Below are 57,671 nucleotides of genomic sequence, written 5' to 3' on the forward strand. Positions count from 1 at the left end.
TGCCCGTCGGAATCGGCCCCGCGACCACCGGCGTCGGCTGCGCCTGGCCACGCCCGCCCTGCCCCCGACCGGGCGGCGGCTGCCCGCCCTGCTGAAAGGCCAGCAGCGAATGCTCTTCCCAACTGTAGACCGCGGCCGTTGTCGCGGCCAGCGTGCCGGCTGTCCTGATGAAACCACGACGACTGACCTTTTTCCCTGCCATAGAAGTCTCCTCACCAAGAAGGCAATTCCACTCTCGTCAAGACACCAAGTCAGGGCTTCCTGGAGCCGCCCCGACCACTGGCGTCAGAAGCTGAATCGCGCCGTGAACTGCATCGACCGCGCTGTCTGATAGCCAGTCGCCACGCCGAACCCTGCTCCGCGCGGCTTGGACTTCGAGTCGATAACGTTGCCACTCGCATCGAACGGCAGGTTCGTGATCGTTGTCGGAGTACTCGGGCTGTTCAGGTTCATCGTCGTGTTGCGGCCGGTGATGTTGCCAAAGTTGGGGGCGTTGAAGATATCGAGACGAAGCTGGACGTTCCTGCGCCCACCCAGCGAAATCGTCTTGTTGATCGACAGGTCCAGACTCTGCTGGAAGCATCCGTACACGTAGTTGTTCCCGGATTCCAGACCGACGCTGCCGACAGCCGGACCCTGGAATGCGGCCGCGTTGAACTGCCGGAGGGGGTCCGAACTGCAGCCCTGGCCGGGGTCGCCGATGACGAGCACGCGCGCCGCGAAGTCGGGCGATCCCGTCAGATTGAGATTGCCGCCACCGCTGGTGTAGTTGGGGGTGATGGTGTAGGGCGTTGCGGTGATCCCGGTCCAGATGCCCGACACTTGCCAGTCGTTGACGAAGCCCCCCAGGATCTTCTGCCCGAGAGACCCACCCGTCTTCATGCGCGGCAACTCGTAGATGAAGTTCACCTTCATCTGGTGGGTTGATGGGTTCTGGTTCCCGAGGAGCGCTTGCGCCTGAGCCTGGTCGGTGCGATCGGTGACCGTCCGGTTCGCGTAGTCATGCTGAAAGCGATCGCTGATCTTGGCCCGGTCGTAGAGCTGGATGGTGTCGACGAATCCGAACGCCAGGTGGTTCCTCATGCGCCTTTGCAGCGAGATCTGGATCGAGTGAAACTTCTCCCACTGGTTGAATGTGATTTGCGTAATCGCCCCGTACCCCTTGTAGAAACGGACCTGGTTGGGATTCGTGCTGACCAGCGAGCCCGCGACGCCTGTGGTCGTTGACGACGGATCCTGGAGGGCCGGATCGAACCCCGCCCCAATGTCGATGCTGTTGATGTTCTGCGACGAGGTCCACTTGTTCCACGCGTACGAGCCGGTGTACGACGCGTCCAGCGTCATGGCCCATGGCAACACCATCTGCACGCCGCCGTTCCACTGCAGCGCCGTCGGGACCTTCGGCGTGTATTCGAAGGTTCGCAGGGCGGAAGGCGAGACGGTGGCCAGGCCGGTGGCGCTCAAGTCCTGCAAATAGCCGTAGCGCACCGTGACCGTCTGCGAGGTGGGAGGGTTGTTGACAACGGTATAGGACTCCTGGGTCTGCGTCCGATCGTAGAAGATTCCTCCGCCGCCTCGCACCACGAACTTCTGCTGTCCGGTGACGTCCCACGCCACGCCCCACCGCGGTCCGAGGACGAGCGAGGGGAACTTGTAGTACGTCTTCGCGATGTCGGTTCCCGGAATGTGCAGGCCGTTCAGGGCGTTGCCAGTATTCGGCACGAGGGTGCCGACGATGACGCTCGCCTGGGCGCTCGTGCCGACCTGCTGGCCGGTGAGCGGGTTGATGGCCACACGGTTCGTACCTGAGCACGGGTACACGCCGTTGGCGCACCCATACTGATAGAGGGCCGGTGCCTTGGAGGCGTCATACGTGTTGGGCAGGAAGTTCGAGCCCTGGCCGCGCTCATCGAAGACGGCCCGGTAGTTGCTGAACCGCATGCCGAAGTCGAGCGTCAGGTTCGGCTTGATCTTCCAGTTGTCCTGGAGGTACCCCTCCATGGTCCTCGAGTTGTTCGCGCCTTCAGTCCATCGCGACGTCTGGGTGATATTGCTGAAGACGCCCAGCGCCGCGTTGGAAAAGCCGAATTGGCTGTCGAGCGGATTGAGGGTGTCGTTACCGAACGTGTAGGTCCCTTGCATACTCGACCGGCCATCCGTCTGCACGCTCTGGATGAAACTGAAACCGGCCTTCATCGTGTGGCGCCCTTTGACCTTGGTCACGCTCGCGTTGGCGCCGTTGGTGATCTGGGTCTGGATGAACTGCGCCCACGCGATGTTCGGCGGCGCATTGGTGACGCGGCTGCCCCACGCAAACGAGGGCACCATGTGGGCAGTTGTGCCGTCCCACCACGGCACGTCGACAGAGTTGAGGACTTGATACGCCCAGTACGATGGGTCGATGTTGAAGGCGTCGGGAAATATATACGGAAGGTCTCCCATGCCGTTATCGTTGCGGTTGGATTTCGGACTGGTCGCAAGCCCGCCCTGCGAGCCGCAGAAGGTCGGCGAACCCCCTGGAACCGAGCAGCCCGACTGGGCGTGGCTGTTCCGGCTGTAGTTGACCTCGACGTAGGTCGTCGAATTGACGCTCCAGTTGACGTTGTACATCTGCCCGTAGATGCCAATGTTGTTTACCGTGATGTCGGTGAAGCCGGGGATGTTCTGCGGGAAGTCCCTGGTCGGCTGCTGATAGATCGCGACCCGGGCCGAGGCGCGCAGATTACTTAACGCCTGGTAGTCGAGCTTCAAGACGGGCGCGTAGCCGTTCGCATCGACTTTGGGCGTCAGGGTTTGATAGTTGTACGCCACGCCCGCGACCGTCGGCAGGTTCGGTTCCGGATACCACTTCAGGATATTCAGACCCGTCTGGTAGAGCCGGTTCGCCGGGATCTTGCCCAGCACGCCGCCGTCCTTGAAGCAGGCCGTGGTGTTCGCGGCAGAGCAGGTGCCCGAGATGAGCGGGTCCTTGATGTACGGATACAGGTTGCCGTTGTTGTCCAAGGTCTGGGAAAAGTCGCCTTGCCGCTCCAGCAGCGTGGGCATGCGATAGCTGACGACCGAGCCGGCCCTAGTCCGCGGGTTGAACTCCAGGTTGAAGAAGAAGAACAGCTTGTTGTTGTGGCCGGGTTTGCCGACCGGGCCGCCGAGCGACCCGCCATAATCCTTCTCATTACTCAGCGGCTTCGGGTCACCATTGAGGATGTTGGTCTTGCTGTTGGAGTTCCAATCGGAGTTCCGTGCCACGTAATACAACCCGCCGCGCAAGTCGTTGGTCCCGCTCTTGGTGACGACGTTTACCTGCATTCCGGCGGACCGGCCGTACTCCGCCTGATAGCTGGACGTGACGGCCTTGACTTCACTCACCGAGTCGACGCTGACTTTCATCGACTGGCGATTGATGCCCGGGTCCATGTTGACCGCCCCGTCAACCATGAAGGTCGTTTGGCCCGCGCCACCCAGGACCTGCACCGTGGTCAACGTATCGGTTGATACCTGGACGCCAGGCGTCAGCTGGAGCAGCGCGCCAAAGTCGCGGCCCAGGATTGGAAGGGACGCCATCTGCTGGTTGGTCACCGTAAACGACTTTTCACCGCTCACGGCCTGAACCAGCGAGACCTCGCCTTTCACGATGACGGTCTCTGCGGCTCCGCCGATCTCGATGGTCAGCTTGCCAATGCTCGTGACCGGCCCGGAGCTGATGTCGAAGCCCGACTTCTGCAGCTTCTTGAACGACGGTATCTCGACCGTCACCGTATACCTGTCCGGGGGGAGGTTCGGGAACACGAACACCCCCGCCCCACTGGTGACAGTTGTGCCGAGCGTGGTACCTTTCGTCTCGCTGGAGAGGACAACGGTGGCTCCAGGAATCGCTCCTCCCTGGGTGTCCACCACGGAACCCGTCAAGCCGCCCGTGGCCTGTGCCGATGCGGAAGCCGCCATCGTCAGTACGAAGAGCGCGACGGCGACACCGGTGCTGATCAACGGCTTGACGTGCCCGCCCAGGTCTTCAGGCGCCGTACTCGCGATGCGCCGAGAGTGTGTCCACTTCATGATTGTGCCTCACCCATGCGATGGTTGATATTATTCCGTCGACCTTCCTGGCCTTCCGCTGATCGAATAGTGTTCTTCGAACTTCTCGGCGCAAAACTGCGCGGCCCTCTCTAGACGCGCGAAGTCACGGGAAACCGGAGTCGCTGGCGACGAACCGCTTCAGCAGGGTAACGAACTTTTAATGCCGGCAAGGTAGCGCCGACTTCACTGAATTCAAAGTGTTTAACGGTACTGCTACGGTATCGCGCCACTGGCCGAGAAGAGAGGGGTCTCAACTCAGCCCTCTACTCACGGCAGGCTCGCATGGAAATGTGCGCCGCAGCGCGTCGCGCCACCTGTCGGACTGTAACCGTGACGGTACCGTTAACTGCGGCGCGCTTCGGCCTGGCCGACTTAGACTGACCCGCTGGCCGCCTGACTCCGTAAGAACGCCCTGCTGTGAGAACTGGACGTCACAACGCGGCGTGGCCAGGGCCTTGAATGGCGGGGGCCACCGCTACCCGTGGAGGTGCCGTACTCTTTCGGCACGCTTTGGCAGCGTCCAGGGGAAGATCGCATGTCGTTGGAGAAGCTTGCTGCCCTCAAGGAGGCGCCATGAAACGACTCGTCCGTCAAGCGACCCTTGCGCTGATGGTGGGTTCCATCGTGTTGGCGACAGCGGCCCTCTTGGCCCAACGAGGCCCTGGCGGGTCGGCGGAACCGCTCCCGCTGCCGAAGGCCGAGGAGTTCCTGCTCTTTGGCAACTCCCTCCGTGGCGCCGGCGAGCCGATGGTCGCCGTCGATCCGTCGGATCCGAGGCACGTGATCGCCGTCGCGATGGGGAATCTACACGTGATCGACGGAAAGCACACGACCGGCAACTCGGTCCATCACGGCGTCGCGAACTCCACGATCAACTGGCTTGCAGTGAGCCATGACGGGGGGCAAACGTTTGCCGTAAGGGAGCAGCCGATTCTCTCCGGCAAGCTGACGCGTTGTCCCGATGCCATTGCCGACGTCATGAAGGACGGAACGTTTCTCGCCGGTTGCGAGCCGCGCGAAACGGCGAGCGGCCCGGATTACTTCGGAATGTCGGCCCTGATGGTCTCGCGCGACCATGGCGAAAGCTGGGGCCCCGTCGTCCAGTTGATCAGCGATTACGAACTCAACCGATTCGCACCCGGCCTCAGGCCCGTATCGGGCGGATTTCCCAAGGGCGCGCCGAATCGCGTGGCGAGCAATTCTCCCTGGGATCGTCCGTACACCGAAATCGACGATTCGAGCGGCGTGATCTACGCCGCCGCGCAGGGCGGCTCGGCGTATGCCGATGAGTCGGGGGCGCAACGGCGGTCGCAGGCCTACATCACGGCGTCGACGGATGGCGGCAAGAACTTCGGCACGGTGTACTCCTGGGATTCGCCGGAGTACGTCCAGTCGAGCCGCGGCGTCGGCCAGGCCGCCGCATTTGGCGTTGTCGCGGTGGTGTTCACCGCCAGCAAGGTGCCGGCGAGCGAGGGCTTCACGTGCCCGTGTCCGGTCTGGGGTCTCAGCCGCGACCGTGGCAAGACGTTTACCTATCATGTCCTCAAACACCTGATGCCGCCGGGGGGGCCGCTGCCGGCTCCCGCTCCTGCCCCGCCGCCTCCGGGAGCCGCGGGCCGTGTGGGACAGGGCAGCGGACGCGGGCCGGCCGGTCCCACGCCGGGATCAATTTCCGCAGACCACACCAAGGCCGGTCGCTTCGCCATGTTGAAGACGGAAGGCCCGCGGTACAGCATCGCCGTCAGCGAAGATTACGGGCGCACGTGGGGTCCGTACATCACCGCTGGAACGGTACCCGATGCCATCAGCTTCACCAAGCCGCGGTTCGAATTCTCCCGCGATGGCGTGATCGGCCTCATGTGGCGCGCCGTCTATGCCGACCGCTCGTACGACATCTGGGCGTCCATCTCGCGCGACAGCGGCAGAACGTACAGCAAGCCGCTGCGGGTGAGCCACGCGAAATCGCCTGCGCGCGATGCGTTCCGGGACGGGGGCGGGTTTGGCGACGATATCCAGGATCTGTCGATGGACAAGCAGATCATGCACTTGGTGTGGGGCGACTCGCGCGCCGGGTTCCAGGGCGTGTGGTACGGCCGTGTGCAGTTGAGCACGTTTGAATTCTGAGTCTCCGGGCGAACGGCGGGAAGACACGAACGGCCGCAAAGTGAAGTGCTTTGCGGCCGTTCGTGGGCTTTCGCCGTGGCTCTTGTCGCCCTAGGCCAGCCAGGGCCGGGTTCTGCCGAGCTTGTCCTTGTCCAGGAGGATCTGCTTGGCGACGTTCGTGTTGTCGGCGACTTGAAAATCGTACATACCCGCGACCACGAAATCGCAGCCGTTCTGGAAGCAGAACTTGAAGGCATCCCGTGGGGCAATCGCGCCCGCCGCCAAGACCTTGAATCCAATCCACGGAACCTTGACGCTCGCCATGAACGCGGCGGTCTGCTTCGGGGTCGTGTCCCACAGGTTGTTGTGGCTGCCCCATGACCCCAGTTCCGCCTGCGCCAGTTCCGTGTCCGAGGGCTTCCACTTGGGATCCGGTTCCTTGGGCGGGCCCGCACTCCAGTAATTGCCACTGTTGAACGTCTTGACATAGAAATCCGGGTGGATGCCCGCCTTTTCGAGCGCCATCGGCACATCGATCAGGTGGCAGCAGACCCCGGACACGAGACCGGCCTTCCTCATGCCCTCCAGAGACTTGCCAATTACGTCAATCCGTTTGGACTTGAAGAGCCCATCGGCTGAGTTCCCGTGGACGTACCCCAGCTTGGCCCCCATATCGAGCGCCATGTCGAGGTCGCGCGTCTGGTCCTGTTCGCTCACACTGAGCCCCGCAAACCACTGCAACTTCCCGCCGCGCTCCTTCATATACTTCTTGACGGGGTTGACCATCTGCGGCGCCATCCGGGCAAAAGAGGCGTTGATGCCCTGCTTCTCGTACATCGCAAACGTCTCGAGAATCTTCTCCTCGGTGAAATACGCCCGGAGCAGCTGGGACGTATACAGCAGGTCCCGCGAGTGCGCCTGGCCGACCACCAGGTTGTGCCCCGCGATCAGCCGCGTGATCTCCAGATTCCCCAGCTTGCCCGTCGGAATCGGCCCCGCGACCACCGGCGTCGGCTGCGCCTGGCCACGCCCGCCCTGCCCCCGACCGGGCGGCGGCTGCCCGCCCTGCTGAAAGGCCAGCAGCGAATGCTCTTCCCAACTGTAGACCGCGGCCGTTGGCCGTAGCAACTTTCTTGAAGAAACTGCGGCGGTTCACCTTGTCCGGACTCATAGATGCCTCCTGGTGAATGCTGCCTGAATGGCAGTCGAGCCCATCAAAATGGCCGAATCGAGGGGCCGGCTCGGCACCCCCAGAACGGGTCTTCCCATCGTGTCGGCGATCTCCACAACGCCCCCTCACTTTGAGGGAGCAACGTACCGGACTTCAACGTCTCGAACGAACTGATCGGTCACGGCCAGCTTTCCCGGCCCATAGGCGATCTCTATCTTGGCCTGGGCGTTGGCGGGGCCGACTGCGATTTGTCCATAGTGCAGCACATTGTACTGCTCGGTGATGTGGACCTGAAACTTGAACTGGTAGGTGCCTGGCGGCACTCCGAGCGCAGCGAGGTCAAAGATCTTTTCCTCCGCCCCGACGTTCGGAGTCGGCGCCGTAACCGCATCTACCTCGGGCTTTGGCGCCTTCTCCCAGTGAGCCAGCTTTACCCAGTCTGGGCAGGCCTGTCCGAGCTTGTACTCGCCATTTGACAGCTCCTGACTTACAAACAGCGTCTTGACCAATCTCCCCTGCATGTCCTCCAGCCACATTGCCGTATGGTAGGTGGGTTCTACGCTTGTCGGCGGCAGATAAAAATAGGCCACGTACAACGTCCCCGAGGCCGCCAGCGGCTGCGCTGCCCGCTGCGGCACGGCCTGTCCATTCAGAGACGGCCCACACGCGAACAGCAGCAGCAACCCTGCCGTCCACCGCACCGGCGTGATGACACGCCTCATCGTCATGAACATTGTTATCGCCCTCCCCTCCGCCGATATGAACCGACCGCCAATGCTCTCCGCGAATCCGCTCCAGCGCCCGCCCAATGTCGCCCCATGGTCACGTACGAAGGACGATGACGGTAGGTTCGTCGTTCTCGGTCTCCCGCCGAAACCCAGCCAGGTCCAGCGTGACGTACCGATACCCGGCCGATCGTCCCCGAGATCGCTTGCGTTGTTTCCATCGACGATGCAGTCGAATCTCCCGGCCGACTGGATATCAACCAGGTGATCGTACAGATTCGCCTTGCAGTAGAAACAGCGGTCGCCGGCGTTGGCGAGGTAGTTCGAATCCAGATGCTCGGTGGTATCGACGATCCGGTACGGAACTCCAAGCTTCTCGGTGAGTTCGACGGCATCGCGCATCTCGCGTAGCGGGTAGCTGGGGGAAGCTCCGATGCAGGCCAGAGACCGTTCGCCAAGCTCCTGGTGGGCAACAGTCATTGCCAGTGCGCTATCGACTCCGCCGGAATACGCAACGATGACCGATCGCATCTCCCGAAGAAGTTCGCGCAAGCGGGCGAGTTTGTCGAGGAGGGCTGGTGTCATTCATCTCCAGCGCGGAGGCCACTGCTCGGGCCACGGGAAGATCGACATCGTCGCCGGCCGAGTGATACTCCCCCAGTATGCCGCGAGACGAGAAATCACGTCGAAGTGTACGGTAGCCGCACGGTTACAGCCCGCGAACCCAGACTACTCCGAGTCGCTCATCGGCGTGAAGTCCGACCTTCTCGGGCGGAGCAGCCAGGCCGTTCTGTGGGGCTCGGAACTCAAGAGGCGCGGGCCTGACGCAACCGTGCCAGACACGCACCAGCGCACGTTGTCGTGTGACCCGCCCGGGGCGCGTCTTAGACAGTGGCTCGTCGTGCGACGTGTTCCGTCGTACCGCCGACGATCCGGCGGTTGATGCTGGCCGCCAGGTACCCGGCGCCGAACCCATTGTCGATGTTGACCACCGCGACACCAGGTGAGCACGAGTTCAACATCGCAAACAAGGCCGTGAACCCGCCAACGCTGGTTCCGTACCCGACGCTGGTCGGCACGGCCACGACGGGAGCCGAAGTCAAACCGCCGACGACACTGGCGAGGGCGCCTTCCATGCCCGCCACGACGATGACGACGTTCGCGCGCTGGATGGTTCGCGTGTGCCGCACCAACCTGTGGAGCCCGGCCACCCCGACGTCGTAGATGCGTTCAGGCTGGTGTCCGAGCACGTCGAGCGTACGCGCGGCTTCTTCCGCGATGGGCAGATCCGCCGTGCCGGCCGACATCAGCACGACGCCGGGAACCAGAGGATTCCGGCGCGGCGCGTCGATCCACAGCGTGCGTGCCAGCTCGTCGTACTTGACGGCACGGCAACGCCGCCTGGCAGCCCGAAACTGCGCCGGTGTCGCGCGGGTCCCGAGCACAGCCTGTCCCGTGCTGGCGAGCCGGATGAAGATTTCGGCAACCTGGGCCGGCGTCTTGTTTTGGCAGAAGACCACTTCGGGGAATCCCTTGCGCAACGTCCGGTGATGGTCCAGGCTCGCGAACCCAAGCTCCTCGACGGGCAGGGCGCGCAGGTCGCCGACGGCTTCGTCGATCGAAATGGTCCCCTTGCTGACGCGCTCGAGCAGGAACCGGATGTCTCGTTCGGAGCAGGGCGTGATGTTCCGCTTCATCGCTATATCCTCGAGATGTATCGCAAGTGTTCCGGCAGCCCCGGGGCCCCGGAAGCCCGGCGGTCGCTGTGCTGCCGTCTTACCGAATGCTATCGCCGATCGTGGCGTCGATCGAGCAAGTGGCCGACTCACGCCGCCAGTCGTTGACGCGAGCGATATCAGGACATTCGTGGCCCAGAATGGCACCCTGCCGCTTACTGTTCAGCTGGTCCGACAATCGCCAGGCAGTTCAATCCAGTGCAGAGTGGGTCCCACCAAGATGGCCCGCAAACTAGCATTGTTGGAACATGACGACAATGCGGTTACCGTGTCGCTACAGTAACAAGTGTCTACGGGTGGGCCGGATCGACATAATCATCACGTCCCACTGCTTCGCCCCTCCGGACGGGGAGCGGTTCGGCGAGTTCTGCAACATTGAGGTTTTCTAGTATCGACTGGAACGGGGGAGGATTACCGATTCATGTCCACAACGATTTCGACCAACACCAACGCCGTTGCGACACCACCGGGAACACGCATTGCCGCCTACCAACTCACCGAGTACCTCGAGCGGATTGGCGTCGAAGTTATCTTTGGCCTGTGCGGCCACACGATCATCGCGCTGCTCCACGCGCTCAGCCAGAGCAAGATCAAGTTCATCGGGACGCGCCATGAGCAACTGGCCGCCCACGCGGCCGAAGGCTACGCGCGCGCCACGGGCAAGGTGGGCGTGATGCTCTGCCACCTCGGGCCCGGCCTGACGAACGCCGTCACGGGCGTGGCCAACGCCGCCCTCGATTCGACCCCGATGGTCGTGATCGCCGGCGACGTCCCCTCGCATTACTTCGGTCGGCACGCGCACCAGGAAGTGCAGATGCACGCCGATGGCGACCAGAGCCAGATCTACCGGCCGTTCTGCAAGCGCGTCTACCGGGTCGATCGGCCCCAGGATCTACCCCGGATCATCGAACGGGCGTTCCATCTTGCGCAGACAGGCCGGAAGGGCCCGGTCCTGGTCGACGTCCCTATGGACGTGTTCTCGGCGGACCTGCCCGTCGGCGCCTTCAACAAGGCGCCGGCTCCCATGACCAGGCCGATGATCGACGCCGACACCACGGCGGGGATCGTAGACGCGCTCGCCAACGCCGCGCGTCCGGTTCTCTACGCCGGAGGCGGCGTGCTGTCGTCCCGCGCGACCGCGGAGTTGGCCACCCTCGCCGAAGCCCTTGAGATTCCCGTCGCCCACTCACTCATGGGCAAGGGGTGCCTGCCGCACGATCATCCGTTCTTGATGGGCATGACCGGCTACTGGGGCACGCCGCTCTCAAACGAGAAGTGCCGGACCGCCGACTTGATCGTGGCGATCGGGACACGATTCGGCGAATGCAACTCCAGTTCGTGGTATACGGACTATACGTTCCAGATGCCGCCCACCCGGCTGATCCACATTGATGCGGACCCGGCCGAGATCGGGCGTAACTACCCGACCGAACTCGGAGTGGTGGCCGATGCGAAGCTCGCGCTGACCGCGCTGGCGAAGGCTGCCAAGGGCCAGACTCACAAGGACCGTGGTTCGCTGCGGACCGAGATTGCCAAGGCCCGCGCCGAGTACGTTGCGCGTTTTGCCGCGCAGTGGGAGTCGGACCAGTTCCCGATGCGCCCTGAGCGAATCCTGAGCGAGTTGAGGAAGGCCCTGCCCGAGGACGGCATCATCGTCACCGACGTGGGCTGGAACAAGAACGGCCTCGCCCAGCAGTTCCCGATTAGCATCCCGGGCACCTTCATCACGACGAGCGGCCTGGCGACGATGGGATTCGGGCCGGCCGCCGCTCTTGGCGTCAAGTGCGCGCTCCCGAACCGCCCGGTCGTGGCTCTGACCGGTGACGGCGGCTTTGGTGCGAATCCATCCGTCATCGCGACGGCGATGGAAGCGAACATCCCCGTAGTCTGGCTCGTCATGGACAACGCGCAGTTCGGCGTCATTGCCGGCTTGGAGAAGGGGCAGTACGACACGACGTTCGGCTGCGTCTTCCTGCGCAACGACGAGTCGTATCGAGTGGACTGGGCTCAGGTCGCGAAGGGCTACGGCGCCGAGGGGATGTACCTCCAGTCTGCCGATGAGCTCGGGCCTGCGCTGAAGAAGGCTCTAGCGTCAGGGTTGCCGACGGTCATCCAGGCTCCGATGGAGAACGTTCCCACGCCGACTCCGGGGTACTGGAACATCCACGACATCTACCGCAAGGGTTGCTGAGACGTGTCGCAAGACGTCACGTCGCCCACCGCGTCCGCTGCCGCGCACGGCGGGAAAGGGTTCCCGCCGTCGCTGCTCTCGTCGTTCGTCTGGGGAATCGCCGCGTTCTTCTATCTGGCGGCATTCTACCTCCGCACACAGCCCGCCGTGATGACGACGGAGCTGATGCGCGATTTCGGGATGAACGCGAGTCAACTTGGCGTACTGGCGGCGTTCTTCTTCTACGCCTACGTCGCGATGCAGATCCCGACAGGAGTGCTGGTGGACTCCTGGGGAGCGCGGCGCCTCCTCGTGGCCGGGTCCATCATGGCCGCCGTGGGCTCTATCTTGTTTGGGGCGACGACCAGCTTCGGTCTCGCCGCCCTCGCTCGTGCGATCACGGGCGCCGCCACTGCCGTTGGGTGGGTGGTGACGCTGAAGCTGGCCACACACTGGTTCCCGTCCAAGCGCTTCGCCACGCTGTCGGGGCTTGGCCTCTTCATCGGGAATTTGGGAGCCCTGGTGGCACAAGTGCCGCTGCGCCTGCTTGTTGACAGCTTCGGTTGGCGTTCAGTGTCAATCGTCTCCGGCGCCGTGATGGCGGGCGTGGCTGTCCTCGCGTGGACGGGAATCCGGGACGACCCGAGCGAACGCGGCTACGACACCTACGCGCCCAAGACGGCGCAGTCGGCGAGTCACGTTCCCGTGCTGCAGTTGTTGAAGGGATTCAAGGAGGTCTTCCGATACCGAAACACCTGGCTGATATTCCTCGCCCAAGGCTCCTTCGTCGGATCCATCCTCTCGTTCACCGGCCTCTGGGGTGCGCCCTTCCTGAAGGCTCGCTTCGGGGTTTCCGGGACCACGGCCGCCGGCGTGTGTTCAGTGATGATCGTCTCTTGGGCGGTGGCGAGCCTCACGTGCGGCTACCTGTCGGACCGCACTGGCCAGCGGAAACCCGTGTACCTCACGGGAGCCGTCGTGGCCGCGGCGGGCTGGTCGGTGTTGTTCTACATGCCAGGCCTTTCGCTCTCGGTGTTCGTCGTTATCGCCGCTGTGACAAGCTTCGCCTGCGGAGCAGTCGTCCTCGGGTTCGCGTATGGGAAGGAATCCGTGCCGGCGAGGTATCTCGGCACCATCTCCGGCGCCATCAACGTCGGGAACATGATCGGGCCGACGTTGCTCCAGCCTGGTATCGGCTGGGTTCTGGATCGACAGTGGGCCGGGCAGACAGTCAACGGGCTGCGGGTCTATGACGTCTCCGCATTTCAGACGGCATTCCTGCTCGTGATCGTGTGGTCCCTGGTGGGATCGGTGCTCATTGCGTTGACCACGGACACGCACTGCAAGCAATCGGCGTGACGGGCCGGGACACCGGCGTGCGGATGCGGTCGCGACGACGCTCGAACATGTCCAGGAGGGCTGGCGTGGTTGCCTGTCTGGCCTGACCGCGGGCGGACGGCCAGCGGCTCCACACCCGGCCGGCCGTCTACCTCTTAACGTGAACGGGCGTCTCCACGTCACGAGAGAATGTGCCCTTCGACCACGGGGTGGTCCAGGTTGCGCCGCCACTCTCGCACGCTCCCTCAACCCGCAGAATGTGAATCTTTCGACGTTCGCCGAGCAGTGCAATCAACGTTTCCCGCGGCAGGATGAAGGCGGCCTTGGTCAGCGCGTCGGATTCCGTTGCGGTGTCCGCCGTGAGGCTCACTTGGCACATGTTCTCGACCGGCTCGCCGCTCCTCGGATCGAAGATGTGCCCGTAACGGTGCCCATCGATCTGGACCGACTTTTCGGAAACGCCGGATGTCGAAAGCGCGTTATCTCGAAGAAGCACGAACCGAAGGAACGTCGTTGGCTTCGAGGGATCCCTCACACCCACTTTCCATCCCTCGCCATCCGGCGGGCGTCCCAGCGCGTACAACGTGCTGCCCCCCGCGCTGACCAGCGCGGACGAGATTCCGAGACTGCGGAGAACCGAGACCGCCCGGTCGGCCGCGTAACCCTTGCCGATACCTCCTGGATCCAATTCGAGCCCTTCGACCGCGTACGACACGGTTTGAGAGACGTCGTCGAGCCGCACCTTGTCGAAACCCGACCGTGCCTTCGCGGCCGCGGCATCCGACGGAGAAGGCCGGGCCGGGCGCGGCGAGAAGAATCCCCACGCGCGCACGACCATGCCCATCGTCGGATCGAAGGTGCCGAGCGTCTCGTCGAAATAGCTTCGGCACCGCTTCACGAAGTCGTACAGCTCGCGCGACGCTCTGAATGGCGCCTTCGCCGCCCCGGTGTTCATTCTGCTCAGTTCGCTGTCAGGCCGGTAGTTGCTGAGCAGACCGTCGACGCGTTGCATCTCATCGAGCGCCGCACCGATGGCGCGTTCCGCCAGCTCGCCGTCGGCGTGGTACACCTGAATCTCAGCCAGCGACCCCATCACTCGACGAGACTGACGATGGAGTGTCTGTTGCGGGATACCCGTGGATCCGAGCGCGAAGACGGCACACGCCAGTACGGCAATCGAGATTCGCTTCATGGCGGGCTTCTCTCTCCCCAAGTCCCTCGTCCAGCACGCAGATGTTATCACCCGTGGCGGGATGTGTTGCCTCGGTTCCACTATTCTCCTGTTAGAGTGTCGAATTGGAGTCGCAGATGATTGGCTACTTTGATCTCGCGTCAGGAATCTCCGGCGACATGATGCTCGGATGCCTTGTCGATGCGGGGTGGGGTGTCGAGGAGCTGTGCGGTGTCGTGACTCGTCTGCACCTCGATCCTGCAGAATGGTCAGTGTCGGCTCGGCCAGTGACACGCGGCGCCCTCCGTGCGACCCTGGTAGAGGTGTCGGCAGCGGAGAGCCATCATCAGCGTCACCTCGGTGACATCCAGCGACTGCTGGAATCTTCGTCACTGCCCGCGACTGTGGTGTCACGAGCCTCTTCGGTATTCGGGCGTTTGGCGCGGGCCGAGGCGAAGGTGCACAACACCACCCCCGACCGTATCCACTTCCACGAGGTCGGTGCGGTGGACGCGATCATCGACATTGTCGGCACGATTGCCGGCCTTGAAGCCCTTGATATTTCGCAGGTCTTCTCATCGCCCCTACCACTCGGTGGCGGCTGGATAGAGTCCGCACATGGTGTTCTCCCATTGCCCGCCCCCGCAACACTGGAACTCCTGAGTGCTGCAAGTGCTCCGACCACCGCCGCCTTGGGTCCAGGGGAGTGGGTGACGCCAACTGGTGCGGCACTCGTGGCCGAACTGGCCGGATTCTCGCAGCCGGCATTCACCCTTGCACGTGTGGGCGTAGGGGCTGGTCACCGAGACGCGGCATGGCCCAACGTCGCCCGGCTATGGATCGGAGAACCGCTCACGACTGGCGGGCTTGTTCAGGTCGATACCAACATCGACGACATGAACCCGCAACTCTATGGCGCGGTCTCCGAACGCCTGTTCGCCGCCGGGGCCAAAGACGTGTGGCTCACGCCGGTCCAGATGAAGAAGGGACGGCCGGGCGTCGTGCTGAGCGTCATTGCCTCGGCCTCGTCTGAGGGCGCTATTGCCGATGTCGTGCTGCGGGAGACCACGACCCTCGGCGTTCGTGTCCACCGACTGACCGGCCGCCACGAGGTCCGTCATGAGAAGCGAATCGTGGACACCCTCTACGGCCCGATAGGCGTGAAGGTGAAATGGCTGGAGAACACTCCAATTGGGGCGACTCCCGAGTACGAAGAGTGTGCCGCGCTTGCCCGCGGCCGGTCGGCGAGCGTCAAGGCTGTCGTCGAAGCGGCCGCGGCGGCCGCGCACGGGCTCCTCGCGGAATTGTCTGCCGGTCGGCGTCCGTCTCTCTCGAGCGGTTCGTGACAGTGACGTCGACCAGATACGTTCTGACGCTCGATACCGACGGAGCCAGGAACCACGGATCTCCGATCGCACGACAGGTGGGCGGGCTGCCCCTTCCCGGTCCTGATCTAACATATGGGCATGTCGAAGACACGAACCGATGCTGCGCTCGGCCAGGGCTGGGAACCACAGGTCCGGCAGCAATTGGATCGAATCCTCGCGGGGACGACGTTCCAGCAGGTCGACCGCTTGCGGCGATTCCTGAGCTTCGTGGTGCTCGAATCCATCGCCGGCCACTGGGATGAACTGAAGGAGTACGTCGTCGGCATCCAGGTCTTCGGAAAGGAGGCGTCTTTCGACCCCCGGTCCGATCCGGTGGTCCGCGTTCAGGCCAGACGCCTCCGCGCGAGGATCGTCCGGTATTACGCGGAAGAGGGCCAATGATCGAACTGCCCAAGGGTGGATACGCCCCGGTCTTCACGCGCCGCGAGGTCGGCGCGGCTCGGCGGCGCTCACTCAGTTCCTCCATTGTGAATCGCAATACGGCTTGCGTCCTGGCGTTCGCCGATCACAGTCCCGCGGGCGACCTGGCGTATTTCTGCCGGGGGTTAAGGGAGGAGATCATTCACCACCTGTCTTCTCTGGCGAACCTTCGGGTACTGGCCTGGGACGGGAGCGATCTCCCAAACCGACCGGGCGGCCAACCGAGTACGAGCGACGCGGCGGTGATCATCAGCGGGAGTGTGCGCAGGGCTGGCGGACTCGTGCGTGTGACCACGCAGTTCCTGAACGGCGCGACTGGCTGCTATCTCTGGTCCACGTCGGTCGACGGAGCGATCGTGGACATGTTCGACCTGCAGGAGCGTGTGGCCAGGGCGGTGGCTGACAAGCTCGGATCCGAACTCATCGACATCTCCACCGCCGGAAGTAACCGGCCGGGAACAGTGAACCTGGCGGCCTACAATTTGTACCTGCAGGGCCGCTATCACTTGAGCCAGAGGACCGAGGAGGGACTACTGAAGGCCGTTGAGTTCTTCGAGAAGTCCCTCGCTGAAGATGCCGAGTACGGGCGCGCACACGCGGGCTTGTCAGATGCCTACGCGCTGCTCGCGCATTATGGGGTCCTCGGGCCGGCCGACGTCTGGACCAAGATCGCTGCGACCGCGGCATCGGCGGTCATGCTCGACGGAACCTCCGCGGAGGCCCACACCTCGCTCGCTCACGCCAAGGCCACACAGGACTGGGACTGGCAGGGCGCCGAGCAGGCTTTTCGGAGGGCCATCGCGCTCGATCCACGATACGCGACGGCGCCTCACTGGTACTCCACGACGGTGCTGGTTCCGACAGGGAGGCTTGACGAAGCGATCGCCCGGCTGCTCGTCGCGCAGTCGCTTGATCCCGTGTCGACGATCATCGCCCGCGACGTCGCGATGATGTATTACTACAAACAGGATTACGACTCGGCCCTTGAACGTTGTGACAGCGCCATCGAACTGAATCCCCACTTCCCACCCGCCTACCTGACACTGGCCTTCGTCCAGGAGCAACGGAACGATCTCGACGAATCAGAAGCGGCGCTCGAGCGCGCGGTACGCCTTGCACCGCTGAGCCCGCGGTCCACTGGGGCGCTGGGCCGGCTCTTTGCAATCACAAACAGGCGGCGGCAAGCCTTCAAGCTGCTGCACGACTTGAAGGCGCTGGCGAAAGACCGCTATGTGACACCTTTTGAGTTCGCGTCACTTCACTTTCATCTGGGCCAGATTGACGAGAGCGTCAAATGGCTCTCAAAGGCCGTCGACGATCGCAGCTTCGAATTGCTGTCGATCAAGGCTGATCCACGATTCGCGTCCCTCAGGACCCATCCCAGTCTGGTCCCGATCATCGCACGTGTCGGAGTCGTGGCGCCGCCGGCCGACTCGATCTTTCACGCGCCCGGCCGGTAACCGTAACAACACGGTAACCGTTGGCGTCTCGGCGTAGCACCGGTGGTATCCTTCCCCGCCGAGGGGCAGCGACACGTCGTCGGTCCACGGTTCCCTCCTCCCCGGGTTGCCGGCCCCTCACCTTCCCTCAGGGATTCTCATGATGAACCGGCAGTCGGATAGGACCTCGCGTATTCCCACTGCCATTGTCTTGGCGATCACCGTCGCGGCGGCATTCGCCGCGTTCCTCGACGCCAGGCAAGGCGCGCCAGTGAAACGGCCGCTTAAGCATGTCCTGGCTTGGGGAGATGTGCGGGCCGGCTACCAGCACGACTCGATCTCCCACGCCTTTGCCGTCATCGAGCGTCTCGGACGCGAATCTGGGCTCTTCGACACGTTCATCAGGACCGATTCGCAGACGATCACGAAGCGGCCCCTGGATTTCGGTGACGCCCAAATCGCACTGGGGGAATCGTTTCTCTACCGCAATCTCAGCTACTTTGATGCCATCGTGTTCTACGGCGTCAGGGAGGTCCCGCTCGGGCCCGATCAGAAGGCCGACTTGATGTCGTTCATCAAGGAGGATGGCAAGGGGTTTGTGGTCATCCACGCCGGAGGCAATGCGTTCATGTCATGGCCCGAATTCGGGGACATGATCGGCGGTCGATTCGACGAACACCCCTGGGGTATTGCGGACGCGTCGATCATCGTCGAGGACCCGTTGTTCCCCGGAATGGAGGACTTCCCCTCCGGCACGGTGATCAACTCCGAACACTACCAGATGAAGGGTTTCTCCCGGGACAAGCTGCGGGTACTCGCCCACCTGGACGCCAGCAAGCTCGACCTCACCGCTCCGATGGTACACAGAAAGGACGGTGACTTCCCTGTCGCGTGGGCAAAGTTGCACGGCAAGGGTCGCGTCTACTACTCCAACCTGGGTCATGGGGAGGATGAGTGGGATCTTCCGGTGGTCCAGCGGATGTACCTGGGAGCCATCAAATGGGCGTTGCGGTTGGTCGATGCCGATGTGTCGCCGCAACCCCGTCCGGCAACGCCGGATCTCGCGATGACGACCAAGAAAGTCGAGGTGGCCGCGCCGCGCCCGCAGGGCGACCAGAAACGCCGCTACCGGTTTGCTGAGGCCAACACGGACGTTCCCTACCGGCTCTTCATTCCTCAGAGATGGGACGGCCGGCAGAAGCTGCCGCTCGTCGTCATGTTGCACGGAGGGGCCGCTGACGAGAACGGACCGTTCGACCGAGAACCCGCCGAACTGAAAGGGGTTGTGTTCCGAGAGGCCGAGAAACACGGTTTCATCCTGGTGTCGCCAGCAGGCTACGGCGGACGGTACGGCGCCACGCTCCAGCCCAAGGCGGCCGACGGCGCCCCGGCGTCCGTCGCTCTGCGCCCCGAAGCCGACCCGAGCCAGGAAGAACGTGAGCGTCGCAACGGCCTGAGCGAAAAAGACGTCATGAATGTCATCGAACTGGTCGCACGGGAGTACGACGTCGATCGTCAGCGGATCTACCTGATGGGCAACTCGATGGGCATGATTGGGACGCTACACCTGGCGGCAAAGTACCCGCACATCTGGGCCGCGATAGCGCCTAGCGATGGTCCGACCGACCCGGCAGCCTATCCCTATGAGCGGATCACGGGCATTCCAGGCATCCGGATTGTGCACGGCGAGCAGGACACGATCACGTCGATCGACGCCAGCCGGGAGATCGTGAGTCGCATGCAGGCGGTCGGCGCCAACGCGACATTCGCGCGTGTCAGAAATGGAACCCACGACACTGCCTGGTACATCGCGCTGCCGGAGACGTTCGATTTCCTGGAGAAATACCGACGTCACTGATCCGCCGGCAACCGGCGCAGGCGCGAGGATCGTGACGCGAGCGCACAAGGCACCAACCCGTTCCGCTCTACCGCGCTCCTTCATCGATCCATCCTGGTTGCTCACGTTCGTCTCTCCGCGGCCGCTGGACTGTCGAATTGGGCCTCAAGAAACTGCCTGATCAAGCTCGGCACCGCCGGGTCGCTGAATCGTCCGTGGCCGCCGCCCTTCACCGTGTAGAACGTCACCGGCACGCCAGCCGCCTTCAGCGCATGCGCCAGCATCTCGCTCTGGTGGTGCGGCACCAGCCGATCGGAATCGCCGTGGACGATTAAGAACGGCGGCGCCTCAGCCGACACGTATTCAACCGGGTTGGCGAGCGCCACCTTTTCCACATTCTCCCGGATCGGCCCGCCAATCACGCGCGACTCCGGTGAGTCCGGCGAATCATGCTCGAGCCCGCCCGGAAGACGGTGAGCATCCATCTGCAGGAAATCGGTCGGACCGAAGAAGTCGATGACGACCGCCACCCGACTCGATACGCCGAGGTGGTCCCCGACATCGAACGCGTTGGCGCCGCCCGCCGTCCCTAGCAGCGCGGCCAGGTGCCCGCCAGCCGACTCGCCCCACGCCGCGATCCGTTCGCCGTCAATCCCGTACTGTCCGGCGTTCGCCCGCAGCCAGCGCACCGCCGCCTTGCAATCCTCTATCTGCGCCGGGAACACCGCCTGTCGACTCAGGCGGTAATTGATCGATGCGACGGAGTAGCCCTCATCCAGGAGCCACAACGGAACGTTCTGGGCCTTGCTCCCCTTCTGGAATTCGCCCCCGTGAATCCACACGACCAGCGGCACACCTTCGTCAGGCGCTCCGAGCAGGAACAAATCCAACTGCTGCGGCGGCCCGCCCCCAGCGACGTACGGAACATCGATGTGCACCCTGGTGCCAGGGGGAACCACCGATCGCACGGGTATTCGCAACATATGCCGGGCACGCACCGCCGAAGGCCAGTCACCTCACCCCGAGGCTACAGTTGAAGCCTCCAGGGCTTGACCGTCACCGCCTGAAGCCGCCCTTGCCGCACCAGGTCGACGACAGTCGAGCGGCCAATACAGTCGGCGTTCAGTACGCCAAACAGCGCTGGCGGATCAGGCATGGGCGTCCCGCCCACCCGCAGGATGAAATCGCCGACCTTCAGCGCCTGTCCCCGCTCCCGCGTGAGGCGGACCACTTCGAGGCCGCGGACTGGTTCTCCGCCCACCTCGCGTGTTCGGCCTCTGATCGACACTCCGATCGTCGCTCTGATGACGCAGCCGTGATTCATCAAGTCCGGGACGACGTCCCTGACGGTCTCGACAGGGATGGCCAGACCAATGTCATCCGACTCCGCGTCGATCAGCGTCGTCACACCAATCACGCGGCCACGCACATCGACCAGCGGCCCGCCAGAGTTGCCCTCGTGAATCCCGCAGTCCGTCTGCAGCAGGTGATAGTGCGGCCGGCCGGGTCCGGCGACCGCCGTCCGCGCCAGGCCAGACACGACGCCAATCGTCACGGTTTCCGGGTAACGCCCGAGCGGATTCCCCGCCGCCAGACACAACTCTCCGGCACGCGCCGCCGAGCGCCGAAGCGGCAGCGTGTGCTTCCACGTACCGTCAAGCTTGAGCACAGCCAGGTCGGAGATGAGATCGACCCCAACGATACCTGCCAGAGCGGTGGAGCCACCCTGCATGGTCACCGACACCGGCGGTTCCATCCCGGCGACGACGTGATGATTCGTGACGATGTGACCGCGAGTGTCGATGAAGAAGCCTGACCCGCTGCTGCCGCCGTCCGGCGTCGGACCCGATATGGCGACCGTCGCACGCAGCACGCGGGCCGTGAGTTCAGCCAGTTCGTCGCTCAGCCGATCAAGCACCCGTCCGACGGCCACCTCAGGCATCCACGGCCTCCTCGTCGTCGTCCTGGTCGGCCCTGGCCGTCTTGCCGCCAAACTTCTTCGACAGAAGGGTATCGAGCCTGTCGGCCGCCTCGGCAAAACGCATGCAGATGTCGTGGAACTGCCGGTCGTCGAGCGTATCGGCCGGCACCTCCCACGCAGCAATGATCAGATCTTCGTACTTGAAGAGCCGGATCGCGAGTTCGGAAGCATTGGCGCTGTTCAGCGCTTCGAGGAGCCGGGCCTTCTTCCTCGGCTTCGAGACCAGCACCGAGGAAAACTGGAGCATGGGAAACGGATCGTCGAGCAACCGCAGACTGATATCCGCGCTGCCGTGGGGAAACACGTACTCGCCGCTCGCGTCGGGCGCGACTTTGTCGCTCCCGATCAGGGCCGCCAGGTTCTTCTCGACGAACGGTCTCAACACATCGATGCGGGACATGCCGCCTCCCGAATTGCGGGTGATCGCCAACCACAGGGGCGCGCCGTCTCCGGCCATCCGGACTGGGTCCATGACCGGCCGGGGCGCGGCGGAAAAGTCAGCCTATGTTATCGTGTCGCGGGCCGGCCGTGGTCGACCAACCTACTTTTCTGAGGATTGCAGGCGATGGACCTTCAACTGATTGACTGGGTTATCGTTGTCGTCTCCCTGCTGATCTGTTTTGTTCCCGCCTTGTTCTTCGCCAAGCGAGCTGGAAAGAGCACGTCCGAGTTCTTTGCGTCCGGTCGCGCGGTGCCTTGGTGGCTGGCCGGGCTGTCGATGGTCGCCACGACGTTCAGCAGCGACACCCCCAACCTGGTCACCGACATCGTGCGCCGCAACGGCGTCGCGGGAGACTGGGTGTGGTGGGCGTTTGCCCTGACGGGCGTCTCGACCGTGTTCTTCTATGCGCGGTTGTGGCGGGGATCGAGCGCGGCTGAAGAAGCACTCCCGGAGTGACGATCCTCCGGGTGAGGCCGGCCGGCGAGACCGGCCTCACTCGCGTCTGTTACTTCAGCGTCACGATGTGCACGGTGCCATCGCCGAGCTTCTTGGCGAGGCCGTCGATCGTCCGCCCGCCGTACTTGGCTGCCATCGCGTCGATGGCGCCCTGGTTCGGCAGCGTCTTGTCGGCGCCGGCCCTGCACTCATCGATATATCCAGTCACCAGCACGACCATCTTGTCCGGCTGCAGGTACTTCTTCGCGACCCGCTTGACGTCGGCCAGCGTCACCTTCTGGTAACGATCCAGATAGGTGTCGTAGTAGTCGCGCGGACGGCTCTCGAGTTCGAGCCGCGCGAAGTTGCCGATGTTGCCGAACACCGTCGAGAACATCGACGGGAACGCGTTCACCCGTGCCGACTTGGCGAACCGCAGATCCTTCTCGGTGACGTCGCCGCTGTACATCCGCTCGATCTCGTTCATGATGAGCTGTGACGCGAAGACGACCGTCGAGTTCTTGGTCTGGGTGAAGCCGGCGAAGGCGCCCGGATAGTGCAGGTCGGCACCGACGCTCGAGCTTGCTGAGTAGGCCAGCCCGTTGTCGTTGCGTACGATCTGGGTGATCCGCGACGAGAACGATCCCCCGCCAAGGGTGTAGTTCATCAGGTCGACCGCCGCGTAGTCCGGGTCATCCTGCGTGAGACTGATTGTGCCAATCCGGATGACGCCCTGGTTCGGCGTCGCGCCGAGCGGCTGGACCATGTAGAGCCCTGGCTTGGCCGCCATGCCCGTCACCTTCGGGTAGTTCGGCACGGCCTTCGCCTCGGCTGGCTTCCACTTGCCGAAGGTGCCCTCGAGCTTCTGCAGCATCTCGGCCTTCGTGAAGTCGCCGGCAACGACCAGGATGGCGTTGTTGGCGCCCCAGTACTTCTTGTGCCACGCCACGACATCGCCGCGGGTGATGTTGTTGATCGTGGCCTCGGTGACCTCGGCGGTGATCGGCGAGTCCTCGCCGTACATCAGCTTCTCCCACGTTGTCGTGGCCACGCCGCCGAGATTGCGGTTGCGGTTGCGCAGCGGCTGCGCCATCGACTCCTTCTCGCGCCTGATCCGATCCTCTGGAAACGCCGGATTCGTCAGGATGTCGAGCCAGAGCTTCAGCACCTCGTCCACGTGGCGCTTGTGGACGGACATCGAGGTCGGCGAAACACTGCCGGCCAGGAATTCCATCCGTTCGTTGATCTGGTCGGCCGTCATCGAGGTGGTGCCGCCCGATCGCATCACCGAGCCGCAGATGTTCTGGATGCCCAGTTTGTCTGCCGGTTCGAGAAACGAGCGCGCACCGCCGCCGCCGCCGCCCCGCCCCTGCGGCGCGTCTGCGTAGAGGCCTTCGACCACACCGCGGCCGCGGCCGCCGCCTCCACCGCCGCCGGCCACCGGTGTCAGCAATGTCGCCTCGACCCACGGGATCTCGTGGTCCTCGGCGATGTAGACCACCAGGCCGTTGGAGAGCGTGGTACGGAACTCGGCCGGCTTGGGCGGCTTGAAGCCCAGTGGCGGAAACTTCCCAAGGAACTGCTCGGGCCTGGGGCCCTGGGCGGCTTTCGCCGCGGGCGCAGCCGCTGTGCCTGGCGCGGGAGCGGCCTTGGCGGCCGCTGCCGGCGTCGTGCCCTGCGGTTTCGACGTCGCCTGCTCGGTGGCGTAGACCAACGCCACGAGCACTGGAAGCATCACGATCAAAGCCGAAATTCGTTTCAGCATCTTCATGTCCTTTTCCTTCTCGACCTGGCGCGCGGGCGCCGCTACTTCTCGCGCTCCATCACACCGGTGACGCAGTTGTCGCGGGTGAAGTACTTCTTCGCCACGCGCATCATGTCGTCGGGCGTCACGGCCATGCGCGCCTTGAACTCGTCTTCGAGATGCTGCCACGTGTAGGCGACCTCCATCCGCGCCAGCGAGCCGGCGATGCCGGTGCCCGCGAGGCTCTGGAGGTACTGCGCCTCGGTCGAATTCTTGATCCGCTGGAGCAGTTGGGCGTCGGCGGGCGTCGTCTTGGCGTCCTCGAGGTACGACCAGAGTTCCTTCTCAATCTGTTCGAGCGGCACGGTGAGCGCGCCCTGCACCTCTCGGCCAGTCGCGCTCATGCGGAACGATCCGTCGTACATCGAGTTCGACGCGCTCGCGTTGACGCCGGCCACGTGTTGCTGCTTGTCGACCAGGTCCATGTACATCTTCCCCGTGCGCGCGCTCATCACTCGGCCCAGCATGAACAGCGCCGGCACGTCGTCGTGCCACAGCGGCGGAATGTGGAACATGATCGTCACCGCCGGGTTGCTGGCCGCGCGGCCCAGCACACGCTTCTCGATGTACGGCGGCTTGAAATTCGCGCTGATCGTTCGCCGGTAGTACTCGGGCGAGGGCTCCTCAGTCCGCACGCGCGGGGACTTCCCCTTCGCCTTGATCGCGCCGAAGTACTTCGTCACGAGCGACATCACCTTGTCCGGGTCGAGGTCGCCCGCCAGCACCAGGGTCGCGTTGTCCGGGCGGTAGAACTTCTCGCGGTACTCGATCAACTCCTGCTTGGTCACCCGGCTGATGTCCGACATCCAGCCCACCACGCTCCAGCTGTAGGGACTCGCGGCATAGAACGTCGCGTTCAGCTGCTCCTGGAAGAAGAAGCCGGCGCCGTTCTCGCTCTGTCGGCGCTCCTCCGTGATGACGTCACGCTCCGAGTAGAACTCGCGGAAGACCGGGTTCACCATCCGGTCGGCCTCGAGCGCCAGGTACAGCTCCAGGGCGTTCTTCGGCAGCGTCACGTAGTACTGCGTCATCTCCTGGCCGGTGGACGCGTTGATGCCCGTGCCGCCGGCCTCCTGGTACGCGCCCCAGATCTCCTCGCTGGCGATCGTCTCCTTCTTCTCCCTGTCGATCAGTTCCGATACCTGCTTCTTCAGTGCCGCGATCTTCGCGACGTCACGTCCCTTGACCTTGGCGTCTTCAGCCGCGACCTGCTCCATCAGCGCGTCAATCTGGCGGTTGTACTCATCGTCTTTCGCGAGCGTGCCCGCCTTGATGCCCATGGACCGTGTGCCCTTGAACATCATGTGCTCGTGCAAATGTGAGATCCCGGTGATACCAGGGCGCTCGTTGACCGAGCCAACCCGGTAGGCCAGGATGCAGCGGATCAGGGGGGCCTCGGGTCTCTTGACCATCAGCACCTTGAGGCCGTTCGGCAGCGTCCGCTCGATGACCTGGCCGGTCAGGCTCAACTCCTGCGCATGCGTCGGGATAAACCAGACGCCGGCGAGCAGGAGAAGGCCGAGGCAGACGAACAATCGATGTTTCATGTCCGGATCTCCGTCCTTCGATGTGAGAAGAAGCTCATAGCGTGAAGTGATCCACGAGAGGGGCGGTCAAGGATAGCACGGGCGGGCGGTCTAAATCAGGCGGGCAGCAAGCGATTCATGCAGCGTCACGGCGCGCAGCGCCGCCTCGACCCATCCGTCCCGGTCCCTCGCGTCGAGGCGCAGATGATCGACCTTCTTCTCCGCCAGCAGCGTGTCGACCAACTGATCGATCGAGCGCACGAAGAACTCGTCGGTATCGCGGACCCCGTCAGCCGATGCTTCGCCGACGATGGGCACCTTGATCAGGACGTCGTACGACTTCATCCAGTGATCGACAAACCGCTCGATCGCTCTCTGGCGGCCGGTTGCGAACATCAGGTACGCGTAGTTGTCGAGCACGCTCCGATCGCAGACGACGATGTCGTGCACGCTGGCAGACCGAATCTCCTCGGCCACCTGCGTCATCAGAATCCAGGTCTGAGCATCGAGCGACGTCTTCCGATTGATCGGCAGCGGCGAGAGCCTCGCCACCTCCTTGACCATGTCTGCATTCTGTCCCTGGCGCTTGAGCGCGGCGGTCAGGTCGTAGCAAAGCGTGGTCTTGCCCGTGCCGTGGGTGCCGATAAACGCGACTTTCATGCGATTGGGGTCTTCATCCACGGTGCCGTATTGTGGAAATTGGCGACAACGCCTCCGGGCGGGACCAGCGCGTCGCACGCGATCCGCTCGGCGGGAGTGATGGACATGTCGAGCACCGGCAGCAGCTCGGTCAACTGTTCCATCGTGCGGGGACCGAGTACCGGCGAGGTCACGCCAGGTTGGTCCTTGCACCAGAGCAGCGCGAGTTGCCCCGGCGTCCTTCCATGCTCCCGGGCGACGACGGCGAAACGCCGACCAATCTCGATACCGGCCGGCGTGACCCGATTCGCGTAGCTGTTGTTGGGGCCGGGACACTGGATCATCCGTGAGTCGTTCGGAATCGTCTTCGCATCCGGATAACGTCCCGCCAAGACTCCTTGCGCGATGGGCGCCCACGGCAGAATCGCCAGGTCGTAGCGCAGCGCCAGCGGAATCAGCTCGTTTTCAATCCGGCGGTCGAGCAGGTTGTAGGGCGGCTGCTCACTGACGTAGCGCGCCAGGCCGAGCCGCTCACTGACGGCCAGCGCTTCCATCACCATCCACGCGGGATGCGTCGAACACCCGATGTAGCGCACCTTGCCTGCCCGCACCAGATCAGTGAGCGCGCCGAGCGTCTCGTCGATCGGAATCTCCGGGCTGGGGCGATGGACCTGGTAGAGATCGATATAGTCGGTCCCGAGCCGTCTCAACGACTCCTCACAGGCCTTGAGGATATGGAGTCGCGAGCCCCCGAAGTCGTTCGGGCCGTCACCCACGCGCCATTGCACCTTCGTCGCCAGCACGACCCGTCCGCGTCGATCCGCGAGCGCCTTGCCGACAATCCGCTCGGATTCGCCCCCATGATAGTTATTGGCGGTATCAACGAGGTTGATGCCCGCATCGAGCGCCGCGTGGGTCATCCGGACCGCATCGGCCTCACTGGTGCCGCCGCCAAAATTCAAGGTCCCGAGGCAGAGTGGCGACACGCGAACGCCGGTGCGGCCGAGCAGACGGTATTCCATGCTTCTGCGTCTTGCGCGACAGAGAGATGCTTGCCTCGCACGTCCGCGTCAACTCCAGGTCTCGAGCGTGACGCCGGGCCCAATCTCCCCCATCGTACCGTTACGTTGGCGTTCCGGCAACCCTCTGTCGAAAATGAGACTGGAGTCTCATCCTCGACGGCGTTCGACGTCGGGTAGAATCAACCGACACATGGAACCCCTTGCCCACACCCTTGCCGGCGCCTGCCTCGCCGAGACCGGCCTCAAGCGGGTCACGCCGCTGGCCGCCTCGACCCTCGTCATCGCGGCCAATCTGGCCGACGTGGATGGTGCCTGTTATCTGCGCAGCGCCGACCTCGCGTTTGGCTTCCGACGCGGATTGACGCACGGCGTGCTGGCCTGGTTCCTCCTCCCCGTCCTCTTGACCGCCGCCATGGTGGCATTCGATCGTCTCGTGAGACGGCGAATCCGACCCGGCGCCAGTCCAGTCCGACCGGTCCCGCTGTTCTGGCTTTCGGTGGCCGGCGTGCTGTCGCATCCCTTTCTCGACTGGCTGAACACGTACGGCGTGCGCCTGCTGATGCCCTTTTCCGACCGCTGGTTCTACGGCGACACGCTGTTCATTTTGGATCCGTGGCTGTGGATCATTCTTGGCAGCGTCGTGATGATCGCGTGGACGGTGACGCGGCCAGGCGTGCTGCTCTGGACGATCATCGGGATCGGAACCACGCTGCTCGTCGCCCTGAACCCCCTCGTGCCTGCGTGGGCCCGATTCGCGTGGTTCGTCTCGCTCGCGGTCCTCATTGGCGCCCGCCTGCTCCTGCCGGCGGCCGCCCGCCCGAGGGCTGCGGTGGGCGCACTGGTGGTCGCGGTCGTCTACATCGCGGCGATGTACGGAGGGTCGAGAGCGGCCGAACGCCAGGTGCGTGCCCTCGCCGCCGACCGCGGCTGGCAGGTTGACCGGGTTGCAGCCATGCCGGTGCCGGCTGAGCCGACACGCCGTGTCGTCATTGCCGAAACGCCCACGCGGTACCTGCTCGTCCCGCTCGACTGGACGCGCGGTCCGGCCGCGGACGTCGAGCCGGCCGTGGTTGAGCGCGGCGTACCCCATCCCGCCATCGACGCGGCGCTCAACCTGCCCACGCTCCAAGGCACGCGCCGATGGCTCCGCTTTCCAAGCTACGAAGTGGTGCCCGGGCCAGAAGGCGGTTATCGGGTGATCATTCGCGACGCGCGGTTCTCGGTGGGCACCCCAAAAGGATTCGGCGTCATTGCAATCGTCGATCTGGATCGACAACTGAGGCCGGTCGTCGCGCCTGCGGAGAAACAATGACCCGTCTTGCCCTCTACCTGCTCGGCTGCGCCATCGCCTTCGCCGCACGTCCGCTCATCGCGCTCAGATATCGCATCGAGTTCAAGGGCCTCGAGACGCTCGCCAAGGCGGATGCTCGCGGCATCCTCTTTCTGCCGAATCACGCCGCCCTGGTCGATCCCGTCATTCTCGTCGCGTGGTTGTTTCCCCGTTTCAAGCTGCGCCCGCTCGCCGACGAGTACCAGGTCGGTCGCACGGCGCTCGGGAAAGTCGTGAAAGTCTTCGGCACCCGCATTCTGCCCAACATGGAACTCAGGGGAGCTGCCGCGCGCGAGGGCATGAAGAAGGCCGTCGCTGATCTGATCGACGGACTCCGGTCAGGGGAGCGCATCTTGCTCTACCCCGCCGGGCGGATCAAGCGGCAACTCCTCGAGGATCTCGGGAGCGCCAGTGGTGTTGAGACGATCGTCAAGGCCATTCCGGACGTCCGGATCATCCTGATGCGCCACGACGGCCTCTGGGGCAGCTCGTTCAGCTGGGCGGCGACGGGCCGCGTTCCCCCGTTTGGCACGATCCTCATGGAAGGGGTGAAGCACCTGCTGAAGAACGGCATCTTCTTCATGCCCCGGCGCCGCGTGACGATCGAGTGCGTCGAACCGGCCGATTTTCCGCGGCGGGGCAGCCGGTCGGCGATGAATCGGTACATGGAAGCGTTCTACAACGCGAAGACGTCCCGCAACACGTATGTTCCCTACCGATTCTGGGAATCCGGCGGGCCGCAGATCCGGCCCGAGCCGGTTCACGAGCTGCCACGGGCTGACGCCTCGCCGGTCGCGCCCGTCGTCAGGAACGCGGTACTCGCGCATCTGGCCGAGATGTCGGGACGCCAGGACCTCACCATGTCGCACGTGCTGGCGCGCGATGTCGGCCTCGACAGCCTCGCGCTCGCCGAACTGGTCACGTGGATTCAAGCCGAGTTTGGCTTCTCTGTCGGCACGCCGGAGAGCCTGGTGACGGTCGGCGATGTGGCGCTGGCGGCCGCCGGACGCGGTGTGTCGGCCGTCGTACCGGCGGACCTGCCGCCGATGGCCGCGAACTGGTTCACCGACGCCGACAACCGCACGCGGCTCGCGCTGCCGGCGAGCCGCACCCTGATGGACGCGTTCCTCGTCCAGGTCTCCGCGCGGCCGAGGCAGCCGATCGTGGCCGACCAGAAGAGCGGCGTCCGGACTTACCGGGATCTGGTCACGGCGATCTTTGCGCTGAAGCCGATCATCGAGAAGCTGCCGGGCGAGTACGTCGGCATCATGATGCCCGCCTCGGTCGGCGCCGCGGTGCTCACGCTGACGACGCTCGCGTGCGGCAAGACGGCGGTGATGGTCAACTGGACCGCCGGCATGCGCACGATTCGTCAGTCGCTCGACTCGCTGGGTGTCGGCACGGTGATCACACCGCGGGAGCTGACGACCAAGCTGACCGGACTCGGCACCGACCTGACGGAGATTCAGGACCGGCTCCTGTATGTCGAAGATCTGATCGCGTCGCTCGGTCCGCTGGACAAGCTCATCGCGGCCATTCGCGGATCCGTCGGCCGTCGGTCGCTCGCCAGGGTGCCGCAGCGAGAGGTCGCCGTCGTGCTGTTTACGAGCGGTTCGGAGAACGTCCCCAAGGCGGTGCCGCTGACGCACGCCAACCTGCTCACCAATGTCGGCGACATCCTGACCATGGGACAGCTGGAGGAACGGGACGTGCTGCTGGGATTACTGCCGCCGTTCCATTCATTCGGCCTGACGGCCACGCTGCTGCTTCCGCTCTGCATCGGCATGCGCACCGCCTATCACCCCAATCCGACCGAGGCGGCGCTCATCGCGCAAAAGATCGACGCCGCCCGCGCCACCGTGATCTTCGCGACGCCGACGTTTCTCGCCGGCATCGTCCGGGCGGCGGGGCCGCGACAGCTCGACTCGCTTCGGCTCGCGGTCACCGGCGCCGAGAAGTGTCCGACCCAGCTGTACGACGCGCTGCGCACGCGAGTGCCGGGCGCGATCATTCTCGAAGGATATGGCATCACGGAATGTTCGCCGGTCGTCTCGGTGACCCCGATGGACGCGCCCGTGCCCGGCAGCGTCGGACGGCTCTTGCCGAGGGTCGAGGGCGTCGTGGTCAATCTCGACGTCACCCGGCGCGCGGCTCCCGACGAGACCGGAATGCTGCTGGTTCGCGGTCCGAGCGTGTTTGGCGGGTACCTGCATTACACCGGCGAATCGCCGTTTGTGGAGTTCGAGGGCCGCTCATGGTACCGCACGGGCGACCTGGTGAGCGCGACCGCCGACGGCACGCTCTACTTCCAGGGACGCCTCAAGCGCTTCGTCAAGCTGGGTGGAGAGATGATCTCGCTGCCGGCGATTGAGTCGGCCCTGCAGAAGCACTTTGCCCAGCCAGGCGATGAGGGCCCGGTCATTGCCATCGATGCACTCGGCGACCCCGAGAGCCCGGACATCGCACTCTTCACGCGCGCGCCGGCGGATCGGTCGCACGTCAACGCACTCATCAAGGAGGCTGGCCTGAGCGCGCTCCACAACATCCGGCAGATCGTGCAGGTCGACGCGATTCCCGTGCTCGGCACCGGGAAGACCGACTACCGCACGTTGAGAGCCCAACACTCCGGATATCATCACTCCCAGAGTTGATGACTCCCGGAGTGATTAGGACATTCGCCGGATTGAGGCACCACTACAGTGTCACCTGGACGCCGGCGAGCCGGCTGGCCACGCGGCTGATGTCGCCTCGGCTGGACAGGTCGAGCACGCCGGCGCGCATCCGTGCCACGGCAAACCTGACGCCCGCGTCGCGCTGCGCAAGGCGCACGGCGTCAGGAATCTCGAGCTCGCCCCGCGATGAGGGCTTCACCCGCCGGCACGCGTCCAGCACGTCGCGGGTGAACCGCCAGCAATTCATGCTGAGAAACACTTCGCCGCCGGACGACGCCAGCGTGGCTTCGTCCGGCTTCTCGATCACGTCCACCAGCGAATCGTCAGGCGCGATACGCACGATGGCGAACTGGCGAACGCGGTCGGCCTCAACATTGCTTTCGCGGACCATTGCGTCCCGCTCGAATGCCACCAATCCGGCTCCCTGCATGCGGACGAGCGCGCGGAATGCGTCCACCGGGTAGTAGTTGTCGGAATTCAGCACCAGGAAGTCTTCGTTCCCGACGATCGGCGCGGCGGCTGTCACGGCGTCGGCTGTGCCGAGCGGCCGCTCCTGGACGGCGAAGCTGATGCGAACGCGGGTCGGCGCCACGGTCTCGGTGTAGTAGCGCCGCACGGCGTCGTGCTCGGGCCCAATCACCAGACAGACGTGGCGCACCCCGGCGTCGGCCAGCGCACTCAGGACAAAGTCGAGAAACGGCCGGCCGATCGGGATCATCGCCTTGACGCCCGTCGCGGCGACGCGCGACTGTTCGTCTCCCACTCCCTCCGCGTGTTCGTCTCGACGCATCCGCGTCCCGAGGCCGCGCGCCAGAATCACCGCGCATGGTGGTGTCATCAGCGGGTTCTCCACAAATGGCCTGTCGTTACCGGCCGTCTGCCGGCGTGAGCCGCCGGCACATCAGTCGTTCCGACGCGCCCTCGATGATGAAATCCGGCAGCTCGCCCACCTGCACGAATCCCTCGCGCTCGTACAGGGCTTTCGCCCGGAGGTTGAACGACGACACGCAGAGGAACAGATGCCGGGCACGCGTCGCGAAGCGCTTCGCGACAAACGCGATCATGGCTCGGCCCACGCCGCGCGACCGGAACGCGTCGGCAACCGCGATCGAGACGACGTAGGGGGCGCCGGCGATTCCCTGCGGGCGAACCAGGACGAATCCGCACCGCCCACCGTCGATTTCGGCAATATGCAGTTCGTCCAGAGGATGCCAGCACGATGCCAGGCAGGCGTCGTACGGGCGCCGCAGCGTCAACCAGGGCTCCGATGCCGCCATCAAGGAGGCGGCCCATTCCCGGTCGCCATCACGAGCGCTCCTGATAGCCATGTTGTCCATGAGCACTCCGACGCCACACCAGACCGTGTCCGCCCGACTATAATCTGCGACGGAGTCCGTCGCGTCTCGCGCGCCGGCGTCGGGGGCGCAACGCGCACGCGCAAAAGGAGGCCAGTCGATGGGACGTCCGCCACAAGTGACCGGTTCGGGCATCGCGCCGCGCCGCAGGATACCCTATTCGCGGGCCTGGAACATCATTGCGCGAACGGTTCATCTTGCGGCCACCGGCACGCTGCTCGGGGGGCACGTCTTCGGTGTGCCGGCCCTCCGCCTCGAGACGGCGCTGTGGCTGGCCATCGGCAGTGGCGCGGCAATGATTGCGCTCGAAATGTGGGCATCGGTCCACTGGGCGCATCAGGGATGCGCGCTGATGCTCTACGCGAAGCTGGGGCTGCTCTGCCTGATTCCGTGGTGGTGGAGCTATCGGGTGCCCATCCTGCTGGCGGTCGTCGTCATCGCGTCGATCGGCGCACACGCGCCGCGGACGATTCGCCACTACTCCATCATCTTCCGGCGCGTGATGGCCGAGCCTACTTCTTCAGTTTGAACAGATCCAGCACCTGGGCCCGCGGCCGTGTTCCGGCACCGAGCTCCTGCTGTCTGGCGCGGGCGGTTCCCTCGAACGTCGGGCTCGGCGTGCCTTTTCTGTAGAAGACGCCCGTATAGAGCTTTTCGCCGTATTGCTGCGCCAGCCCCATCGCCGCCAGGCTGTTCGACGCATCGTGGTTCAGCGATTCCAGCGGCTGCATCAGCGCCTTCTGCGCCTTGAGCTGCTGATCGTCCATGCCATAGGTGACGCACGGAGACTGGACGTTGATGAAGGCGAATCCGGGGAAGCGGATCCCCTCTTCGATCACCTTCGCCAGGCCGCTCATGTCGGCCGGCGTGCCCTGCGCCACGAACTCCGCGCCGTAGCCGAGCACGTAGAGCAGCGGGTTGACGGGCGCTTCGATCGAGCCGTACATGGATGTCACCGAGACCAGCCCCCGCCGTGAGGTCGGCGAGAGCTGCCCCTTGGTGAGGCCGTAGATCTGGTTGTCCATCACGATGTAGGTGAGATCGACATTGCGGCGAATCGCATGCGCGACGTGTCCGCCGCCGATCGAGAAGCCGTCACCGTCGCCGCCGGCCACCAGCACGAGCAGATCCGGGTTGGCGAGCTTGATGCCCTGCGCGATCGGCAGCGCCCGTCCGTGCACGGTGTTGAACCCGTACGCGGTCGTGTAGCCGGGAATCCGGCTGGAACATCCGATGCCTGACACGAACGCGATCTCGTGCGGCGGGCGGCCGATGTTCGCCAGCGCGCGATAGATGGCCTGCACCACGCCGAAGTCGCCGCAGCCCGGACACCAGATGGGCTTCAGGTCGCTCTTGTAGTTCTTGGCCGTATAGTCCTGAATCGGTCTCGTCGTTGCTGTCGTGCTCATACCGAGGTCCTCTCTCCGAAACGTCCTTCGCCGAAATCCCTACACCTCTGACGGTTCGCGGTCCTTGCCCTGCTGAAGCGCCAGCGTGATCTGTTTGAGACGGTCGACCACTTCGAGCGGTGTGATCGGATTCGACCCGCTCTTGGCCAGTGTCTGCATGCCGGACGGTACATCGACGAACATGCGAATCAGGCGGAACAGCTGCGCCTGGTGGTTCTGCTCCACCACCAGACCCCGTTTGACCGACAGGAAAAAGTCCGCGTAGATGGCTTCCGACACCGGGTACATCAGCTTCGGCACCAGCAGCTTGACCTTCAGGCCCTGCTGCTGGGCGATCTGCAGTGCCTCGATGGCGACGCCTGCCACGCTGCCCCAGCTGATGAGCGCAATGGGCGCATCCGGCGGGCCGTCGATGATGAACAGGTCCCGCCGATCGAGCAGCGGCCGGAACTTCCGGAGACGCTTCTCGTTCATCCTGGAGTGCATCTCGCCGCTGGCAGTCGGCGCGCCAGGTTCATTGTGCTCGATGCCCGACGCGAGGTAGTTTCCGCCGGGCATGCCCGGATGGCTGATGGGACTGATGCCCGATTCGGTGAACCGGAATCGCACGTACTTCTCGAGTTCCTGGGCACCGGGGACCCGACGATTGATGATGTGCACCTGGCTGGCATCGATCGGCTCGGCCGTCTCCTTGCGCTGGCCCACTTCCTGGTCCGACAGGATGATGACCGGGCTCTGGTACTGCTCGGCGATATTGAAGGCCTCGATGGTGATGCCGTACATGTCCTCGGCGCTGACTGGCGCCAGCACCGGTCGGATCACGTCGCCGTGGGCGGAAAATACGGCCTGAAACAGATCGGACTGCTCGGCCTTGGTGGGAATGCCGGTCGATGGGCCGCCTCGCTGCACATTGACGCACACCAGCGGCAGTTCGGCGATGCTGGCCAGACCCAGCATCTCGGTCTTGAGCGACATGCCCGGCCCCGACGTCGCCGTCATCGCCTTCTTGCCCGCGAACGACGCGCCAACCACCGCGCCGATACCCGCGATCTCGTCTTCGGCCTGCATCACCGTCCCGCCGTACTTCCAGATTTCGCGCGAAAGGAACTGCATGATTTCGGTCGAGGGCGTAATCGGGTACCCCGCGAAGAAATCACAACCCGCCACGATCGCCGCCGCGGCGCAGAGGTCGTTTCCGTCCACCACGAATTTCGCCGACGCCTTGGCGGGCGGCGCCATCTTCCGATCCGAGGTCAGCGGGTGCGCCGACGCATATTCGAAACCGGCGTGAAACGCCTTGACGGCCTTGTCGATGATCTCGGCGTCCTTCTTGGCAAGACGCTTGCGGATGCCCGCCATCATCGGCTCGCGCGCGATGCCGAGCCACCCGGCCATCAGTCCGAGGACGACGGTGTTCTTCGCGCGTTCGCTGCCGCCAGTCTCGCGCGCCATCTGTTCGATCGGCACGGCGAGCACTTCGATCGGCTGGACACCCACGAGCGGAATCCTGTCGATCGGCACCTTCGTGATGCTGTCGTAGACCACCGTGGTGTGCCCCCCAACCGGGAGCTCTCCGCCGAAGCGGAGGAAATCGTCCCAGCTGAGCGCGACCGCGATATCGAGCGTGCCGCCGGTGTTCAACATCTTGGTGGTCGACAGGCGCAGGCGGAAGCTCGATTCGCCTCCGCGGATCTGGGGGCCGAAGCTCTTGGCGAGCACGCCGTGATACCCCTCAATCGCCGCTGCCGTCAACAGCGACTCACCAGCCGACACGATGCCGTCTCCGCCGGAGCCGGCCATACCAATTACGAGATCCGTGTTCATAAGAGTCCTGGAATCGAAGGTGGTTCCAACCGTCTGCGAAGCTCTTGGGCTGTGGGGGCCGAACGCCGAGCCTGCAGCAACTACCGTGGACAACCCCGGATGGGCCGACACGCGGGAACGTTAATAGCATAGCAAAGAATGTCGGCGTCGCGCACGCGGTCGATCAAAGATCGGGACTATTTGGCTGCGTCATCCGCCGGCCACAGCCACGCGGCACCGCGGACGCCGCTCGCATCCCCATGCTTCGGAGGCAGCACTTTCGTGTCGACGCGATCGGTAAATACCCACCGACCCAGCAGCGGCGGAACGTGCGCATACAGTCGCTCGAGTTTCGACACTCCCCCGCCGAGCACGATGACATCAGGATCCAGCAGGTTGATCACCCCGGAGAGCGCTCGGGCCATCCGCTCTTCGTAGCGCTGCAGCGTGGCCTCGGCGGCGGCGTCCGATCGGCGGGCCCGCTCGACAATCGTCTCGGCCGAGACGCATTCACCGGTGTAGCACTCATGGTCCCTGGCCAACCCCGGACCGGACAGAAAGCTCTCGATGCACCCGTGGCGCCCGCAATAACACGGCGGCCCTGGCCATTCGTCCGGCATCGGCCACGGCATCGGATTGTGCCCCCACTCCCCCGCGACCGCGTTCGGCCCCGTCACGACCCGGCCGTGCACCACGATGCCGCCGCCGGTCCCGGTGCCCACGATCACACCGAAGACGACAGCTGCCCCGGCGCCTGCGCCATCCGACGCTTCCGACAGCGCGAAGCAGTTCGCGTCATTGGCGAGACGGACCCGGCGGCCCAGCCGCGCGGCAAGGTCCTGCTCAAACGGCCGGCCGATCAGCCAGACCGAATTGGCGTTCTTGATCAACCCGGTTGCCGGAGAAATCGTACCGGGAATCCCGACGCCGACTGTGCCGGGCTCCCCGGCTTCCTGCTCGAGACCGGCCACCAGATCGGCAATCGCCGCCACTGTCCCCGGATAGTCGCCGCGGGGAGTGGGAACTCGGCGGCGGGCCAGCACGCCGCCATCCCGGCCGAGTGCAATCCCCTCGATCTTAGTCCCGCCCATATCGATCCCGAGCCGAATCATGCGTCCTCCATGGCACCGGTCCGAACCCGATCCGCGAGCCACCCTGGATCCGGCGCTCCTGCTATGATACGAGTATGGCGCTCAGCGAGCGGGACTTCTACATCGAGAAACCAGAGACCAAGCCGGCCGCTTACACGTGTCCTCACTGCAAGCGGCGGAACGAATACCAGCTGCGGTGGATTCGACGGATCAAGAAGGACCGGTTGCCGCCTGGCGCCGACGAACGCGATCGCGCGATGTTCCCCAAACTGCGCAGCTACATGATCCGCACCGACGACCTGATCGTGTGCAGCACGTGCCGGCGCAGGTTCGAAGTCCCCTCCCATCAGTCGCTTGTCTTCCTGTCGGATAGCCAGATGCCGTCCGGGAAGCCGCTCGACCCCGACGACGACAATTTCGGCAACCGGTAGTTCGGGCGCGATGAATCGCGCCGCTCCGATCAACGCCCTCACGGTCACCCGTAGGGGCGCAATTCATTGCGCTCGTCCGAGCATCTTCTCCATTCGCCGCCGCACGTCGGCCGCCAGCCGGTCGCGATCTTCGAATCCAAGCCCCGTGGTCGGCACCGGCTCGCCAATCCTGACGAGAACGCGGCCCGGCGTCGCATAGAACCGTCCCCGCGGCATCGCACGATCCGACCCGATAATGGCAATCGGCACCACCGGCACCTGCGCCTTGATCGCCATCACGAAGCCGCCCTTCTTGAACGGCAGCATCTGGTCGGTCCGGCTGCGCGTCCCTTCGGGAGCGAGCAAGAACGACTCTCCCGCCTTGAGATGCTCAACCGCCAGATCGACGGCCTCAATGGCGCGATCGCGCCTGGTCCGCTCGACCGGCACGAAGCCGGCCGTCCGAAGCACCATCCCGAGAACAGGAATCCTGTTCAGCTCGGCTTTGTAGAGGGCGCGTAACTTCGGGCAGTTCGGCAGGATCAGCTCAAACACGATCATGTCCACGTGGCTGCGGTGGTTGATGCAGTACACCGAGGGCCGGTCGGCCCGCACATGATCGAGGCCTTCGACCGTCACGCGGATGCCAAAGATCTGGCGGGCGGTCATCGCGGCAAACCGCCCGAGCACCGGCAGGGGGCGGACCCATCCAGTCGCCCAGGCCAACAGCAGCGCCGGCGGGCCGATCAGTCCGACGAAGAGGCACAGGTAGACGTAGGCCGCACACGAGCGAAACCAGGCAACAAGGATCATGGCGAATCACCAGCGTGCACCAGCCGGCACGTGGCCGGCATGTTACTTCACTTACGGACTCCGGCTTCTTCGGATCCATCGACATCCGGATCCATCGAGCACGACTGACGGGAATCGGTCACGCCCGGCTCGATCAGGACCCATGCCACGTGGTATCGTCTTTGCTAGGTACGCAAGCCGTCCGGCTGGACCGCCAAGTTCCCGGCAGTGCTGGCCTCTAACCATTCCCGTTGTCTCCGGAGCCTCACCCGTGCACCGAATCTTGAGCAAGGACATTCTGGCCCCAGATGTGGCGCGATTCTGGATCGAGGGCGCCCACATCGCCCGCAAGCGAAAGCCCGGGCAGTTCGTGATTGTCAGAACATCCGAGGACGGCGAACGCATCCCGCTCACCATCGCGGACGTCGACAAGCAGCGCGGGGCGATTTCCATCATCGTCCAGGGCGTGGGCAAGTCGACCAAGCAATTGAACGCGCTGAACGTCGGCGATGCCATTCTCGACGTGGCGGGTCCGCTCGGCAGGGGCACCGAGATCCATCCCAACGCCAGGGTCTGCTGCATCGGCGGCGGGATCGGCACGGCGGTGGTTTATCCCATCGCGTGCGGGGCCAAAGCGCTGCACGGTCAGGTGGTGGCGATCGTCGGCGGCCGGACAAAGGATTTCGTCATCCTCGAGAAGGAGCTCCGCGCGGTAGTCGATCGCGTCATCGTCACGACCGACGATGGGTCCGCCGGCGCCAAGGGGCTGGTGACCGACGCCCTGCGGGGACTGCTCGCCGAGGGCGCGACCTTCGACGAGGTAGTCGCGGTGGGTCCTCTGCCGATGATGAAGGCTGTCGTCGCGCTGACCAAGCCGCTCGGCATCAAGACCACGGTGAGTCTGAATCCGCTGATGGTGGATGGCACGGGCATGTGTGGCGGGTGCCGCGTCTCGGTCGGCGGCGAACAGAAGTTCGTCTGCGTCGACGGCCCCGAATTCAACGGGCACCTGGTGGACTTTGACGAACTGGGCGCGCGGCTGCGGGCGTACCGCGAGCAGGAAGCCGAATCGCTCAGACTCTACAATGAACGCGTGGCCTGCCAGGCCATCTCGAACTGACCCCCGTGGCCGCGCTTCAGGCGGGCCCTCTTTGACGAGCGTTGCTGTTCCATGGCCAAGAAGATTACGCAGAAGACAAAGAATGCGATGCCGCTGCAGGATGCGGTCGCGCGCGCCCACAACTTCGAGGAGGTCGCCCTGGGCTACCCGGTCGACCTGGCGGTGCTCGAGGCGCAGCGTTGCATCCAGTGCAAGAACTACCCGTGTGTCTCCGGCTGCCCGGTCGAGATCGACATCCCGAAGTTCATTCAGGAGGTCGCGGAGCGCAACTTCGAGGGCGCCTTCAAGACCCTCATGGACCGCAATGTGCTGCCCGCGATCTGCGGCCGCGTCTGCCCGCAGGAAGAACAGTGCGAGGTCAAGTGCACGCTGGGTGTGAAGTTCGAGCCCGTCGCCATCGGCCGGATTGAGCGGTTCGTCGCCGACTACGCGTCGCTGTTAAAGTTTGCCGACGACACGCCGCCGGCGCCGCCGACCGGCCACAAGGTCGCGGTGGTGGGATCCGGGCCGGCCGGCCTCACGGTGGCCGCCGACCTCGCCAAGATGGGCCACGGCGTCACGATCTTCGAGGCGCTGCACAAGGCGGGCGGGGTGCTCGTTTACGGCATCCCCGAATTCAGGCTGCCGAAGGCGATCGTCGCGGGCGAAATTGAAGCATTGAAGCGCATCGGCGTGGAGATCAAGACCAATCACGTCATCGGCCAGATCTTCACGGTCGACGAACTGTTCACCGAACTCGGGTTCGAGGCGGTCTTTATCGCGACCGGCGCGGGCCTGCCGACGTTTCCGAAAATCCCCGGCATCAACCTGATCGGCGTGTACTCGGCCAACGAGTACCTCACCCGCTCGAATCTGATGAAGGCGTACCTGTTCCCCGTCTCGGACACACCGACGATTCGGGGAAAGAACGTGGCGGTCATCGGAGGAGGCAATACGGCCATGGACGCGGTGCGCACGGCCCTGCGGCTGGGGGCGGACAACGCGTATCTGGTCTACCGCCGCACGCGCCGGGAGATGCCGGCCCGCCGAGAAGAAGTCGAGCACGCCGAGGAAGAGGGCGTCCAGATCATGATGCTCGCCGCGCCGACGGCGATTCTCGCCGACGAACATTCGCGGGTGCGCGCCATGCGCTGCATCAGGATGGAGCTGGGCGAGCCGGATTCCTCGGGCAGGCGCAGCCCGGTGCCGCAGAAGGGCTCGGAATTCGACATCGAGGTCGATACCGTCGTCTTCGCGATCGGCCAGGGGGCCAACCCGTTGATCCGCAATACCACGCCGGATCTTCCGGTCAACAAGTGGGGCAACATCCTCGCCGACGATGCGACGGGAGCGACGCAGAAGCCGGGCGTCTTCGCGGGTGGTGACATTGTCACCGGCGGTGCGACCGTGATTTCGGCGATGGGGGCGGGACGCAAAGCGGCACGGGCAATCGACCGGTATCTGAAGAACCCTTCGGCTGACGGCTATTCGCCGACGGACGTGTAACTGCGCTGAACAGCGAGACGAGGATGAGGCACCAAGGTGCTTCGCTCCGCGTCCCCGCTCACTCAAGCGCACCAAAAGGCACCTTGCCGGGGCTCGTCGCCGGCCTTACGGTTGCGCTCTTCGCGCCGACAGTCCCGGCCCTCACGGTGCGTCTTGCGAACTGACGCTGTCGGCTTGGTTCGAGGGGCCGCTTCGCAAATCACCTTGGTACCTACTCTCCTCCTCGCTTGTCACTTCTCACTTCTCTGACCCGCTTCCCCGACCTGTCGTACAATCTCCCCATGGATGACGACCGCCCGCCATCGCCGAAACTGGCGCCGAAGCTGCTGCTGTCGATGCCGCAGTTGATCGAGCCGGATTTCCGCCATACCGTCATCCTGTTGTGTGAGCACAGCGAGGATGGCGCGTGGGGACTCGTGCTCAACCGCCCGACGGGCAAGACGGCGGCCAGCGTGGTCGATTTCGTGCCGCCGCTCGCTGGAGACAGTGGCATCGAAGTCTGGCTCGGGGGACCCGTGGAGCCAGAGCGCGGTGCACTGCTGCTTCCCGAAGAGCCTCCGGGAGGGGACGTGTTCGAGGTGAGCACCGGCGTCTTCGTGTCGTCGTCGGCCGAACTGCTGAGGGAGCTGATCGAAGGGCCGCCAGTGGCCAATGCCCGCCTGCTGATGGGCTACGCCGGATGGGGGCCGCAGCAGCTGGACCGCGAACTGACCGAGTCGTCGTGGCTCATCAGCGATGTCACGCGCGACATCGTCTTCGACACCAGGCCCGCCGAGATGTGGGAGGCCGCGATTCGACGGCTGGGCGTTGATCCGGCGGCGCTTCAGACCAGTTCTGGCATTCACTAGGCCAAGCTGTTCTGCGACGTCATCCCTGCCCCCTGAAAGGATTCGTGGACGTCATGCCGCCTCAAGACCGGATGGCCGCCAGTTCGGTCGACCCGATTTTTCGTCCAAAGTCGATTGCCGTGATCGGCGCTTCGCGCCAGAAACATTCGATCGGATGGGAGATCCTGCACAACCTGCTCCTCTGCGAATTTCAGGGCGAGGTCGCGCCGGTCAATCCGGCCACGCCGGTCGTGCATAGCCTGCGGTGCCACACCTCGGTCGAGCAGATTCCCGGTCCCGTTGATCTGGCCATTCTGGTGGTGCCAAGCCGGTTTGCCCTCGAGGCGATGGAGTCGTGCGGCCGGAAGGGCGTCAAGGGCGTCATCGTGATCACCGCCGGCTTCAAGGAAGTCGGCGAGGCGGGCGCCCGACTGGAGCATGAGCTGTTTGGCATCGCCAGGAAGTACGGCATGCGCGTGGTCGGCCCGAACTGCATGGGTGTGATCAACACCGATCCGCTGGTGCGGCTGCAGGCGACGTTCTCGGCGACCGAACCGCTGCCGGGCAACATCGCGTTCTCGTCGCAGTCAGGCGCGCTCGGCGAAGCCGTGCTCGCGTCGATGCGGGACCTCGGGCTCGGTCTGTCGATGTTCGTCTCGCTCGGGAACAAGGTCGACGTGTCGGGCAACGACATGCTCGAGTACTGGGAGCACGATCCGCGGACCAAAGTCATCCTGATGTACCTGGAGAGCTTTGGCAACCCGAGTCGTTTCGTCGAAATCGCGCGGCGGGTGACCGCGACCAAGCCGATTCTCGCCGTGAAGTCAGGTCGGACGGCCGCCGGCGCGCGGGCGGCGGCGTCGCACACCGGGTCGCTGGCCGGCGCCGATATCGCCGTCGAGTCATTGCTCGCGCAGTGCGGCGTCATCCGCGCGGCGTCGATTAAGGAGTTGTTTGTCTACGCGTCGGCGTTTGCCACGCAGCCCGTGCCCCGGGGCGATCGGGTCGCAATCCTCACAAATTCGGGCGGCCCTGGCATTCTCGCGACAGACGCCTGCGTGCAGCTCGGCCTTCGGATGACCGCGCTGGCGCCTGAGACGCAGGAACGGATGCGCCGAGTACTCGCGCCGGAGGCCAGCGTCGCCAACCCGGTTGACATGATCGCCAGCGCCACGCCGCAGAGTTATGAAGCCTGCCTTCGCGCGCTGGTCGGTGATCCGAATGTCGACGCCATCATCACGATCTTCACGTCGCTCGAGATGTTCGACAATGTCGGCGTCGCGACCGCGATCCTGAGGGGCCTCGAGGGCAGCAACAAGCCCGTCCTCGTCGTGTTCATGGGAAAAGCCGGCGCCGAGGATGCCGTCGACCTGCTGAAGCGGGCGGGCCTTCCGGTGTATACGTTCCCCGAAGACGCGTCGCATGCGCTCTCGGCCCTGGTGAGGTACCGGCGGTGGCTGGAACGGCCTGTCGGGCGCGCGGTGGTTTTCACCGACTTCCACCATGCGCGCATCAAGGACATCCTCGATCCCTGCAGAGCCGCGGGCCGGCACCAGTTGACGCTCGTCGAGGCGCAGCAGGTGCTGGAGGGGGCGGGGATTCGGGTCGCGCCCTGGCACGAGGCGCGGGATCCCGAACAGGCCGTGGTCGTCGCCACTCAGCTTGGGTTCCCCGTGGCCCTGAAGATCAGCTCGTCGGCCATCATTCACAAGTCCGACGTGGGGGGCGTCCGGCTCAAGGTGCGCACGCCGGAGGAGGTGCACCGCCTCGCCGCCGAATTGCTGCGGGCGGCCACGGCTGCCGACCCTCTCGCGACGCTCGTGGTGCAGCGGATGGTCGGCGGCACCGAGACGATCTTCGGCGTGTCTGTCGATCCGAAGTTCGGGCCGCTGATGATGTTCGGCCTCGGCGGCATCTTCGTCGAGATTCTCAAGGACGTCGCGTTCCGCGTGCATCCGATCTCGGATGTCGACGCGGCGGAAATGGTGCGGTCGATCAAGGCGTTTCCGATTCTCGCCGGTGCGCGAGGCGGAGAACACGTCCACCTGCCCGCGCTGGAGCAGACGCTGCTGCGCCTGGGTCAACTGCTGACGGCCTTTCCAGAAATTCGCGAACTCGACATCAACCCGTTCTTCGCGTCCGCCGATCCGGCCGGCTGCTTCGCCGCCGACGCCCGGATCACGCTGGGGGACTGAGTGTGGTCGAGGTACAATAGTCGCACCCCATGTCATCTCTCATCTTTCGAAGAGGTCTCGACCTGAAGGCGGCGGTGGCCGGTGAGCTCGATCTGGACTACCGAAGTTCGCTGGTGGAGGAACTCAAGAGCGGGGATTTCACCTATCGGTCTGGCCGCCTCACGGTGCACCTCGCCCGGGAGTTCGGATTCTGTTATGGCGTCGATCGGGCGGTCGACTACGCCTATCAGACGCGCCGGAAGTTCCCGCGCGCCCGCGTCTACCTGGCCGGCGAGATCATCCACAACCCGCACGTCAACGACAAGCTCAGGACGAGCGGCATCCGGTTTCTCGATGCGCCAGGTGAATCGATTGACGCTCTCGGCCCCGATGCGGTCGTGATTCTGCCCGCTTTCGGGGTGAGCCTCGACATGCTGCAGCGGCTCGACCGGCGGGGCTGCACGCTGGTGGACACGACGTGCGGGTCGGTGCTGAACGTCTGGAAGAACGTGCGCCGCTATGCCGCCGACGGCTTTACCTCCCTCATCCACGGCAAGGTGCACCATGAGGAAACCCGGGCGACCGCCTCGCAGGCGATTCACACGCCTCTCGGGCGGTACCTGGTCGTACTGAATCGCGACGAGGCCGAAGTCGTGTGCCGCTACATTGCCGGCCGCGTGGACCGCGCGACGTTCGTGGCCCGCTTCGAGGGGGCGTGTTCGGAAGGGTTCGATCCGGAGCGCGATCTGGTTCGTATCGGACTGGCCAACCAGACGACCATGCTCATGACGGAATCGCTCGAAATCAGCGACATGCTGAAGGCGGCGATGGCCGCCCGTTACGGCACCAGGGCGCTGGCCAGCCATTTTCGGGCGTTCGACACGATCTGCAGCGCGACGCAGGACCGTCAGGACGCGGTGCTGGCCTTGTTGAACCAGTTCCCGCTCGATTTGATGCTGGTGATCGGCGGCTACAACAGCAGCAACACCGCCAATCTCGCTCGGATCTGCGCCGAACGGGTTCCCACGTACCATGTCGCCGACGATCGGGCATTGACCTCGCCGACCGAACTGCGGCACAAGCCGGTGGGGTCGAAGACGGAAGTCACAACCGTCGGGTGGCTTCCGCTGTCCGACCCGATCCGGATTGGCTTGACCGCGGGAGCGTCGACCCCGGATAACCAGGTGGGCGCGGTGGTCCTGAAGTTGGCCGAATTTACGGCGGATTCTGCTCCCTGAGGTGCTGTCTCCGTTGGAGGGCACTTTCGACTCCAGGACGTCAGCCTGTGACCCGGGGCCGTCGTTCAGGCGGCACACCTGCCTACGACCACGGCCGAGCGGGCCTGAACACCAATCGTCACCCTCTCTGGCTCATTTCTGGTAAACGTCCGGCTTTCGCCTGTCGTAATTCATTCCAGAAGGTGGAGGTGCAGGTCCGCCATGAAGTACAGGTGGTACGGTTTCATATTGGCAGTCGTGTTCTGCGTCGGTTTGTCCGCGGTGGCCGCCGCTCAAGAGACTGCTCAGGGGACTCCTCCTCAGGGCGGAGCCCCGCCGCGGTCTGGTGTGCTGCAGCAGGCGTTTTCATTCAAGTGGTGGCAGGACGCCCGATTCAAGACTGAACTTGGTCTGACGCCGGATCAGTGCAAGCGGGCCGAGGACGTGTACCAGGAGATCTTGCCGCGGATGACGACGGACAAGGAAGAACTGGATCGACTCGAGAAACGGCTTTCAGAAGTGGTCGCCGCGGGCGTGCTCCCCGAGGCGGACGTGGTCAGGCTGATTGATCAGGTCGAGACCGCCCGGGCCCAGTTGGGGAAGGATCGCACCCTGATGATCTATCGGTTGCGGCAGATGCTGACGCCGGATCAGCGGGCCAAGATGAAGGCCATGCACGATGCCCGGGAGAAAGAGCGGCGTCAAGGCCCGGTGGTGCGGAAGCGGCTCGAAGGGATGCCGCGCGAGGGAGGACTTTTGTGAAGAGGCGAGGTTACCTTACCGTTGGCATCATGATCGCGGGCGCCATTGTGATGTGCCCGTTTGGCGTGGCCGCCCAGTCGTCACCCGAATCGAAGGCCGCGGCCGACAAGCTGCGGATCGAGGAGTTGACGAAGTACGCGCGGACCACGTACGACCAGGCCACGCAGCAGACGGCTCCCCAGCGGCCGACACTCGAAGAACGGGCGCAGGCGCGGCCGGTCATCAAGTTGACGCAGGACGAGGCCGTCAAGCGGGCGCTCGACAACAACATCGACCTGACCGTCGCGCGGATGAACCCGCAACTGCAGGATATGTCGCTGAGCTCGTTCTATGCGGCGTACCTGCCCACGGTGACGTCGTTGGTCAATTCGACATCCAGCAATCCTCTGCCGACCTCGCTGCTCAACGGCGGCACCAACGTGACCAACCAGTCGCAGGCCTTCAATGCGGGAGTCACCAAGTTGATGCCGTGGTACGGCGGGAACTTAAGCGTCGGCTTCAACAACACCCGCACAAATACGAACAGCACATTTGCGACCCTCAATCCACAGTACACGTCGCAGCTCACGGCCACATACACGCAGCCGCTGTGGCGCAACTTCAAGATCGACTCGACGCGTCTTTCGATCCTGACCGGGAAGATCACGCGCGAACTGACGGACGTTCAGCTGAAATCGACCATCATCAATACACAGGCGAACACCCGAAACGCGTACTGGAACCTGGTCTACTCAATTCAGGCCCTCGAAGCTGCGAAGCAGTCGCTGGCGCTGGCGGAACGGCTGGTTCAGGACAACCAGACGCGCGTCGAGGTGGGCACGCTGGCCCCGATGGACGTGATCAGCGCGCAGGCGGAGGCAGCCACGAGGCGGCAGACGTTGACGTCGGCCGAGGCCACCCGCCGGACGGCCGAAATCACGCTCAAACGCCTGATTGTGAGTGGGACCGAAGACGTCATGTGGAATTCGACGATCGAGCCAGTCGATCGAGTGAACGTCGAGCGTACACCGGTCAATCTGGAAGCGGCCATCAAAGTCGCTCTTACCCAGCGCACGGATCTCGTGCAGGCCCGGCGCACGATGGATAGTAGCGACATCACCATCAACTACCTCAATAATCAGTTCAAGCCTCAGCTGGATCTGGTGGCCACCTATGGCACGCGCGGGCTGGGCGGTAACACGTTCATCTTCGACTCGACCAGGACCAACGTGATCGGCACGGTCCCCGGTAACTGGGTCGACGCCGCAAAGATGCTTTCAAAGGTCCAGTACCCGAACTGGACCGTCCAGTTGAACTTCTCGTACCCGATTGGCAACAGCACGGCCGACATCGCATATGCCAAGGCAAAGGTTCAGTACAAGCAGTCGCAGATCCAGTTGCGCGCGACGGAACTCCAGGTGGCGACCGACGTGACCAACGCGGCGCTGAATGTGGAGAGCACCTTCAGGCGGTACGAGGCGGCAATCGCCGCACGGCAGCTGTCGGAGAAGCGCCTCGAGGCCGAGCAAAGCAAGTTCGAGGTCGGCATGTCGTACAACTACCTCGTGGTTCAGGCTCAGCGCGATCTGAATGACGCCCGGAACACGGAGCTCAGAGCGGCACTGGATTATCGAATTGCGCTGACCGAGTTCGATCGCGTGCAGATTACGCCTTCGTCGGGCGGCTCCGGTGGCGTCACCGCGGTGACGGGCAGATAGCGACGCCGCCGCCAGCCGAGGGCGGAGGCGGCCATACGAGTTTTCCCCGGTGTGACGGTTGGTTGACGGAGGGGTCCGGCGCGCGAGACCCCCGGGTCGAAGCCCCGGGACAGGATAGACGCGGTCGGGCGGCAGATGAACGCAGGAGGTTCCGCGAACGCGCCGGCGATGCCGGTGCCAACGTGGCCGGATCAAACATGAAGAAACTGACTATTACTCTCATCGTATTGGTTGTGATCGCCGGTTCTGTCGGCGCCTACTACAAGTACGGCCGTCCCGAGGAAGTGACCAAGTTCACGTACCTCGCCGTCACCCGGGGCGACGTGGTCGAGTCGGTCGGCGCCACCGGCACCCTGCAAGCCGTCAGGACGGTCATGGTCGGCAGCCAGGTGTCCGGCCAAATCAAGTCACTCCGCAATGTCGACTTCAATTCCATCGTCCTGCAGGGTCAGGTCGTGGCCGAACTCGATCCGTCACTGTTCCAGACGCAGGTCGAGCAGGCCCAGGCGAACGTGACGCGGTCACAGACCGACCGCGATCGGCTCAAGATCACGGTCGAAGACAGCCGCAACAAGCTGACGCGGACGCAGAGCCTGTTCGATCGGAAGATTGCGACCCAGCAGGATCTGGAAACGGCCCAGGTCAACGTGCGCTCCGCCGAGGCGTCGCTCAAGTCGTCCGAGTCCTCGATTGTCCAGGCGCAGGCGTCGCTCAATCAGGCGCAGGTCAGCCTCGAGCATACGATTATCACGGCGCCCATCACCGGCATCGTGATCTCGCGCAATGTGGACGTGGGCCAGACGGTCGCGGCGAGCATGAACGCCCCGACCATTTTCATCATCGCCGGCGATTTGACTCAGATGCAGGTGCTCGCCAACGTGGACGAGTCCGATGTGGGCCGCATACGACCAAACCAGGTCGTACGGTTCAAGGTCGATGCGTTCCCGACTGAGGAGTTCTACGGATCGGTGTCACAGGTCAGGCTCAATCCCATCGTGTCGCAGAACGTTGTCACCTATGCGACCGTCATCGACGTGCCGAACCCGCTACTCAAGTTGAAGCTGGGCATGACGGCCAACGTGACCATCGAGATCGCCAAGAAGACCGACGTGCTGCGGATCCCGAATGCGGCGTACAGGTACCGCCCGACCAAGGACGTCTTCGATGCGCTGAAGTTGCCGTTCCCGGCCGAGTTGGCGCCGCGCGCCGCCGGCGCGCGCGGTGGCCCAGGTGGGGGAAGCGGTGGTGGCACTCGAGGTCAGGCCAACGGTGCGCGCGGGGAGGCTGACCAGAACGCTGTCGCGGTACCAGGTGCGGCGCCTGCCGGCGGCGCCCCACGCCCGTCAGCGGCTACACCGGCGTCCACGCCAGCGCCGGCACGGCCCGCCGAGGCGCCCAGTACGAGTGCGGCCCAGACGAGGGGACAGCGCGGCAACCGGCAACCCGGCGAGGCCGGATCTGGCGGTGGACGCGGAGGCGGCCGGCAGAGCATGCAGGAGCGCATGGCCAACATGACTCCGGCCGAGCGCGAAGCGTTTATCGCGAGGATGAAGGAGCGCGGCATCGATCCGAACAACCCGAGCGCGGGCCGCGGGGCCGGCGGTGGACGCGGTGGCGGCGGCATGACTGGCAGCCAGCCGGGTCGCGCAGGTGCGGCTCAACCGGCGCGCGCTGGGATCTCCGCGATCGCGGCCTCCAAGCCTGGCGCACAGACGATTGATCAGCTGTTCGGCGCGCTGCCACCGACGATGACGCGAGGCCGCGCCTGGATCTATGTCGGCGGACAACTCAAGTCCGTGCAACTTCGGCTCGGCATCTCTGATGGCACCTGGACCGAACTGCTTGGCGAGGAGCTGAAAGAAGGTCAGGAACTGGTCACCAACATCGTGACGCCCGCGATGGCAGCGGCGGCCGCCGCTCGACCGAGCGGCCAGCCCAATCAGAACCAGCAGCAGGGACGCGGCGCCAACCCGTTCCAGGGCGGCGGCGGCGGCGGGCGTGGCCCCGGTGGGGGGCGCTAGCGCCATGGCTGTCATCTCGGTTCGGAATCTGAAGAAGACCTATGTCGTGGGCGACATCCAGGTGCATGCCCTGCGAGGCGTGGCCGCGGACGTCGAGCAAGGCGAGTTTCTGGCGGTCACAGGACCGTCGGGTTCGGGCAAGTCCACGTTCATGCACATCCTGGGCTGCCTGGATCGCCCGACATCGGGCCAGTACATTCTGGATGGCCAGGACGTCTCGAAGATGTCGAGGGACGACCTGGCCAAGGTCCGGAACCACCGCATCGGGTTCGTCTTCCAGGGATTCAACCTGCTCTCGCGCACGAGCGCGATTGAGAATGTCGAACTGCCGCTGCTCTACAGCCGCGACCACATCAAGGCTGCGGAACGGCGCAAGCGCGCCATGGCGTCGTTGGAGATTGTCGGACTGCTGGAGCGGTCGCATCACCATCCGAACCAGTTGTCCGGCGGTCAGCAGCAGCGGGTCGCCATCGCACGGGCGCTGATCAACAACCCGTCGATCCTGCTGGCCGACGAACCGACCGGCAACCTCGACACCCGCACCAGCATCGAGGTGATGGACGTGTTCCAACGCCTCAATATCGAGCGGGGGATCACGATCCTGCTGATCACCCACGAGCACGACATCGCGGAATACGGCACGCGAACCGTCTCGTTTCGCGATGGCCATATCGTGCTCGATAGCAAGAACATCAAACGCCGGATGGCCAAGGACGAACTGGCTGCCCTGCCGTCCCGCGAGGCGGCGGAGGCGGCGGACGCAGCGGCGGCCGCATCGGTGTCGGCCAAGTTGGCGGCGGGGTAATCACCATGATGCGATTGTTCATGATTTTCCGGGTGGCCTTCAAGGCGCTCGGACGCAACAAGATGCGGACGGCGCTGACCATGCTCGGCATGATCATCGGCGTCGCGGCCGTCATCGCGATGGTGGCCCTCGGCAGGGGCGCGCAGGAGGGCATCGAGACGTCGATCCAGGCGGCCGGCACGAATTTGATCAACGTGTACGCCGGTAATTTCTCGATGGGCGGCGTGCGCCAGGGATCAGGTGCGGCCCAGACCCTGACGCTCGAGGATGCCGCAGCGATTCGCAACGAGGTATCTGGCATCCAGTATATGTCGGTGGGCGTCAACACGCGGCAGACGGTCGTCGCCGCCAATCAGAACTGGCAGACGCGCATCAATGGCATCGATGTCGAGTGGCCGCAGATCCGCTCCTGGGCCGTCAAGTACGGGGCATTTTTCGGTCAGCAGGATGTCACCAGTTCGGCCAAGGTGGCGGTGCTCGGGTCGACCGTATCGAACAATCTGTTCGGCGAGGAGGCGGATCCCACCGGCCAGATCATCAGGATCAAGAACCAGCCATTCAGAGTGATTGGCGTGATGACCAGCAAGGGCGCCAGTACCGGCGGCGACGACCAGGATGACAGCATCCTGATCCCGTACACCACGTGCCAGAAGAAATTGATGGGAATCCAGCACATCCAGAACATGACCATCTCGGCCACCTCAGCCGACGAGGTGCCGCTGGTGAAAAGCCGCGTGGAGACCTTGATGCGGACGCGTCACAACATCTTCCCGGGCGACAACGACGACTTCATGCTCCGCACGCTCGAAGAGATGACGGCCATGCGCACCGAGACGACCAGGACCATGACGGCTCTGCTGTCGGGGATCGCAGGCGTGTCGCTGCTGGTCGGCGGCATCGGCATCATGAACATCATGCTGGTGTCGGTTACGGAGCGCACGCGCGAGATTGGCCTTCGGATGGCCATCGGCGCCAAGGGTCGGGACGTCCTTATGCAATTCCTGGTAGAGGCCGTCGTCTTGAGCCTGTTTGGCGGCGGGATAGGCATCGCGTGTGGATTCGGGCTGGCCAAGATCGTCACGCAGGTGTGGGCGTATCCCACGGCGATTTCGCCCGATTCGATCGTGCTGGCCTTTGCCTTTTCGGCTATCACCGGCATCTTCTTTGGATTCTATCCGGCCACCAAGGCCGCCAAGCTCGACCCGATTGAAGCACTGAGGTTCGAGTAACGTCACGTCAACCACAAGGAGTAACGGCAACATGACAAGAAGGTTTGCATTTCTCGCGATTCTCCTGGCCGTCGCATTGGCGGTCCCCTCGTTTGCCCAGGCCCCGAAGATCGACTTCTCGGGCAAGTGGATCCAGGACATGGAGAAGAGTGATCCGGCTCCGGCCGGCCGTGGTGGTGGTGCAGCTAACCCCCAGCAGATCACGATCACCCAGACGCCCACCGAACTCACCATTGAGCGCACAACGGGCCAGGGCACGCAGAAGACCGTCTACAAGCTGGACGGCAGCGAGAGCTCCAATGCGGGTCGCGGTGGCGACGTGAAGAGCAAGACGAACTGGGACGGCCCCAAGCTGGTCACCAAGTACCAGCAGACGATGGGCGAGAATACCGTTGACGTCACCGAGACGCGCAGTCTCGAGACCGACGGCACGCTCAAGGTCGTGACGGCGCGCGGGACCAACACGCGCACGGTCGTCTTCAAGAAGGGCTAACCGTCGAGCGCCTTCAGTTCAGCATCGAGCGCCGCGAGCGCCCGCTCCAGCATCAGCCGCCGGGCGGGCGCCGTGGCGTCGGTCAGATCGGCCGCTGTCCTTTTCCGCGCAAGTTCCAGCGTCGCGCGACGCGTGGAGCGGGCGCGTTCCTCCTCGGACAGCGGTCGATCTCTCTTTTCGGCGCGGCCTCGCGCGGCCTCTTCCTGCTGCGATTCAACAGACTTGCTTTCCCAGCCTCTGGCCATATCAATCCGGGGATTCCCGCCTTCGCTGACGTCTCACTCCATCAGCTTCGGCGTGGCAAGCGGGGTTCGGGATTCGGCATCAGAAGATTCGGGATGAGGTCCGCGCGCCTGTCCCTCAAGAACAGCTTCCGCGCGTGGCAGTCAGCCAACGTCGAGTAGTCCACCTCAGCATACAGTATGACCTCTTCCCCGGCCGCCGCCCGCGCGGTCACCCGCCCGGCCGGATCACAGACAAACGACTCCCCCGCAAATTCCATATCCGGCTCGGCACCGACGCGATTGGCGAGCGCCGTGAAATAGCCGTTCTGGAACGCCGCCACCCGCAACTCAGCTTCGTACAGTCCGTCGGGCCACTCCCCCACCATCCCGGCCTGCGGCACCACGACAAGATCGGCGCCGTGCAGCGCCAGGCTCCGCATCACTTCCGGATAGTGCCGGTCGTAGCAGATCGCCACGCCAATTCTCCCGGCGGCCGTGTCGTACACGGGCATGCCGTGGTCGCCAGGCGTGTAATAGTCCTGCTCAAAGAAGCGGGGCATCTGCGCAATGTGCAGCATCCGGGTGGTGCCCAGTAGCCGGCCATCAGCATCAATCACGGGCGAACTGTCATAGGCCCGATCCTGCTCACGCTCATAGAGATTGAGCACGACGACGACCCCCAGTCTTGCGGCGAGGCTGGAGAACGCGTCAGTGGTGGGGCCTGGCACCGTCTCCCCCAGCGCTGCCGGAACCGGTCCGCCGGGGCGACAGCATGGGAAGAAGGGTGTGAACGCCAACTCCGGAAACGCCACCAGTCTCGCGCCGCCCGAGGCCGCCTCTGCGACCGCCTCGAGTCCTCTCGCGACGTTGGCGGTCAGGTCTGGTCCGGCCCGATGTTGGACTATGGCGATGCGCACGCGTGATGCTCCTTCCACCGCTCGTACAGCTGGCCGACCGTCAGTCCCGTTGTCGGGTCACTCATGTCGGGTGCGATCTGGGCCAGGGGCCGCAGCACGAATTCGCGCTCCCGAAACCGCGGGTGCGGCACCGACAGCCCGGTCTCGTCGACAATCCGAGCGCCAAACAAGATCAGATCCAGGTCGAGCGTCCTGGGCGCGCCAGGATGGGGCCGATGTCGGCCGCACGCCTGTTCGATGGCGAGCAGGCGCTCGAGCAGCGATCGCGCGTCGAGGGCGCAAACCCCCGTCAACGCGCCATTCAGAAACCGGGGTTGTGGCTCGACGCCGACCGGTTCGGTCTCGACCAGATCCGAGACGATCATGTCGGACAGTTCGCGTCGCAGCAGGACGATGGCGTGTCGGAGATGCGCTCTCCGCTCGCCGAGGTTGCTGCCGAGCGCTATCGCGACGCGCTCCACGGGCACGCGACCGGGTTAACCGATCCAGCGGGTCGACAATACGCCGCCGCCGGTCCCGGTGGTGTCGGGTCTGCGGCCGAGCAGGTCGTTCCGGCCGGTCGCCGCCAGTTCGAAAAAGCGCTGATGTTCAACCGCCTCACCCAGCATCAGGTCGAGCATCTTCCGGTGACGCGCATGGGTGATCGCCAGCACGCGAGGCCGCCAGCGCGCGACGAAATCGCGCTCGGCCGCCACGTCCGCCTCGAACAGCACCCGTGCGCCCGCTTCGCCTTTGGCAGGCACCGGCACGTCGGGAACCGTTACGTCGGCGTCGAACGGCTCACCCGCATCGCTGAGCGCCGCCCTCAGCCAGCACAGGTGGGTTTCTTCCCGCCCGATCACCTGCTGATAGGTGTTGTTGAAGTCATAGCTCGAGACCATCTGCGCAGCCCGCTCGTGACGGCGCATCAACGCCAGTTTGTCCCGGCAGACGTCCCGCAGCACGGTGACCAAATCCGTCGGCTTCACGAGTTCTGCTTTTCCTTGCAGCCGATGCAGACACGGGTCCAGGGAATCGCGCTCAACCTTGGCGCCGAAATGGGCTCCCCGCAGTCCCGGCACACGCCGTACGTCCCCTTGTCGAGCCTGACCAGCGCCTCTTCGATCGCCTGCAGGATCTTCGCGTCGGTCTGTTTCAGCTTCAGCTGAATGTGGACTTCGTTGTTGCCATCCGCCTGATCGGCGAGATCGCCCTGTCGCGAGTTGGTCTCAATCGACGCCTGGAGGGGTCGGATGCCTCCCTGCGACAGGAGTTCCATCCTCTTCCTCAGCAACGTCTCCCGGTTCGTGTCGGACATTCCTCACTCCTGCGTGCCCCAATGCCGAAATGCGCCCGTGCATCCCGAGCGACCGAATGGCCGATCATAGCACGTCCATTTCAATCAGGAAGCGGGCCGACTGACCGGTGGGAGTCTGGCGACTCCTCATCTTCGTCCATCGCCTGGCGGCGTCAACGGGGGGGGCGTGTAGATGTCGGCCGGCGGACCCCGGGCGTCTGGTTCGCCGGCCGGGCAGGCAGAGGCTACTTCTTGGCGTGCGGGCTTTTCACCGACTCGTGGGTATGTTTCGCCTTGGTCACGAGCACCAGATAGCCGTCCTCTCCGGGGACCTGCAGTTCAGAGAGGTAGAGTTTGCCGTTGAGCTTGTCAAAGACCACTTCCGCATCTGTCAGGGCCTTGCGCTCGGAGATGCGCGTCTCAACCGGCAGGAGCACGCCGGCCTTCTTCACGTTCATCGGCTCCAGATTGAGGACATCGCGCGTGCCGTTCGCGACGAGGGAGTACGAGCCAGCCACGAAGGTCTGACCGCGTGCCACGAAATCGAAGGACGTCTGGAAATTGTACCGCTCCTGGGCGAGCGCCGGCCGACTGCCTGCCACGACCACGAGTGCGACTGCCACGACTCTGAGTAACCTGCGAAGTCTCATAACTCACCTCCTGGCGCGTTCATCATCGCGCCGGTCTACTTGATGAGACGGCCGGCAGATGAGCCAGGGCCTTAAGCCAGGATTAATTGCGCTTAATTTTCTCGTGATTCGGGATGGACGCTGCCGGCGCGCCTGAAAGGCGCTCAACGGGCCGTCGCCGGGGTCGCCCCGGGGCTGTCGAGCGACAGCGGCCGGGGTCAGGCTCGACCGACTGGCAACGTGACGGTAAACGTGGAGCCTTCACCGAGCCGGCTCTCGACACTCGCCGTCCCGCGGTGTTGTTCCGCAATCCATCTGACCAGGCTGAGGCCGAGTCCCGCACCCTCAGTCGCGGGCGAACGGGCGCGATCGGCCCGAAAGAAGCGCTCGAACACATGTGGAGCATCTTCGATCGACAGACCGATGCCGGAGTCCTCCACGTCTATCCGGGCCATGTCGGCCTGCCGGGAGAGTCGCACCACCACCCGGCCATCCTCCTCGGTGAACTTCAGGGCGTTTCCAAGAAGGTTCAGCAGCAGCCGCCGGAGCCAGCCGGTGTCTCCGTCGACGATCACAATCCCTGACTTCTCGCAGCTCAACGAAATGGATCTCGCCTGAGCGACCGGTTCGAGCTGCTCAACGAGAGAGGCTGCCAGATCTCCGAGATCGACCGGCGCAAACGTCAGTCGAATCTGTCCAGCCTCGGCGCGGGCCAGAGTCAGGATCTGATCGATCAATCGCGTCAGCCTGTCGATCTCCTCAATCTCGCTCGACAACACGCGCTGCTGTGCGTCGCTCGTGCCCGGAATCCGAAGGGCCAGCTCAATCTCGCCCCGTAGCGCCGCCAGCGGCGTGCGCAATTCGTGCGCCAGCGCGGCGCTGAACTGACGCATTTCTCCGACGGCGTGTTCCAGACGGCCGAGAGTCTCGTTGAACGCGTACGCGACCCGATCGAGTTCATCGTCTGCTCCCCGAACAGGCAGACGGTAATCGAGGGTCGTCACGTCGATCTGTCGCGCTGCCCCAGCCATCCGCGAGAGGGGGCGCAAGGCTACACCGGAAAGCCACCACGCGCCGAACGCGGCGGCGAGCAGCGCTGCCGGCACGGGCCAGAGCAGCAGGTCTCGATAGCGCCCCAACGCGGCATCCATCGGGGCCAGGGGGACTCCCACCTGCAGGAGATACGCGGCGTGGCCCGGCAGCGTCCTCAGGCTGGAGGCCACGCGAAGCCGGCCATACGCGGTCTCGACATCGAATCGTGTCGGCTGAGCGCGAAACGCTCTGACCTCGGCGGGAGTCAGCTCGAGACCGAGAGACGTAAAGCCGCTCGACGTCGCAAGACGACGCCCCGTCTCGACATCGTAGACCCGGAAGTACCTGGTCGCCTCGTGGACAAACGCCGCCTGGTCGTTGTCGCTGGCATCGAATGCGACCGAGGCGGTGTCGCCACCCAACTGCAGATACCCGTGAAGGCCGTCTGTCAATTGCGTGAGGCGTTCGGTGACGTCGGCGTCGAGCCACCGGTCCAGCAGTTGATAGGACCCGATGCTGAATGCCGCGAGCACTACCCCGAACACGACCGTGGAGATCGCCGCCAGCCGGGCGCGCAACGACAGGATCATGACGGCGAATCGGTGAGGATGTAGCCCACGCCGCGGATGGTGCGAATCAGGGGAACGGCGAATCCCCTGTCAATCTTGTTTCGCAGCGAATTGATGTGCACTTCGACGACGTTGCTGATGCTGTCGAAGTGGATGTCCCAGACGTGCTCGATGATCAGGGTCTTCGGCAGCGGCCGATCGGCGTGCTGCATCAGAAACTCGAGGAGCGCGTATTCCTTGGGTTTCAGGTCGATGGCGGTTCCGCCTCGCCGCACGCTCCGACGAACGGTGTCCAGTTCGAGGTCGGCGACGCGCAACACGCTCTCCCTGGGTTCTCCGCGCCTGAGCAGCGCCCGGAGGCGAGCCGACAGCTCAGCCAGCGCAAACGGCTTCGTCATGTAATCATCCGCGCCGGCATCCAGACCCGTCACGCGATCGTCCAGCGAGTCTTTCGCCGAGAGAATGATCACGGGAAGTGACGCCTTCCACGCGCGGATGTCGCGGAGCACCTGGAACCCGGACCGGCCCGGCAGCATCAAGTCGAGTACGACCGCGTCATAGTCGATCGTGCGAGCCTGCTCTCCGGCCCCGGCGCCGTCGTGAAGAAGGTCGACGGCGTAGCCCTCCTGCTCCAGGCCGGTCTGGATGAAGCTCGCAACTTTCCGATCGTCTTCAATCACCAGGACGCGCATCATCTACCCCGCGTTGGTTGGCGGATGCCGGGACGCTGGCCCACAGTCCTGCGGGAACCCGCTTTCACGCCCTCACAATACAGGGAGTGCGCCCTGGGCAACAAGTGGCTGCATCATCATCAGCCTGGCCTGCGGTGGGTCGGCTCGGCCGGACGCGGAGGTCGCGTACGCGCTCGTCCGACGCGGAATTCGAGCACCGCGTCGGGGACGGGCTCTTCT

The 57,671-nt window shown here is 64.4% G+C and carries 49 protein-coding genes and 1 pseudogene; 23 read left to right on the forward strand and 27 right to left on the reverse strand.

Going from position 1 to position 57,671, the window contains the following annotated elements; translation table 11 throughout:
* Together NTV05_08880 and NTV05_08885 are read right to left on the reverse strand one after the other, a co-directional pair.
* Positions 1 to 202: twin-arginine translocation signal domain-containing protein (locus NTV05_08880; GenBank protein MCX6544514.1), on the reverse strand; the 202-nt coding region annotated here is incomplete at its 3' end.
* An 83-nt stretch (positions 203 to 285) separates the two neighbouring features.
* Entirely contained in the window at positions 286 to 4,053 is a 3,768-nt protein-coding gene (locus tag NTV05_08885) for a TonB-dependent receptor (GenBank protein MCX6544515.1), read from the reverse strand.
* Positions 4,054 to 4,647: 594 nt separating this feature from the next.
* Between NTV05_08885 and NTV05_08890 the strand changes: the two genes are divergently transcribed.
* Positions 4,648 to 6,198: a hypothetical protein gene (locus NTV05_08890; GenBank protein ID MCX6544516.1), complete on the forward strand. Its 1,551-nt coding sequence runs from the start codon at positions 4,648 to 4,650 to the stop codon at positions 6,196 to 6,198.
* 90 nt (positions 6,199 to 6,288) lie between these two features.
* Here the strand turns inward: NTV05_08890 and NTV05_08895 are convergent, their stop codons facing one another.
* The 3 genes from NTV05_08895 to larB form a co-directional block, all read right to left on the reverse strand.
* Complete coding sequence (locus NTV05_08895) at positions 6,289 to 7,305, reverse strand: hypothetical protein (GenBank protein MCX6544517.1); 1,017 nt, start codon at positions 7,303 to 7,305, stop codon at positions 6,289 to 6,291.
* 168 nt (positions 7,306 to 7,473) lie between these two features.
* On the reverse strand, positions 7,474 to 8,658 hold the full coding sequence (locus tag NTV05_08900; GenBank protein ID MCX6544518.1) for a DUF2271 domain-containing protein: 1,185 nt from the start codon (positions 8,656 to 8,658) through the stop codon (positions 7,474 to 7,476).
* A gap of 299 nt (positions 8,659 to 8,957) precedes the next feature.
* Positions 8,958 to 9,770 carry a nickel pincer cofactor biosynthesis protein LarB gene (gene larB / locus NTV05_08905; protein MCX6544519.1) on the reverse strand — a complete coding sequence of 271 codons (813 nt, stop codon included), beginning with the start codon at positions 9,768 to 9,770 and terminating at the stop codon, positions 8,958 to 8,960.
* Between the two features lie 460 nt (positions 9,771 to 10,230).
* Here larB and NTV05_08910 point away from each other — a divergent pair, with 460 nt between their 5' ends.
* Entirely contained in the window at positions 10,231 to 12,000 is a 1,770-nt protein-coding gene (locus tag NTV05_08910; protein ID MCX6544520.1) for a thiamine pyrophosphate-binding protein, read from the forward strand.
* Between the two features lie 3 nt (positions 12,001 to 12,003).
* Positions 12,004 to 13,338, forward strand: coding sequence for an MFS transporter (locus tag NTV05_08915; protein ID MCX6544521.1), 1,335 nt, complete (start codon positions 12,004 to 12,006; stop codon positions 13,336 to 13,338).
* Between the two features lie 127 nt (positions 13,339 to 13,465).
* Here the strand turns inward: NTV05_08915 and NTV05_08920 are convergent, their stop codons facing one another.
* On the reverse strand, positions 13,466 to 14,509 hold the full coding sequence (locus tag NTV05_08920; GenBank protein ID MCX6544522.1) for an FAD:protein FMN transferase: 1,044 nt from the start codon (positions 14,507 to 14,509) through the stop codon (positions 13,466 to 13,468).
* A gap of 116 nt (positions 14,510 to 14,625) precedes the next feature.
* Here NTV05_08920 and larC point away from each other — a divergent pair, with 116 nt between their 5' ends.
* The 4 genes from larC (at position 14,626) to NTV05_08940 (ending at position 19,593) form a co-directional block, all read left to right on the forward strand.
* A complete protein-coding gene (gene larC / locus NTV05_08925) occupies positions 14,626 to 15,834 on the forward strand; it encodes a nickel pincer cofactor biosynthesis protein LarC (protein MCX6544523.1) in 1,209 nt (402 codons plus the stop codon).
* 120 nt (positions 15,835 to 15,954) lie between these two features.
* Positions 15,955 to 16,257 carry a hypothetical protein gene (locus NTV05_08930; protein ID MCX6544524.1) on the forward strand — a complete coding sequence of 101 codons (303 nt, stop codon included), beginning with the start codon at positions 15,955 to 15,957 and terminating at the stop codon, positions 16,255 to 16,257.
* A complete protein-coding gene (locus NTV05_08935) occupies positions 16,254 to 17,756 on the forward strand; it encodes a tetratricopeptide repeat protein (protein ID MCX6544525.1) in 1,503 nt (500 codons plus the stop codon). Before NTV05_08930 ends, NTV05_08935 begins: the two co-directional genes overlap by 4 nt.
* Positions 17,757 to 18,006: 250 nt before the next feature.
* Positions 18,007 to 19,593, forward strand: coding sequence for a ThuA domain-containing protein (locus NTV05_08940; protein ID MCX6544526.1), 1,587 nt, complete (start codon positions 18,007 to 18,009; stop codon positions 19,591 to 19,593).
* A 101-nt stretch (positions 19,594 to 19,694) separates the two neighbouring features.
* Here the strand turns inward: NTV05_08940 and NTV05_08945 are convergent, their stop codons facing one another.
* From NTV05_08945 to NTV05_08955, 3 genes are read right to left on the reverse strand one after another with little or no spacing between them, the layout of a single operon-like run.
* Positions 19,695 to 20,555, reverse strand: coding sequence for an alpha/beta hydrolase (locus NTV05_08945; GenBank protein MCX6544527.1), 861 nt, complete (start codon positions 20,553 to 20,555; stop codon positions 19,695 to 19,697).
* A gap of 44 nt (positions 20,556 to 20,599) precedes the next feature.
* On the reverse strand, positions 20,600 to 21,514 hold the full coding sequence (locus tag NTV05_08950; protein ID MCX6544528.1) for a trypsin-like peptidase domain-containing protein: 915 nt from the start codon (positions 21,512 to 21,514) through the stop codon (positions 20,600 to 20,602).
* A complete protein-coding gene (locus NTV05_08955) occupies positions 21,507 to 21,953 on the reverse strand; it encodes a YbjN domain-containing protein (GenBank protein MCX6544529.1) in 447 nt (148 codons plus the stop codon). The genes NTV05_08950 and NTV05_08955 overlap by 8 nt, the downstream gene beginning before the upstream one ends.
* A 165-nt stretch (positions 21,954 to 22,118) precedes the next feature.
* Between NTV05_08955 and NTV05_08960 the strand changes: the two are divergent.
* Positions 22,119 to 22,415, forward strand: a pseudogene (locus tag NTV05_08960) (Na+:solute symporter).
* An 85-nt stretch (positions 22,416 to 22,500) separates the two neighbouring features.
* On the opposite strand, the gene NTV05_08965 reads toward NTV05_08960, so the two are convergent.
* The 4 genes from NTV05_08965 to NTV05_08980 form a co-directional block, all read right to left on the reverse strand.
* The gene (locus NTV05_08965; GenBank protein MCX6544530.1) at positions 22,501 to 24,201 is read right to left on the reverse strand and encodes a pitrilysin family protein; all 1,701 of its coding nucleotides are present in this window, start codon (positions 24,199 to 24,201) and stop codon (positions 22,501 to 22,503) included.
* Positions 24,202 to 24,236: 35 nt separating this feature from the next.
* Positions 24,237 to 25,781 (reverse strand): pitrilysin family protein, encoded by a 1,545-nt coding sequence (locus NTV05_08970; GenBank protein ID MCX6544531.1) that lies wholly within the window; start codon positions 25,779 to 25,781, stop codon positions 24,237 to 24,239.
* A 90-nt stretch (positions 25,782 to 25,871) separates the two neighbouring features.
* Complete coding sequence (locus NTV05_08975) at positions 25,872 to 26,420, reverse strand: AAA family ATPase (GenBank protein ID MCX6544532.1); 549 nt, start codon at positions 26,418 to 26,420, stop codon at positions 25,872 to 25,874.
* Positions 26,417 to 27,421 (reverse strand): aldo/keto reductase, encoded by a 1,005-nt coding sequence (locus NTV05_08980; protein MCX6544533.1) that lies wholly within the window; start codon positions 27,419 to 27,421, stop codon positions 26,417 to 26,419. The genes NTV05_08975 and NTV05_08980 overlap by 4 nt, the downstream gene beginning before the upstream one ends.
* A 190-nt stretch (positions 27,422 to 27,611) precedes the next feature.
* Between NTV05_08980 and NTV05_08985 the strand changes: the two genes are divergently transcribed.
* Together NTV05_08985 and NTV05_08990 are read left to right on the forward strand one after the other, a co-directional pair.
* Positions 27,612 to 28,733: a metal-dependent hydrolase gene (locus NTV05_08985; GenBank protein ID MCX6544534.1), complete on the forward strand. Its 1,122-nt coding sequence runs from the start codon at positions 27,612 to 27,614 to the stop codon at positions 28,731 to 28,733.
* Positions 28,730 to 31,402: an AMP-binding protein gene (locus tag NTV05_08990; GenBank protein ID MCX6544535.1), complete on the forward strand. Its 2,673-nt coding sequence runs from the start codon at positions 28,730 to 28,732 to the stop codon at positions 31,400 to 31,402. Before NTV05_08985 ends, NTV05_08990 begins: the two co-directional genes overlap by 4 nt.
* Positions 31,403 to 31,445: 43 nt before the next feature.
* On the opposite strand, the gene NTV05_08995 is transcribed toward NTV05_08990, so the two are convergent.
* Positions 31,446 to 32,261: a nucleotidyltransferase family protein gene (locus NTV05_08995; GenBank protein MCX6544536.1), complete on the reverse strand. Its 816-nt coding sequence runs from the start codon at positions 32,259 to 32,261 to the stop codon at positions 31,446 to 31,448.
* A 28-nt stretch (positions 32,262 to 32,289) separates the two neighbouring features.
* Positions 32,290 to 32,760 carry an N-acetyltransferase gene (locus NTV05_09000; protein MCX6544537.1) on the reverse strand — a complete coding sequence of 157 codons (471 nt, stop codon included), beginning with the start codon at positions 32,758 to 32,760 and terminating at the stop codon, positions 32,290 to 32,292.
* A gap of 118 nt (positions 32,761 to 32,878) precedes the next feature.
* On the opposite strand from NTV05_09000, the gene NTV05_09005 reads away from it, so the two are divergent.
* Complete coding sequence (locus tag NTV05_09005; protein MCX6544538.1) at positions 32,879 to 33,307, forward strand: hypothetical protein; 429 nt, start codon at positions 32,879 to 32,881, stop codon at positions 33,305 to 33,307.
* Here NTV05_09005 and NTV05_09010 read toward each other — a convergent pair.
* The 3 genes from NTV05_09010 to NTV05_09020 all read right to left on the reverse strand — a co-directional run bounded on the left by NTV05_09010 (position 33,291) and on the right by NTV05_09020 (position 37,102).
* Positions 33,291 to 34,187, reverse strand: coding sequence for a 2-oxoacid:ferredoxin oxidoreductase subunit beta (locus NTV05_09010; protein MCX6544539.1), 897 nt, complete (start codon positions 34,185 to 34,187; stop codon positions 33,291 to 33,293). The two genes, NTV05_09005 and NTV05_09010, sit on opposite strands and share 17 nt — an antisense overlap.
* 39 nt (positions 34,188 to 34,226) lie before the next feature.
* Complete coding sequence (locus tag NTV05_09015) at positions 34,227 to 36,011, reverse strand: 2-oxoacid:acceptor oxidoreductase subunit alpha (GenBank protein ID MCX6544540.1); 1,785 nt, start codon at positions 36,009 to 36,011, stop codon at positions 34,227 to 34,229.
* Positions 36,012 to 36,187: 176 nt separating this feature from the next.
* Positions 36,188 to 37,102 (reverse strand): ROK family protein, encoded by a 915-nt coding sequence (locus NTV05_09020; protein ID MCX6544541.1) that lies wholly within the window; start codon positions 37,100 to 37,102, stop codon positions 36,188 to 36,190.
* 74 nt (positions 37,103 to 37,176) lie between these two features.
* Between NTV05_09020 and NTV05_09025 the strand changes: the two genes are divergently transcribed.
* Positions 37,177 to 37,512 carry a hypothetical protein gene (locus NTV05_09025; GenBank protein MCX6544542.1) on the forward strand — a complete coding sequence of 112 codons (336 nt, stop codon included), beginning with the start codon at positions 37,177 to 37,179 and terminating at the stop codon, positions 37,510 to 37,512.
* Positions 37,513 to 37,575: 63 nt separating this feature from the next.
* Here NTV05_09025 and NTV05_09030 read toward each other — a convergent pair whose 3' ends face one another.
* A complete protein-coding gene (locus tag NTV05_09030) occupies positions 37,576 to 38,304 on the reverse strand; it encodes a lysophospholipid acyltransferase family protein (protein ID MCX6544543.1) in 729 nt (242 codons plus the stop codon).
* A 250-nt stretch (positions 38,305 to 38,554) separates the two neighbouring features.
* Here NTV05_09030 and NTV05_09035 point away from each other — a divergent pair, with 250 nt between their 5' ends.
* From NTV05_09035 to NTV05_09085, 11 genes are all read left to right on the forward strand, one after another.
* A complete protein-coding gene (locus tag NTV05_09035) occupies positions 38,555 to 39,403 on the forward strand; it encodes a sulfide/dihydroorotate dehydrogenase-like FAD/NAD-binding protein (protein MCX6544544.1) in 849 nt (282 codons plus the stop codon).
* Between the two features lie 51 nt (positions 39,404 to 39,454).
* Entirely contained in the window at positions 39,455 to 40,888 is a 1,434-nt protein-coding gene (gene gltA, locus NTV05_09040; protein MCX6544545.1) for an NADPH-dependent glutamate synthase, read from the forward strand.
* Positions 40,889 to 41,169: 281 nt separating this feature from the next.
* Positions 41,170 to 41,736: a YqgE/AlgH family protein gene (locus NTV05_09045; protein ID MCX6544546.1), complete on the forward strand. Its 567-nt coding sequence runs from the start codon at positions 41,170 to 41,172 to the stop codon at positions 41,734 to 41,736.
* Positions 41,737 to 41,789: 53 nt separating this feature from the next.
* On the forward strand, positions 41,790 to 43,910 hold the full coding sequence (locus NTV05_09050; protein MCX6544547.1) for an acetate--CoA ligase family protein: 2,121 nt from the start codon (positions 41,790 to 41,792) through the stop codon (positions 43,908 to 43,910).
* A 29-nt stretch (positions 43,911 to 43,939) separates the two neighbouring features.
* A complete protein-coding gene (locus NTV05_09055) occupies positions 43,940 to 45,127 on the forward strand; it encodes a 4-hydroxy-3-methylbut-2-enyl diphosphate reductase (GenBank protein ID MCX6544548.1) in 1,188 nt (395 codons plus the stop codon).
* Between the two features lie 201 nt (positions 45,128 to 45,328).
* Complete coding sequence (locus tag NTV05_09060; protein ID MCX6544549.1) at positions 45,329 to 45,868, forward strand: periplasmic heavy metal sensor; 540 nt, start codon at positions 45,329 to 45,331, stop codon at positions 45,866 to 45,868.
* Positions 45,865 to 47,565: a TolC family protein gene (locus tag NTV05_09065; GenBank protein ID MCX6544550.1), complete on the forward strand. Its 1,701-nt coding sequence runs from the start codon at positions 45,865 to 45,867 to the stop codon at positions 47,563 to 47,565. The genes NTV05_09060 and NTV05_09065 overlap by 4 nt, the downstream gene beginning before the upstream one ends.
* 197 nt (positions 47,566 to 47,762) lie before the next feature.
* Positions 47,763 to 49,586 carry an efflux RND transporter periplasmic adaptor subunit gene (locus NTV05_09070; protein MCX6544551.1) on the forward strand — a complete coding sequence of 608 codons (1,824 nt, stop codon included), beginning with the start codon at positions 47,763 to 47,765 and terminating at the stop codon, positions 49,584 to 49,586.
* A 4-nt stretch (positions 49,587 to 49,590) separates the two neighbouring features.
* Positions 49,591 to 50,391, forward strand: a complete 801-nt coding sequence (locus NTV05_09075; protein ID MCX6544552.1) for an ABC transporter ATP-binding protein — start codon at positions 49,591 to 49,593, stop codon at positions 50,389 to 50,391.
* 8 nt (positions 50,392 to 50,399) lie between these two features.
* Complete coding sequence (locus NTV05_09080) at positions 50,400 to 51,620, forward strand: ABC transporter permease (GenBank protein MCX6544553.1); 1,221 nt, start codon at positions 50,400 to 50,402, stop codon at positions 51,618 to 51,620.
* Between the two features lie 31 nt (positions 51,621 to 51,651).
* Entirely contained in the window at positions 51,652 to 52,113 is a 462-nt protein-coding gene (locus tag NTV05_09085) for a hypothetical protein (GenBank protein MCX6544554.1), read from the forward strand.
* On the opposite strand, the gene NTV05_09090 is transcribed toward NTV05_09085, so the two are convergent.
* The 8 genes from NTV05_09090 to NTV05_09125 form a co-directional block, all read right to left on the reverse strand.
* Positions 52,110 to 52,358, reverse strand: coding sequence for a hypothetical protein (locus tag NTV05_09090; GenBank protein ID MCX6544555.1), 249 nt, complete (start codon positions 52,356 to 52,358; stop codon positions 52,110 to 52,112). The genes NTV05_09085 and NTV05_09090 overlap by 4 nt on opposite strands.
* A gap of 41 nt (positions 52,359 to 52,399) precedes the next feature.
* Positions 52,400 to 53,254, reverse strand: a complete 855-nt coding sequence (locus NTV05_09095) for a carbon-nitrogen hydrolase family protein (GenBank protein ID MCX6544556.1) — start codon at positions 53,252 to 53,254, stop codon at positions 52,400 to 52,402.
* Positions 53,239 to 53,721, reverse strand: coding sequence for a 2-amino-4-hydroxy-6-hydroxymethyldihydropteridine diphosphokinase (gene folK, locus NTV05_09100; GenBank protein MCX6544557.1), 483 nt, complete (start codon positions 53,719 to 53,721; stop codon positions 53,239 to 53,241). The genes NTV05_09095 and folK overlap by 16 nt, the downstream gene beginning before the upstream one ends.
* Positions 53,722 to 53,730: 9 nt before the next feature.
* Entirely contained in the window at positions 53,731 to 54,207 is a 477-nt protein-coding gene (locus NTV05_09105) for a ferritin-like domain-containing protein (protein ID MCX6544558.1), read from the reverse strand.
* A gap of 11 nt (positions 54,208 to 54,218) precedes the next feature.
* Positions 54,219 to 54,551, reverse strand: a complete 333-nt coding sequence (locus NTV05_09110) for a TraR/DksA C4-type zinc finger protein (GenBank protein ID MCX6544559.1) — start codon at positions 54,549 to 54,551, stop codon at positions 54,219 to 54,221.
* Between the two features lie 224 nt (positions 54,552 to 54,775).
* The gene (locus tag NTV05_09115; protein ID MCX6544560.1) at positions 54,776 to 55,180 is read right to left on the reverse strand and encodes a hypothetical protein; all 405 of its coding nucleotides are present in this window, start codon (positions 55,178 to 55,180) and stop codon (positions 54,776 to 54,778) included.
* A 197-nt stretch (positions 55,181 to 55,377) separates the two neighbouring features.
* A complete protein-coding gene (locus tag NTV05_09120; protein MCX6544561.1) occupies positions 55,378 to 56,781 on the reverse strand; it encodes a heavy metal sensor histidine kinase in 1,404 nt (467 codons plus the stop codon).
* The gene (locus tag NTV05_09125) at positions 56,778 to 57,452 is read right to left on the reverse strand and encodes a response regulator transcription factor (protein MCX6544562.1); all 675 of its coding nucleotides are present in this window, start codon (positions 57,450 to 57,452) and stop codon (positions 56,778 to 56,780) included. The genes NTV05_09120 and NTV05_09125 overlap by 4 nt, the downstream gene beginning before the upstream one ends.
* Between the last annotated feature and the right edge of the window lie 219 nt (positions 57,453 to 57,671).

The sequence above is a fragment of the Acidobacteriota bacterium genome (assembly GCA_026393755.1).
Classification (GTDB): Bacteria; Acidobacteriota; Vicinamibacteria; order Vicinamibacterales; family JAKQTR01; genus JBAXOX01.

Bases quoted from the DNA above. Each gene is read 5' to 3' on its own strand.
- gltA (MCX6544545.1), top strand. From the start codon at position 39,455: ATGGCCAAGAAGATTACGCAGAAGACAAAGAATGCGATGCCGCTGCAG.
- NTV05_08890 (MCX6544516.1), top strand. From the start codon at position 4,648: ATGAAACGACTCGTCCGTCAAGCGACCCTTGCGCTGATGGTGGGTTCC.
- NTV05_09125 (MCX6544562.1), bottom strand. From the start codon at position 57,452: ATGCGCGTCCTGGTGATTGAAGACGATCGGAAAGTTGCGAGCTTCATC.
- NTV05_09005 (MCX6544538.1), top strand. From the start codon at position 32,879: ATGGGACGTCCGCCACAAGTGACCGGTTCGGGCATCGCGCCGCGCCGC.
- NTV05_08975 (MCX6544532.1), bottom strand. From the start codon at position 26,420: ATGAAAGTCGCGTTTATCGGCACCCACGGCACGGGCAAGACCACGCTT.
- NTV05_08970 (MCX6544531.1), bottom strand. From the start codon at position 25,781: ATGAAACATCGATTGTTCGTCTGCCTCGGCCTTCTCCTGCTCGCCGGC.
- NTV05_09085 (MCX6544554.1), top strand. From the start codon at position 51,652: ATGACAAGAAGGTTTGCATTTCTCGCGATTCTCCTGGCCGTCGCATTG.
- NTV05_09000 (MCX6544537.1), bottom strand. From the start codon at position 32,760: ATGGACAACATGGCTATCAGGAGCGCTCGTGATGGCGACCGGGAATGG.
- NTV05_09055 (MCX6544548.1), top strand. From the start codon at position 43,940: ATGTCATCTCTCATCTTTCGAAGAGGTCTCGACCTGAAGGCGGCGGTG.
- NTV05_08920 (MCX6544522.1), bottom strand. From the start codon at position 14,509: ATGAAGCGAATCTCGATTGCCGTACTGGCGTGTGCCGTCTTCGCGCTC.
- NTV05_09075 (MCX6544552.1), top strand. From the start codon at position 49,591: ATGGCTGTCATCTCGGTTCGGAATCTGAAGAAGACCTATGTCGTGGGC.
- NTV05_09030 (MCX6544543.1), bottom strand. From the start codon at position 38,304: ATGATCCTTGTTGCCTGGTTTCGCTCGTGTGCGGCCTACGTCTACCTG.
- NTV05_08995 (MCX6544536.1), bottom strand. From the start codon at position 32,261: ATGACACCACCATGCGCGGTGATTCTGGCGCGCGGCCTCGGGACGCGG.
- NTV05_09060 (MCX6544549.1), top strand. From the start codon at position 45,329: ATGAAGTACAGGTGGTACGGTTTCATATTGGCAGTCGTGTTCTGCGTC.
- NTV05_08950 (MCX6544528.1), bottom strand. From the start codon at position 21,514: ATGCCTGAGGTGGCCGTCGGACGGGTGCTTGATCGGCTGAGCGACGAA.
- NTV05_08900 (MCX6544518.1), bottom strand. From the start codon at position 8,658: ATGACACCAGCCCTCCTCGACAAACTCGCCCGCTTGCGCGAACTTCTT.
- NTV05_09025 (MCX6544542.1), top strand. From the start codon at position 37,177: ATGGCGCTCAGCGAGCGGGACTTCTACATCGAGAAACCAGAGACCAAG.
- larC (MCX6544523.1), top strand. From the start codon at position 14,626: ATGATTGGCTACTTTGATCTCGCGTCAGGAATCTCCGGCGACATGATG.
- NTV05_08935 (MCX6544525.1), top strand. From the start codon at position 16,254: ATGATCGAACTGCCCAAGGGTGGATACGCCCCGGTCTTCACGCGCCGC.
- NTV05_08965 (MCX6544530.1), bottom strand. From the start codon at position 24,201: ATGAAGATGCTGAAACGAATTTCGGCTTTGATCGTGATGCTTCCAGTG.
- NTV05_09120 (MCX6544561.1), bottom strand. From the start codon at position 56,781: ATGATCCTGTCGTTGCGCGCCCGGCTGGCGGCGATCTCCACGGTCGTG.
- NTV05_09015 (MCX6544540.1), bottom strand. From the start codon at position 36,011: ATGAACACGGATCTCGTAATTGGTATGGCCGGCTCCGGCGGAGACGGC.
- NTV05_09020 (MCX6544541.1), bottom strand. From the start codon at position 37,102: ATGATTCGGCTCGGGATCGATATGGGCGGGACTAAGATCGAGGGGATT.
- NTV05_09115 (MCX6544560.1), bottom strand. From the start codon at position 55,180: ATGAGACTTCGCAGGTTACTCAGAGTCGTGGCAGTCGCACTCGTGGTC.
- NTV05_08955 (MCX6544529.1), bottom strand. From the start codon at position 21,953: ATGTCCCGCATCGATGTGTTGAGACCGTTCGTCGAGAAGAACCTGGCG.
- NTV05_09010 (MCX6544539.1), bottom strand. From the start codon at position 34,187: ATGAGCACGACAGCAACGACGAGACCGATTCAGGACTATACGGCCAAG.
- NTV05_08980 (MCX6544533.1), bottom strand. From the start codon at position 27,421: ATGGAATACCGTCTGCTCGGCCGCACCGGCGTTCGCGTGTCGCCACTC.
- NTV05_08930 (MCX6544524.1), top strand. From the start codon at position 15,955: ATGTCGAAGACACGAACCGATGCTGCGCTCGGCCAGGGCTGGGAACCA.
- NTV05_09090 (MCX6544555.1), bottom strand. From the start codon at position 52,358: ATGGCCAGAGGCTGGGAAAGCAAGTCTGTTGAATCGCAGCAGGAAGAG.
- NTV05_09050 (MCX6544547.1), top strand. From the start codon at position 41,790: ATGCCGCCTCAAGACCGGATGGCCGCCAGTTCGGTCGACCCGATTTTT.
- NTV05_09045 (MCX6544546.1), top strand. From the start codon at position 41,170: ATGGATGACGACCGCCCGCCATCGCCGAAACTGGCGCCGAAGCTGCTG.
- NTV05_08990 (MCX6544535.1), top strand. From the start codon at position 28,730: ATGACCCGTCTTGCCCTCTACCTGCTCGGCTGCGCCATCGCCTTCGCC.
- NTV05_08910 (MCX6544520.1), top strand. From the start codon at position 10,231: ATGTCCACAACGATTTCGACCAACACCAACGCCGTTGCGACACCACCG.
- NTV05_09110 (MCX6544559.1), bottom strand. From the start codon at position 54,551: ATGTCCGACACGAACCGGGAGACGTTGCTGAGGAAGAGGATGGAACTC.
- NTV05_09070 (MCX6544551.1), top strand. From the start codon at position 47,763: ATGAAGAAACTGACTATTACTCTCATCGTATTGGTTGTGATCGCCGGT.
- NTV05_08945 (MCX6544527.1), bottom strand. From the start codon at position 20,555: ATGTTGCGAATACCCGTGCGATCGGTGGTTCCCCCTGGCACCAGGGTG.
- larB (MCX6544519.1), bottom strand. From the start codon at position 9,770: ATGAAGCGGAACATCACGCCCTGCTCCGAACGAGACATCCGGTTCCTG.
- NTV05_08885 (MCX6544515.1), bottom strand. From the start codon at position 4,053: ATGAAGTGGACACACTCTCGGCGCATCGCGAGTACGGCGCCTGAAGAC.
- NTV05_08985 (MCX6544534.1), top strand. From the start codon at position 27,612: ATGGAACCCCTTGCCCACACCCTTGCCGGCGCCTGCCTCGCCGAGACC.
- NTV05_09080 (MCX6544553.1), top strand. From the start codon at position 50,400: ATGCGATTGTTCATGATTTTCCGGGTGGCCTTCAAGGCGCTCGGACGC.